The sequence below is a fragment of the Parabacteroides sp. AF17-3 genome, assembly GCF_003635445.1.
Taxonomy (GTDB): Bacteria; Bacteroidota; Bacteroidia; order Bacteroidales; family Tannerellaceae; genus Parabacteroides; species Parabacteroides goldsteinii.
Genome location: NZ_QTMM01000020.1, coordinates 1 through 57,671, shown reverse-complemented (window position 1 = coordinate 57,671; position 57,671 = coordinate 1). Strand labels below are relative to the sequence as shown.

General features: G+C 42.4%; 44 protein-coding genes and 1 pseudogene (1 of these 45 running past the window's edge). 23 read left to right on the top strand and 22 right to left on the bottom strand.

The features are described from left to right. A protein-coding gene (locus tag DWW91_RS23155) for a sugar phosphate isomerase/epimerase (protein WP_122329041.1) crosses the window boundary here: on the top strand, positions 1-200 show its final stretch. 2,686 nt of this gene lie to the left of the window's left edge; 200 of the gene's 2,886 nt are visible here — the last part of the coding sequence; its start codon lies beyond the left edge, outside the window; it ends in the stop codon at positions 198-200. Between the two features lie 6 nt (positions 201-206). Beyond that, entirely contained in the window at positions 207-3,668 is a 3,462-nt protein-coding gene (locus tag DWW91_RS23150; RefSeq protein ID WP_122329040.1) for an SUMF1/EgtB/PvdO family nonheme iron enzyme, read from the top strand. A gap of 146 nt (positions 3,669-3,814) precedes the next feature. Here the strand turns inward: DWW91_RS23150 and DWW91_RS23145 are convergent, their stop codons facing one another. Together DWW91_RS23145 and DWW91_RS23140 are read right to left on the bottom strand one after the other, a co-directional pair. Next, entirely contained in the window at positions 3,815-4,771 is a 957-nt protein-coding gene (locus DWW91_RS23145) for a nitrilase family protein (RefSeq protein WP_122329039.1), read from the bottom strand. A 39-nt stretch (positions 4,772-4,810) separates the two neighbouring features. Continuing rightward, entirely contained in the window at positions 4,811-5,509 is a 699-nt protein-coding gene (locus tag DWW91_RS23140) for an NAD-dependent deacylase (protein WP_007655829.1), read from the bottom strand. Between the two features lie 483 nt (positions 5,510-5,992). On the opposite strand from DWW91_RS23140, the gene DWW91_RS23135 reads away from it, so the two are divergent. The 3 genes from DWW91_RS23135 (at position 5,993) to DWW91_RS23125 (ending at position 12,161) form a co-directional block, all read left to right on the top strand. After that, a complete protein-coding gene (locus tag DWW91_RS23135; protein WP_122329038.1) occupies positions 5,993-9,265 on the top strand; it encodes a TonB-dependent receptor in 3,273 nt (1,090 codons plus the stop codon). Between the two features lie 14 nt (positions 9,266-9,279). After that, positions 9,280-11,331 (top strand): RagB/SusD family nutrient uptake outer membrane protein, encoded by a 2,052-nt coding sequence (locus DWW91_RS23130; protein ID WP_195437192.1) that lies wholly within the window; start codon positions 9,280-9,282, stop codon positions 11,329-11,331. A gap of 380 nt (positions 11,332-11,711) precedes the next feature. Further along, positions 11,712-12,161, top strand: a complete 450-nt coding sequence (locus DWW91_RS23125; RefSeq protein ID WP_007655825.1) for a hypothetical protein — start codon at positions 11,712-11,714, stop codon at positions 12,159-12,161. 845 nt (positions 12,162-13,006) lie between these two features. Here DWW91_RS23125 and DWW91_RS23120 read toward each other — a convergent pair. The 11 genes and pseudogenes from DWW91_RS23120 to DWW91_RS23070 form a co-directional block, all read right to left on the bottom strand. Further along, on the bottom strand, positions 13,007-14,476 hold the full coding sequence (locus tag DWW91_RS23120; RefSeq protein WP_007655823.1) for a glycoside hydrolase family 125 protein: 1,470 nt from the start codon (positions 14,474-14,476) through the stop codon (positions 13,007-13,009). Positions 14,477-14,493: 17 nt separating this feature from the next. After that, positions 14,494-15,676, bottom strand: a pseudogene (locus tag DWW91_RS23115) (glycoside hydrolase family 76 protein). Between the two features lie 320 nt (positions 15,677-15,996). After that, positions 15,997-17,595, bottom strand: a complete 1,599-nt coding sequence (locus tag DWW91_RS23110; protein WP_122329037.1) for a DUF4874 domain-containing protein — start codon at positions 17,593-17,595, stop codon at positions 15,997-15,999. An 83-nt stretch (positions 17,596-17,678) separates the two neighbouring features. Beyond that, positions 17,679-19,598: a RagB/SusD family nutrient uptake outer membrane protein gene (locus DWW91_RS23105; protein WP_122329036.1), complete on the bottom strand. Its 1,920-nt coding sequence runs from the start codon at positions 19,596-19,598 to the stop codon at positions 17,679-17,681. 11 nt (positions 19,599-19,609) lie between these two features. Next, on the bottom strand, positions 19,610-23,086 hold the full coding sequence (locus DWW91_RS23100) for a TonB-dependent receptor (RefSeq protein WP_122329035.1): 3,477 nt from the start codon (positions 23,084-23,086) through the stop codon (positions 19,610-19,612). A 183-nt stretch (positions 23,087-23,269) separates the two neighbouring features. Continuing rightward, a complete protein-coding gene (locus tag DWW91_RS23095; protein WP_122329034.1) occupies positions 23,270-24,337 on the bottom strand; it encodes a FecR family protein in 1,068 nt (355 codons plus the stop codon). Between the two features lie 72 nt (positions 24,338-24,409). Then, positions 24,410-24,955: an RNA polymerase sigma factor gene (locus tag DWW91_RS23090; RefSeq protein ID WP_122329033.1), complete on the bottom strand. Its 546-nt coding sequence runs from the start codon at positions 24,953-24,955 to the stop codon at positions 24,410-24,412. A 198-nt stretch (positions 24,956-25,153) separates the two neighbouring features. Continuing rightward, a complete protein-coding gene (locus DWW91_RS23085; RefSeq protein WP_007655810.1) occupies positions 25,154-27,073 on the bottom strand; it encodes a RagB/SusD family nutrient uptake outer membrane protein in 1,920 nt (639 codons plus the stop codon). Positions 27,074-27,093: 20 nt separating this feature from the next. Then, complete coding sequence (locus tag DWW91_RS23080) at positions 27,094-30,555, bottom strand: SusC/RagA family TonB-linked outer membrane protein (RefSeq protein WP_122329032.1); 3,462 nt, start codon at positions 30,553-30,555, stop codon at positions 27,094-27,096. A gap of 116 nt (positions 30,556-30,671) precedes the next feature. Beyond that, positions 30,672-31,775 carry a FecR family protein gene (locus tag DWW91_RS23075; protein ID WP_122329031.1) on the bottom strand — a complete coding sequence of 368 codons (1,104 nt, stop codon included), beginning with the start codon at positions 31,773-31,775 and terminating at the stop codon, positions 30,672-30,674. 172 nt (positions 31,776-31,947) lie between these two features. Further along, positions 31,948-32,274: a hypothetical protein gene (locus DWW91_RS23070; protein WP_007655807.1), complete on the bottom strand. Its 327-nt coding sequence runs from the start codon at positions 32,272-32,274 to the stop codon at positions 31,948-31,950. A gap of 316 nt (positions 32,275-32,590) precedes the next feature. On the opposite strand from DWW91_RS23070, the gene DWW91_RS23065 reads away from it, so the two are divergent. Genes DWW91_RS23065 through DWW91_RS23050 form a run of 4 tightly spaced genes read left to right on the top strand, consistent with a single transcriptional unit; the run spans position 32,591 to position 35,490 of the window. Continuing rightward, positions 32,591-33,514, top strand: coding sequence for a metal ABC transporter solute-binding protein, Zn/Mn family (locus tag DWW91_RS23065; RefSeq protein ID WP_122329030.1), 924 nt, complete (start codon positions 32,591-32,593; stop codon positions 33,512-33,514). Next, on the top strand, positions 33,498-34,256 hold the full coding sequence (locus tag DWW91_RS23060) for a metal ABC transporter ATP-binding protein (RefSeq protein WP_007655805.1): 759 nt from the start codon (positions 33,498-33,500) through the stop codon (positions 34,254-34,256). Before DWW91_RS23065 ends, DWW91_RS23060 begins: the two co-directional genes overlap by 17 nt. Positions 34,257-34,272: 16 nt before the next feature. Then, complete coding sequence (locus DWW91_RS23055; RefSeq protein WP_007655804.1) at positions 34,273-34,479, top strand: hypothetical protein; 207 nt, start codon at positions 34,273-34,275, stop codon at positions 34,477-34,479. 3 nt (positions 34,480-34,482) lie between these two features. Then, positions 34,483-35,490, top strand: a complete 1,008-nt coding sequence (locus DWW91_RS23050) for an NAD(P)-dependent oxidoreductase (RefSeq protein WP_122329029.1) — start codon at positions 34,483-34,485, stop codon at positions 35,488-35,490. A 1-nt stretch (position 35,491) separates the two neighbouring features. Here the strand turns inward: DWW91_RS23050 and DWW91_RS23045 are convergent, their stop codons facing one another. The 6 genes from DWW91_RS23045 to DWW91_RS23020 all read right to left on the bottom strand — a co-directional run bounded on the left by DWW91_RS23045 (position 35,492) and on the right by DWW91_RS23020 (position 41,602). Beyond that, positions 35,492-36,292 (bottom strand): head GIN domain-containing protein, encoded by an 801-nt coding sequence (locus DWW91_RS23045; RefSeq protein ID WP_122329028.1) that lies wholly within the window; start codon positions 36,290-36,292, stop codon positions 35,492-35,494. A gap of 1 nt (position 36,293) precedes the next feature. Continuing rightward, complete coding sequence (locus tag DWW91_RS23040) at positions 36,294-37,079, bottom strand: head GIN domain-containing protein (protein ID WP_007655800.1); 786 nt, start codon at positions 37,077-37,079, stop codon at positions 36,294-36,296. A gap of 222 nt (positions 37,080-37,301) precedes the next feature. Further along, positions 37,302-38,126, bottom strand: coding sequence for a head GIN domain-containing protein (locus DWW91_RS23035; RefSeq protein WP_122329027.1), 825 nt, complete (start codon positions 38,124-38,126; stop codon positions 37,302-37,304). A 25-nt stretch (positions 38,127-38,151) separates the two neighbouring features. After that, positions 38,152-38,964, bottom strand: a complete 813-nt coding sequence (locus DWW91_RS23030; protein WP_048314471.1) for a head GIN domain-containing protein — start codon at positions 38,962-38,964, stop codon at positions 38,152-38,154. Positions 38,965-39,304: 340 nt separating this feature from the next. Further along, on the bottom strand, positions 39,305-40,291 hold the full coding sequence (gene dusB / locus DWW91_RS23025) for a tRNA dihydrouridine synthase DusB (RefSeq protein ID WP_122329026.1): 987 nt from the start codon (positions 40,289-40,291) through the stop codon (positions 39,305-39,307). A gap of 96 nt (positions 40,292-40,387) precedes the next feature. Continuing rightward, positions 40,388-41,602 carry a 6-bladed beta-propeller gene (locus DWW91_RS23020; RefSeq protein WP_122329025.1) on the bottom strand — a complete coding sequence of 405 codons (1,215 nt, stop codon included), beginning with the start codon at positions 41,600-41,602 and terminating at the stop codon, positions 40,388-40,390. A gap of 137 nt (positions 41,603-41,739) precedes the next feature. On the opposite strand from DWW91_RS23020, the gene DWW91_RS23015 reads away from it, so the two are divergent. The 10 genes from DWW91_RS23015 to DWW91_RS22970 all read left to right on the top strand — a co-directional run bounded on the left by DWW91_RS23015 (position 41,740) and on the right by DWW91_RS22970 (position 51,959). After that, positions 41,740-42,537, top strand: a complete 798-nt coding sequence (locus DWW91_RS23015; protein ID WP_007655793.1) for a helix-turn-helix transcriptional regulator — start codon at positions 41,740-41,742, stop codon at positions 42,535-42,537. 169 nt (positions 42,538-42,706) lie between these two features. Further along, entirely contained in the window at positions 42,707-43,063 is a 357-nt protein-coding gene (locus tag DWW91_RS23010; RefSeq protein ID WP_010801464.1) for a BlaI/MecI/CopY family transcriptional regulator, read from the top strand. A 12-nt stretch (positions 43,064-43,075) separates the two neighbouring features. Next, positions 43,076-44,962 (top strand): M56 family metallopeptidase, encoded by a 1,887-nt coding sequence (locus tag DWW91_RS23005; protein WP_122329024.1) that lies wholly within the window; start codon positions 43,076-43,078, stop codon positions 44,960-44,962. 169 nt (positions 44,963-45,131) lie between these two features. Then, positions 45,132-46,367: a tetratricopeptide repeat protein gene (locus DWW91_RS23000; protein WP_122329023.1), complete on the top strand. Its 1,236-nt coding sequence runs from the start codon at positions 45,132-45,134 to the stop codon at positions 46,365-46,367. Positions 46,368-46,433: 66 nt separating this feature from the next. After that, complete coding sequence (locus tag DWW91_RS22995) at positions 46,434-47,630, top strand: 6-bladed beta-propeller (RefSeq protein ID WP_122329022.1); 1,197 nt, start codon at positions 46,434-46,436, stop codon at positions 47,628-47,630. A 285-nt stretch (positions 47,631-47,915) separates the two neighbouring features. Next, on the top strand, positions 47,916-49,172 hold the full coding sequence (locus tag DWW91_RS22990) for a peptidase U32 family protein (RefSeq protein WP_044215189.1): 1,257 nt from the start codon (positions 47,916-47,918) through the stop codon (positions 49,170-49,172). Beyond that, positions 49,172-49,582, top strand: coding sequence for a thioesterase family protein (locus DWW91_RS22985; protein WP_007655786.1), 411 nt, complete (start codon positions 49,172-49,174; stop codon positions 49,580-49,582). The genes DWW91_RS22990 and DWW91_RS22985 overlap by 1 nt, the downstream gene beginning before the upstream one ends. 7 nt (positions 49,583-49,589) lie before the next feature. Continuing rightward, on the top strand, positions 49,590-50,702 hold the full coding sequence (dprA, locus tag DWW91_RS22980; protein WP_122329021.1) for a DNA-processing protein DprA: 1,113 nt from the start codon (positions 49,590-49,592) through the stop codon (positions 50,700-50,702). Positions 50,703-50,815: 113 nt separating this feature from the next. Further along, positions 50,816-51,598 carry a HipA family kinase gene (locus DWW91_RS22975; protein WP_122329020.1) on the top strand — a complete coding sequence of 261 codons (783 nt, stop codon included), beginning with the start codon at positions 50,816-50,818 and terminating at the stop codon, positions 51,596-51,598. Further along, complete coding sequence (locus DWW91_RS22970; protein ID WP_122329019.1) at positions 51,576-51,959, top strand: DUF3037 domain-containing protein; 384 nt, start codon at positions 51,576-51,578, stop codon at positions 51,957-51,959. Before DWW91_RS22975 ends, DWW91_RS22970 begins: the two co-directional genes overlap by 23 nt. A gap of 273 nt (positions 51,960-52,232) precedes the next feature. Here DWW91_RS22970 and DWW91_RS22965 read toward each other — a convergent pair whose 3' ends face one another. Then, positions 52,233-53,054: an aldo/keto reductase gene (locus tag DWW91_RS22965; RefSeq protein ID WP_122329018.1), complete on the bottom strand. Its 822-nt coding sequence runs from the start codon at positions 53,052-53,054 to the stop codon at positions 52,233-52,235. Between the two features lie 165 nt (positions 53,055-53,219). Here DWW91_RS22965 and DWW91_RS22960 point away from each other — a divergent pair, with 165 nt between their 5' ends. Continuing rightward, entirely contained in the window at positions 53,220-53,732 is a 513-nt protein-coding gene (locus tag DWW91_RS22960; protein ID WP_007655780.1) for a hypothetical protein, read from the top strand. 12 nt (positions 53,733-53,744) lie between these two features. On the opposite strand, the gene DWW91_RS22955 is transcribed toward DWW91_RS22960, so the two are convergent. Both DWW91_RS22955 and DWW91_RS22950 read right to left on the bottom strand, forming a co-directional pair. Then, positions 53,745-54,794, bottom strand: coding sequence for a linear amide C-N hydrolase (locus DWW91_RS22955; protein WP_010801473.1), 1,050 nt, complete (start codon positions 54,792-54,794; stop codon positions 53,745-53,747). A 100-nt stretch (positions 54,795-54,894) separates the two neighbouring features. Then, on the bottom strand, positions 54,895-55,470 hold the full coding sequence (locus DWW91_RS22950) for an RNA polymerase sigma-70 factor (RefSeq protein WP_082208570.1): 576 nt from the start codon (positions 55,468-55,470) through the stop codon (positions 54,895-54,897). Between the two features lie 97 nt (positions 55,471-55,567). Here DWW91_RS22950 and DWW91_RS22945 point away from each other — a divergent pair, with 97 nt between their 5' ends. The 3 genes from DWW91_RS22945 (at position 55,568) to DWW91_RS22935 (ending at position 57,521) form a co-directional block, all read left to right on the top strand. Next, positions 55,568-56,155 (top strand): FKBP-type peptidyl-prolyl cis-trans isomerase, encoded by a 588-nt coding sequence (locus DWW91_RS22945; protein WP_007655777.1) that lies wholly within the window; start codon positions 55,568-55,570, stop codon positions 56,153-56,155. Between the two features lie 13 nt (positions 56,156-56,168). Next, on the top strand, positions 56,169-56,885 hold the full coding sequence (locus DWW91_RS22940; RefSeq protein ID WP_007655776.1) for an FKBP-type peptidyl-prolyl cis-trans isomerase: 717 nt from the start codon (positions 56,169-56,171) through the stop codon (positions 56,883-56,885). A gap of 168 nt (positions 56,886-57,053) precedes the next feature. After that, the gene (locus DWW91_RS22935; protein ID WP_007655775.1) at positions 57,054-57,521 is read left to right on the top strand and encodes an Lrp/AsnC family transcriptional regulator; all 468 of its coding nucleotides are present in this window, start codon (positions 57,054-57,056) and stop codon (positions 57,519-57,521) included. Positions 57,522-57,671: the final 150 nt, after the last annotated feature.

Here is a 57,671-nt window from a genome sequence, read left to right as displayed (position 1 = left end):
TTTCCGTCCCCCAAAAAGATATTCACAATCAATTATGGAATACGAATGCTCCGGTTTATAAATCCGGGCAGACAGAAACTATACGTAAGATATTATCCGTATTCCCGGATGCCCATTATATTATGGATGGCCTGTATAATTCGCAGGATGAAGAATATCTGGACGGAAAAGAATTAGACAAACTTGTTACTAAAAAATAATCGCCTATGTGGAAGAAATTATTAATTACAGGATGTATGGCTTTCTGCCTGTTGGGGGGAAGCGCGTTATCTGCACAACCTAGTTGTGAGACAAAGGAAGAAGTTACGTCCGAACAGCTGAACAGGACGAAGAAAGGCCTGGATGCTATGCTGAAAGAGTTGAAGAACAACTCCTGGTATCAGTCTGAATTGAATAAGGCGGCATCGTTGGCTACACCGTCCGAACAGATGCAGGCTTATAAGAGTCTGGCCGGCCGTTTGATTTCCGTACTGGAAATACAGGCCGAACTGGAATGGATGAAACCGGAAGCTATTCAGGAGGCTTTGGGTATCATGAAAAAGAGTTCGGGTTTTGATGCAAATCTGGCTGAAAAACGTTTCAGTGAATTGAAGTCTCTGCTGGCCGGAGGTTTTGCCGGAATCTATACCGGAGATCAACAAGCACTCGACAAGGCTAATAAGGCGTTGGCTCTGAAACGCGAGTTGATGCTGATGAGCCCGGATGTGAATGTCGATAAGATGTTGACCGTTAAATTCAATCTTGGAGAACGGGCCAATTTTGTCGGAGCCGGAAGCCTGGGTATCCAGCCGAACAACTGGTCGAATCTTAGCTCTGCCAGCCGTAAGAATTTTAAAGCGGAACTGGTGGAATTGTCTGGTCTGAAAAGCGGAAACCTTCAGGAAAAGACTATTTATAAACCGGCTGTAGAGGGTTCCTCCGTGACCGACCTGGTGTTGAACTGGGATGGGAAACGCTTGATGTTTACAGCATTGGATACGACACGTAGATGGCAGGTGCACGAAATCAATCTGGAAGGCGGCGAGGCCCGGCAGGTAACCAACATTCCGGAGCCTGACCTGGAGTTCTTTGATGCGACCTATCTGCCCGACGGACGTATGCTGGCGATTTCCAATATCGGTTATCAGGGCGTACCTTGCGTAAACGGTAGTGATGCAGTGGGTAATATGGTTTTATATGATCCCAGTAACGGTGACCTGCGCCGTCTGACATTCGACCAGGATGCGAACTGGCATCCGGTAGTGATGGCAAACGGTAAGGTGATGTATGTCCGTTGGGAATATACGGATTTGACTCACTATTTCTCTCGTATCGTGATGCATATGAATCCGGACGGAACCGAGCAGAAATCGTTATATGGTAGCGGTTCCATGTTCCCGAACAGTATCTTCGACGTGCAGCCGCTACCGAAGCGGACGAACCGCTTTGTCGGTGTTATCTCCGGTCATCATGGGGTAGCCCGTTCCGGCCGTCTGATGATTTTCGATCCGGCAAAGAGCCGTAAGGAAGAGAAAGGTATGATACAGGAATTGCCGTTCCGTGGCCGTCCGATTATTCCGGAGGTAAAAGATGAACTGGTAAACGGTGTGTGGCCGCAATTCATCAAACCGTATCCGCTGACCGACGAGACTTTCCTGGTAACGGCCAAACTGTCTCCGTACAGCCGTTGGGGAATCTATCTGGTGGATATTTATGATAACCTGACATTGGTTGCCAATGCCGACGATGCCGGTATGATCTATTCCGTTCCGGTGAAAAGTACTCCGGTTCCTCCGGCAATCCCGGATCGTATCAAACTGAATGAAAAGGAAGCGACTGTCTTTATCCAGGATATTTATGAGGGCGAAGGACTGAGAGGCGTTCCCCGCGGACAGATCAAGTCATTCCGTGTCTATGCGTATGAATATGCTTATCGCAGAACGCTGTCCGACCATTATAATCACGGTATCCAGGCCGGATGGGATATCAAGCGTCTGCTGGGAACCGTTCCGGTAGAAGAGGATGGTTCTGCTATCTTTAAAATTCCGGCCAATACGCCTGTCTCCCTCCAACCGCTCGATGCGGACGGACGTGCCGTGCAGTGGATGCGTAGCTGGCTGACCGGTATGCCGGGCGAAGTGGTATCCTGTGTGGGCTGCCATGAAGATCAGAACACCATTCCGGTTCCGAAAAGGGTTGCTGCATCTACCCGTAAGCCGCATGAATTGAAGATTGCCGATGGTGGTGTCCGTTCTTATACCTTTAAATATGAGATACAACCGATTCTCGACCGTGCCTGTGTGGCTTGCCATGATGGAAGTAAAGCCGGCCGGCCGAACTTTAAAGATACGACCTCGGTCGGTATAACCGACTGGAGCGGTACGCGTTATTTCCAGAAGAGTTACCTGGCCTTCCATCCGTACGTAAACCGTCAGGGACCGGAAGCGGATATGTATGTGATGACTCCCTACGAATATCATGCTTCTACCAGCGAAATCGTTCGTATGTTGGAACGTGGCCATTACAATGTGAAACTGACTGATAACGAATGGGATCATCTCACGATGTGGATTGATATGAACGCTCCGGGACGTGGCGAATTTGATGCTGATCCGTTGAATGGATACGAACAGTACGGCCGTCGCCTTGAACTGACCAATAAGTATGCGAACGGTGCCGGTGCCGACTGGCGCAAGGAACTGGCTGATTATGCAAGTTTACTGAAAAGCAAGGGAGAGATCAAACCCGAATTGCCGGAAAAGGTTGCTCCTGTCAAGCATAAAGAGGTGAAGATGAAAGGCTGGCCTTTGTCTGCCGACGATATTCAGAAGATGTTGTCGAAAGAAAAATCGTTACGCAAAGAAATAGAGGTTGCCGATGGCGTGAAGATCGCCTTTGTCCGTGTTCCGGCAGGTAAATTCGTAATGGGTACGAATGACGGTTATCCCGACCAGGCACCTGAATTTAAAGCAGAAGTGAAGAAAGGCTTCTGGATGTCTGAAAAGGAACTGACCAATGAGCAGTATAATGCACTGGTTCCTGACCACGATAGCCGTATCTACGCACAGTTCTGGAAAGACCATACGACCCCCGGTTATCCGGCAAATAAACCGAACCAACCGGTCATTCGTGTAAGTTATGAGGAAGCGGTGAATTATTGCCGGATGCTTTCAGAAAAGACCGGCCTGAACGTGCAGCTTCCTACCGAAGTCCAGTGGGAATGGGCTTGCCGTGGTGGTAGTGACCAGCCTTTCTGGTATGGTGCTATGGACGCAAACTTCGGACCGTATGAGAACCTGGCCGATGTACAGTTGGAAAAGATGGCCGTTACGGGTATCGATCCCCAACCGATGGAGAAGGATAATCCCTGGTTCCCGTATTATAATTACATGCCGAAAGTTGATACAGTCAACGACGGTCTGATGATCCCGACGGAAGAATATACCTATAAGGCAAATCCGTTCGGTCTGATCAACATGCACGGAAACTTACAGGAATGGACCCGTTCGATCTATGCTCCGTATCCTTATAATGACAAATCTCAGGAAACCCTGGAAGCTAAACAGGTAGTTGCCCGCGGCGGTTCCTGGATAGACCGTCCGAAAGATGCAACGGCAACAGCCCGCCGCGCTTATCTGCCCTGGCAGAAAGTGAATAATGTAGGGCTTCGCCTGATCATTGAGGATTGAAAACCGGATCTATGTAAATGATCATTGTTCTTACAAAAAATACTACTTATCAATAGGTGAAATGAAAACTTATTGATGAGTAGTATTATACTTTGGAAAACTGGAGGGTCGAGTCAAATATGCACTAAGTTAATTTTGCCAATGGGTTATTCATTGGTTGTCCCTGTTAGCCATGCGACTTTTTGGCAGGATTCATGCGGCTGCCCTATTATATCCGCATAGAGTTCCGGACGACGGGCGTTCCGGTAACGATATCCTCCAGCTAGTTTTAACTTTTCGGGGATAGCTGTAGCTATCACGAAATCATCTCCTAATTTACGGCATTCTGCCAATATATCGCCAAAAGGATCCAAAATCATTGAGCAGCCGTTCTTGATCTCATTATAATCATGCCCGATCGGATTAGAGAATACCACATAAATCGCATTGTCATAAGCACGGGCGGGAAGCCACTTCATGAGCCAGGCTCGTCCTTTCAAACCATCGAACTCCTGTCGTAAGGTAGTAGGGTTGTTCTCCCTGTTTTCCCACAAAGCGGGATTGATTAAGCCGGCTCCAGGACGAGGGGATGGAGTACACATTGTCACGTGGGGCATGAAAATAATATCCGCTCCCAATAGGGTAGTGGCACGTACATTTTCTATGATATTATTATCGTAGCAAATCAATATGCCGCATTTCCATCCTTTAATATCGAACAGTACATATTGGTCACTCGGTAAGATATGCGGATTGATGAACGGATGTAACTTGCGATACTTCGCCTTTAAGCCTTGCCCATCCACGCATACTTGCGCCTTATAAATACGATCCGCGTCTCGTTCGAAGAAACCGGCCAATAGCGTGATGTTAAACTCTTTCGCGATGGCAATCAAGGTTTGCGTGCTTTCCCCTGTAGGAACTGGTTCGGCGATAGCCAGTAATTCTTCATAAGACAAATCCTTGGCGAATGTATATCCGCAAACCGAACATTCGTGAAATGCTACCACATCCGCTCCCTCAACTGACGCTTTCCGGCACATATCCCGGATGACAGAAAGATTATACATTTTATCGTTATCCCGTGTCTCAAATTGCACGGTGGCGATTTTTAATGGTTCCATGATTTTTGTTTTAAGTTTTGCAAAGATAGTGAACTTCAATCATGTAGTACTAAACTTTAGTATTTTACTAAGCTCTTTAACTCCTTCCGAAGCACCGGACTTTATAAAGTGGATATCGTTGCGGTAGGTATTCACCTCTTTGGGGTCGATCAGATAGATCGGTTGGCCGCGGCGTACGTAATTCAGTAGTCCGGCAGCCGGATAGACGTTGAGGGAGGTACCGATGATGACGAAAATGTCGCATGATTCTACCATACGTATGGCCGGGTCGATCATTGGAACCGCTTCACCGAACCAGACAATGAACGGACGAAGCTGTACACCGTGCGGGTCTTTGTCCCCGATATGGATATCCGGATTCTCGGGTGACAAGTCGTAAGTCGTATTCAGGTCGCGGACGGAACAGGATTTCATCAGTTCGCCATGCAGATGGATCACATCGCTGCTACCGGCCTGTTCATGCAGGTTATCGATATTTTGTGTAATGATATGAACGTCAAAGTCCTTTTCCAATTCAGCCAGTCCGATATGTCCTGCGTTGGGCTTGGTGTTGAGCAATTCCCTGCGTCGCTGGTTGTAGAAGTTGAGGACCAGTTCAGGGTTGGCGGCAAAGCCTTCGGGGGTTGCTACATCTTCCACCCGGTATTTTTCCCAGAGACCGTCGGAGTCACGAAAGGTCGAAATGCCACTTTCGGCGCTCATGCCGGCGCCGGTCAGTACGACTAATTTCTTTTTCATAAGGCTATTGTGTTTTAAGTTTAGCAAAGATAGGTAAATAATAAGAGATACTGTTATGAATTAGAAACAAATATCCCCGGTGTTTTTGTGGCATCGGTTGTTTTTTCAGGAGTAAAGTGAGGTGTTATTATTTGTATAAATTACATAGTTCTGCTGGAACTAGGATGAATAAATCGTTGCAAATATATAAACAAATACAATACAAACAAATTTTAACCTGAGTTTTTGCAATTTATTTAATAAATACCAAAATGTATTGTCAAAGTATGACCTTAATGGGGAGGCGTTATTGAAATTATTCACTCGTGCATCCCTGTATATACCTTAAAAATCCTAGTTCCAGCAGAACTCTGTTGCTTTTTGTTCTTGTAAAATTGATTGATAAAAATTTATTACTGGTTAGGGTGTGATAATATCAAGTTTGATGTGATGATATTTTTAGATCTAAAATGTTGATAAATGAACAATTAATTATTTAAATTCATGAAAAAACTGTTATGTTTATCGAATGCAAATAATGCTATGCTCCTGAAAATCCCAAAACAAGCAGGCATTATCACCAGCATTTTACTGGCTTTTTCTCCGGTAATGAGTGCTAACGGAAATCCGGTAGCAGAGCCGGAAATTGTGGTACAGGTTTCTCAGCAATCTTCAACGGTAAAAGGTGTTGTAGAGGATGATATGGGTCCTGTAGTAGGAGCAACGGTAGTTGTGAAAGGAACTACGAACGGTACGGTAACCGATATGGACGGCAACTTTTCTTTACCCGGGGTGAAAGAGGGTAGCATATTGGTCGTTTCGTATGTCGGTTATCTCTCTCAGGAAATTACTTACACCGGGCAATCCTCTCTCCGGATTCAGCTGAAGGAAGACTCGAAACAGCTGGATGAAGTGGTAGTTGTGGGGTATGGTTCGCAGAAAAAAGTGAATCTGACAGGTTCTGTCAGTACGGTAGATTCCAAGGTCCTTGAATCTCGACCGGTTCAGAACGTATCGCAGGCACTTCAAGGCGTTATCCCCGGTTTGAATATGTCGGTGGGTAGCAGCGGTGGTACGCTTGACAGTCAGCTGAATATTAATATCCGTGGGGGTGGAACGATCGGTCAGGGATCAAGCGGTAGTCCGTTAGTGCTGATCGACGGTATTGAAGGAAATATGAATACCGTCAATCCGAATGATATTGAGAATATCAGTGTATTGAAAGATGCTGCCTCGTCTTCCATCTATGGAGCACGTGCTTCGTTCGGGGTGATCCTTATTACGACTAAAAGCGGTAAAGCCGGGAAGACCCGGGTAAATTATTCAGGTAATGTACGTTTCTCCGATGCTGTCCAGGTGCCGGATATGGTCGATTCTTATTCATTTGCCCAATATTTCAACAGGGCGAGCACAAATGGGGGAGGAAATCCGATATTTAATGACGACGCCATGAAAAATATCAAGGACTATATGGACGGTAAGTTCACTGACCCTACTAAACCTGAATATTATGGTACTGTTGCTGGTGCTGACGGAAAATGGCAAAACTATGGAGGCGCTTTTGCCAATACGGATTGGTTTTCCGAGTTTTATCGTGACTGGGTGCCTTCTACAGAACATAATCTTAGCCTGAGTGGTGGTACTGATAAGTTGACCTATATGCTCAGTGGTAGTTTCCTTGACCAGACCGGTTTGCTAAAGCATGGCGATGATAAGTTCAACCGTTATACAATGAATGCAAAGATTTCGGCAAAACTGGCCGACTGGGTCACTGTAAACTACACCGGCAAATGGACGCGTGAAGATTATCATCGCCCGACCTATCTGACGGGTTTGTTCTTCCATAATATTGCACGCCGCTGGCCGACCTGCCCGGTTGTCGATCCGAACGGGCATTATCAGCGGGATATGGAAATTGTCCAGCTGGAAGACGGAGGAAAGCAAACCAGCCAGAAGAACTGGTACACCCAGCAGTTGCAGGCTATTTTCGAACCTGTTAAAGACTGGCGTATCGTTGCTGAAGGCAGTATGCGTTCTTACTACCGTAAACAGAGCTGGGCGGTATTGCCTATTTATGCGTACGATGCCAAAAACGAACCGTATCTTCTTTCTTGGAACGGTGGTGCAGCCGGCTACTCGGAAGTATCGGATTCACGTGAGGATGAAGACTACTTCTCTACCAATATTTATTCGGATTATACCAAATCGCTGGGCAATCATAACTTTAAAGTAATGGCCGGTTTCAATGCCGAACTTTACCGTCCGAGCGGATTGAATGGCTTCGGTACGGATCTGATCTCTGCGGATGTCCCGTCGCTCGGCCTGACACAGGATAATAAGAAAGCAAGTTCCTGGGCACGTGAACGGGCCATTGCCGGTTTCTTCGGACGTATTAACTACAATTATGCCGACCGTTACATGCTGGAAGCTAATCTGCGTTACGATGGTTCTTCCCGTTTTATCGGCGATCAGCGCTGGGGCCTTTTCCCTTCCTTCTCGGCAGGTTGGAATATAGCTCGCGAAGCATTTTTCGAACCCCTGAACAGTGTAGTCGGAACATTGAAGGTAAGAGCATCCTGGGGACAGCTCGGTAATAACAATACGGACAGTACCGATGCCTGGTATCCGTTCTATCAGAACATGCCGACCGGTACGGCTTCTTCCAGTTGGCTGATAAACGGTACCCAGCAGAATGTGGCCGGCCTTCCGGGCATCGTCAGCAGTCTGATGACCTGGGAGACGATCGAATCATGGAATGTCGGTTTCGATTGGGGACTGTTCGACAATCGCCTGACCGGTTCGTTCGATTATTACAACCGTTATACATATGATATGATCGGGCCGGCTCCTCTGTTGCCTTCCGTTTTGGGGGCCAATGCTCCGCAGATCAACAACTGCGATATGAAATCATATGGATGGGAACTGGAAATGTCGTGGAGAGACCGTATTCAGAAATTCGACTATGGTGTTCGCCTGGTTGTATCCGACAACTTGCGTAAAATACTTAGGTATCCGAATGAAACAATGGCCCTGAGTACGTATTATAAAGGGCAGATTCTGGGGGATATCTGGGGATACCAGACGGTTGGGATCGCACAAACTCAGGAAGAGATGGACAAACATCTTGCCAACGGAGGTACGCCTAACTGGGGAACAGGCTGGGGGCCGGGCGATATCATGTATGCCAATATAGATGGTAAAGACGGTGTAGATAGTGGAGCCAATACGCTCGACGATCATGGAGACATGAAGATTATCGGTAACAATACACCACGCTATAATTTCGGTCTTACATTGGACGGAGCCTGGAACGGACTCGACTTCTCCATTTTCCTGCAAGGTATCATGAAAAGAGATTATATGTTGGGCGGACCATATTTTTGGGGAGCACAAGGATACCAGTGGCAGTCCTGTGCTTTCGGCGAACATCTCGATTACTGGCGTCCGGAGGGCGACCCGTTAGGAGCCAACACCGGAGCTTACTATCCGAAACCCTATTTCAATACCGACAAGAACCAGCGTACCCAGACCCGCTATTTGCAAAACGCAGCTTATATACGTTTGAAGAATATGCAGGTCGGATATACCTTACCGAGAATATGGACGCAAAAAGCAGGGATGGAATCGGTACGTATTTATGTTTCCGGTGACAATTTGCTGACTTTATCTGATATCAGCGGCGTATTCGATCCCGAATTGCTGGGCAGCGACTGGGGAGACGGTAAACTCTATCCTTTGCAGAAAACTATTTCAATCGGTTTAAATGTAAACTTTTAATTCATTGAATGAATATGAGACTAAAATTAAAACATATATATGTCGGCGCATTGATCGGTATGGGCGGATTGGCGATGACATCCTGTAACGACTTTCTGGAACGCGCTCCGATCAGCCAGATAACCCCGGAATCTTATTTCACAACAGTGGATCAGGTGGGTAATTACGTGCTTAACTATTACGACTCCCAACTCGAAAATTCCAACGGAACCAAAATGTATCATCAAACGGCCTGGAATTCCGGCGTGCAACGTAATGATGCCAATACCGATAACCTGCTGACGGACGAAGGCAACCTTAATTATTTTGCCGGAAACTGGCAGGTGTCGGCCGGTAAGACCACACAAGGCTTGTTATCCCGCGTCCGTGTATGGAATTATCTGTTTGAAGAGGTGCTTCCTAAAGAAGAGGCCGGAACGATCCAGGGGGCGAGCGATCTGCTTAGCCATTATATCGGGGAGGCCTATTTTTTCCGTGCATTGAGTTATTACGTAGCCCTTGTGAAATACGGTGATTTCCCGATCGTGGAAGAAGTACTGCCCGACCAGAGCGACGTGCTTGTCGAACACAGCAAACGAGCACCCCGCAATGAAGTGGCCCGTTTTATCCTGAAAGACCTCGATGAGGCGATCTCCCGTCTTAAAGATCATGGTTTTCAAATGAACCAGCGTATCAATAAACAAACAGCGCTACTGCTGAAATCGAGAGTAGCCCTCTTTGAAGCTACTTTCGAAAAATACCACCAGGGTACGGGCCGTGTACCGGGCGATGCGAACTGGCCGGGAGCTAAGATGGACTATAACAGCGGTAAATCGTTCGATATACCCGGCGAAATAGACTTTTTCCTGACTCAGGCTATGGATGCTGCGTCAGCAGTAGCCGATCAGGCCACGCTGACGGATAACTCCCATGTGATGAATCCCGTTTACGGACAAGTATACGGCTGGAATCCTTATTTCGAAATGTTCAGCACGCCGGATGCGTCAGGGATTAACGAGGTGTTGCTATGGAAGCAGTATAATAAGGGATTGAGCATTTCCCATTGTGTACCCATCCGTTTGCAGGTAGGCGACCGCACCGGAATGACCCGTGCACTGGTTAATACTTTCCTGATGAAGAACGGACTGCCCATTTATGCTGCCGGTTCGGGTTATCACGGAGACGTCACCGTATCGCAGGAGAAAAAAGACCGTGACGAACGCCTGCAACTGTTTGTCTGGGGAGAAGAAGACGTACAGCGCAGTGATACGAAAGACCCTGCAATAGCCGATACCGGTGTCGTAGTGCACATGGAAAATTTCCGTATCATTTCAGATGCCGAACAAAACCGGGATATCACCGGATACCGTCCGCGCAAAGCTTACACATACGATTACGACCAGAACAGGAATGACGAATTGCTGGGAAGTAACGGTTGTGTTATTTTCAGGGCTACGGAAGCCTATCTGAACTATATGGAAGCATGCTATGAGAAAAACGGTTCGCTCGACGGCAAAGCGCAAGGGTATTGGAAAGCTATCCGCCGCCGTGCCGGTGTTGATGAGGATTTCTCAAAAACCATTGGTGCAACCAATCTGGGCAACGAAAATGACCTGGCCGTTTATTCCGGCGATCAGTTGGTGGATCCGACACTTTATAATATCCGTCGCGAACGTCGTTGCGAATTTAATGGCGAAGGCATGCGTTGGGACGACCTGATCCGGTGGCGTGCTTGGGATCAGTTGCTTACGAAGCCTTATATCATTGAAGGTGTGAACTTCTGGGATGCCGCTTACCTGAAATATACAAAAACGGTAGACGGTGTAGAAGTTTCGGCAGTAGTTGCCGACGGCACGACTGAGGCAAATGTTTCGCGGAAAGAAGATAGTAAATATTTGCGTCCGCTACGCAGAACCAGTATCAACAACCAGCTTTACGATGGACTGACCTGGCGAAAGGCATTTTACCTCAGTCCGATCGGTTTGCAGGATATGCAGCTTGCCGCCACCAATCCGGAAGATATAAACACCACGGTAATGTATCAGAATCCGTATTGGCCGATGGCGCCCGGTAAAGCACTGGAATAATACTGAATATTTAAAGAGTACATACAGTTAACTGAATTGATGGTTAACAAGGTGGGGGAAGAGAGTTCGGGAGAATATTCTTCCCCTTTTTGATGAATCTCTATTTATTTCGACTTGCCTATGATTTTTGACGTGTTTTTTATTGCACCCTTTAATTATTATCGTACATTTGCTGTGCATTTCATAACCTAGGCGGGGAAACCTGCCAATTTCCGTGGCGGGCATTTTTATGTCCGCTTGCGATCATTCTATATGGCGGTTCCGTACCCCCGTGTAGAATGTTAATGCATCTACTGCGCCTAGGTGTGAAATGCAACGGGACAGGCGGAACCGCTCTTATATTCAGAAAATCTTCGCCTTCACATCTAATATTAATAGGTATGGACACAGAATTTTTAACTGCCCAACAAAGTGAAGACCTGCAAAGGTTAAGTGGAAACCCTTCTCCTTTTTCTGAAGAAGAACTAAAAGATTTTTACCTCAAACTGGCCCGTCTGGTCAATCCGGGCGCATGTTCCCCTAAACGCACCGACTTTGAAGTATTGAGCATACTAAGCAAAGACCTGAAGAGAAACCTCGGATTTTTATGTAAGTATACGCAACACTCCTGGGATGAAGGATTGTTGGAAATACAAATGGCCTGCGGAGTTTATTCCGTACAGGACAGTATCCCCAAAACGCAGCGATTAGAAATGAATACTTCCCTGGGAAGACATTTACAATTTCTTGCCCGGATGGCATCCAGCTGTTCAGTTGCGAGAAAGATGCATGCGGAATATACCCGGCATTTTATTAATGTAGAATACCTGCTAAGGCAAATGGGGAAATGATAAAGAGGCTAATTCAAGACAGTATCTTTATCATCTGAAGTTTTTCCGTTTTTTTTCTTCATTTGTTCATATAGGAGTTACTGTGCTGATGATTAATGGTTTGTAGATGAACATAATGAAGGATATCATCCTGTAGCATCTATATAATTCAAATTTTCCATGTAATAAATGAATAAAGGGAAGCTTTCTGTATATCAACAAAAGAGTAAGTCGTATGTTGTAAGCATTTATCTTATTATTCTTTAGTTCAAAAGTCATGTCCGATTTCTTGTCCGTTAATTGTCAAACGCTTGTTCGACTAATATCGGATAAGCGTACGACATATATCGAACAAGCGTTTGACGAATGACGGACAAGAACAGATACAGCACTTTTGGTCTAAAAGTATATCAGTCCCACTCTACCTGTACACTAATAAAGAGATAAGATATACCTTTGGATTTGCCGGTATCCAATGGTTGTTCATGATGAAGCGATAGGGGAGAAATAGAGATTTTTACATCGATTTAATTACAAATTATATCGGATCCTTCATTGTATTCATTTTGTATTCTTTGATTTATAAACTCTATATGTTATAGATGAAGGAATGAAGAAAAAAACGGAAAAACTTTTATTGGGAGAGTCTGCAATCAGTTTTGTTTTATTTACTGGTATTAATACATCTCTTATCCCCTTTCAAAGAGAAGAAATAGGTACAACTAGTCATATTCACAGATGGTTCACTTCTTATCAGAATTGAGCTATTTATAGTGACTGGTTGTACCTGTCTCCCCTCTCAAGAGGGGAATTGGTTACTCTCGTCGCTATAAACTGATAGCTCAATTATTTCTATATTAACTCAATCATCCCAAATTATTCAATATATCCGTTTTACCTTCCTGTACCAGGCGGTAAATCATTTCGCCGAACAAGGTGTTAACCCAGGCGAACCAGGAGCGGGTGAACTTCTTTGGATCGTCTTTGTGGAATGATTCGTGCATGAAACCGGTGTCGCCGTCCGTATCACGGAGCATTTTTACACAGTGGCGTATTTCTTCGGTGTCGTTGGTCGTATTGCATCGCATGATGATACTCATCGGCCAGATAAAGTCGAAACCGATGTGCGGACCGCCGATACCTTCGCCTGCCTTGCCTTTATAGAAGTAGGGGTTCAGCGGACTCAGAACCAGTTTGCGGGTATTCTGGTAGACCGGATCGTTTACATCGACGCATCCCAGATAAGGCATAGCCAACAAACTGGGGACATTGGCATCGTCCATGAAAACGTGGTTATAGAAACCGTCTGCCTCGAAAGCATATACCTTTCCGAATTCGGGGTGTTCTACAATACCGTATTTCTCGATGGCGGCAGCTACTTCGTCGGCCAATGAGTCGCACTGGCGGGCAAAGTCGTTATCCTTTTTGATGTCGCGCATCATCTCTGCCAACTGGCGGAGTGAAGTAACGGCAAACATATTCGACGGGATCAGGAAACCGAACAAAGTCGCATCGTCAGACGGGCGGAAAGAAGAAACGATCAATCCGACAGGGTTTACCGGACTACCGTAACCGTCGTTCAGCAAGGTGTCTCCCTGGCGGTCTGTCTTACGGGAGAAACGATACGGACCGAGTCCATCCTTACGTTGTTGTTCAATGAACGTTTTATAGACGGTTTTCATTGCTTTCTCCCACTCGGCATCGAAAGGAGAGGTGTCGCCGGTCTTTTTCCAGAAGTGATAAGCCAGGCGGATGGGGTAACAGAGCGAGTCGATCTCCCATTTGCGTTCGTGAAGTTCCGGTTTCATCTCCGTACGGTCACTTTCCCATTCGCTGCCTGTCGGGCCTTCGTTGAAACCGTTGGCATACGGGTCGATGTTGATACACCAGGTCTGGCGGTTGATAACACCTGCCAGCATTGTCTTTACTTTCGGGTCTTCATTTGCAAAAATGATATGCGGAAAAACCTGTGCGGATGAGTCACGGAGCCACATCGCATGGATATCACCTGTAAGGACGAATGTATCAGGCTTGCCGTTTACCATTTTATGCTCACAGGTCGTATCGAGTGTGTTTGGAAAACAGTTCTCAAACATCCAGGCCAGCTTCGGATCTTTCAGTTTGGCTTTTGTCGTCTGGATTGCCTTTTCGACGGCGGCAGAAGTAAACTGACGTTTTTCCGGTGCCGGACGTTGGCAAGTGTACTGTAATGTGTTAGACACGAGAGGTGCGCCCGGTGTAGCCGATTCTGTCAAATGAGCAAATGATTTTTGCCCGACCAACAGACCAGCCAGAGACAAACCTCCGGATTTTAGAAAGTTTCTACGTGTAGTCATGGGTTTATATATTTTATTTATTGAATGTTACTTGTTTCAGCAAAAAGCTCGATCATACAGGCATTGTCCAGCAGCCACTTGAACTTTTTGTTGTCGGTCCCTGCCCAGTCATTCCCCAGGAATCCGTTTTCGTCGCGGGTATATTCCCAGGCGTAATGGGCATTGTCCGCCATTGTTCTGACATATTTATAATCGTTGTCTACTTCCGCTAAAGCAAGGAGACCGCGTAATAAAATGACATTGAACCATGGATTTGTGGGGTAAAAGTAAGCATCTTTTCCGTTAATCCCTGTACGTTTCCCTAAAAAATGATTGTAAGCGCCTTTTGCAGTGTTCTTTGCGTCTGTCAGATAAGTCTCGTCCGAGGTTGTCTGGTAGAGGAGTACGCCTGCCTGGATCATTTGTCCGCTGTTGTAGGTGAATTTGGCTTTACCGATTGTTTGATCGAGTCCGATGTTATCCCAATATACCGAATCGGCAGGGTCGCACAGGTTCTTCTTTGTCCAGTTATATGTTTCGATGGCCTGGTCGAGGTACTTTTGTTCTTTCGTCAGGTTATACAGTTTCATGCACAAGACGGTTGCCGGGGCATTGGAGCAGGTGTTTTTAGAGGTCTTTTTCTGTTCGCACCAGTAGATGCCGCCTCCCAGCGCATCGTCCCATCCGCTGTATATATTTGTGCAACTCTTTTGCTTTCAGGAGATATTGTTGGTCTTTGGTGAGGGCATACAAATCGCAGAAGTCGATGGCCAGCCAGTCATTATCATCGTAAAAGCGATCGCTTTCACCATTGAATCTCGGATAGCTTTGATAACAGTGCGGGGTACGTGTATTATCCCAATACAGATCCAGTCCCGGGATAATACGTTTTTCCAGTATTTCCAGGTATTTCTTATCTCCGGTAACGTCATAGAGGGAGATACAACCCGACAACATACCGGAGTAAGGCCATAGGAAAGAGACTTCCTGGTTCTTTTTCTGTTCGCTCCCTTCGGCAAGGTAAGTGACCTGATTTTCCGGGTTTACCGGGTAGGTCTCGGAAAGAAGACCGTACTTTTCGACGTTATACTTTGTCAGGATGTTGGTTAATAAGGAATCTGCGATAGCTACATCCCTGTTTTCACCGGGAAGATGTTGTCCGGTGCACGCACAAAAACACAATGCGAGCAGGCAACAATTAAGAATTGATTTAGTATTCATGGTCTATAATAATTGAATTAAGAATGAAAGGTGCAAATATAATATTTTTCTTTAGTTATTGAATTATAAAAGAGGCAGGTAAAAAACTAGAAATTGTTTTGAGTTTATTGTTTGGTTCCAATGTAGAAATAATTGAGTTATCCCGTTCCCGTGCTTGACACGGGATCGCAAGGGGACAGACTGTATCCTGTATGTATTTTTTGATACCGCCAGTTCTCTTGCGGCCCCGTGTCAAGCACGGGGACAAGATAGCTCACTTTTGACAATAAATAAATCAAATAATAAATTCAAAGCAGTTTCTAATCTGACCGGCGAATAGATCAGTGGCGTATTATATCTAATGACGTTAAGATGTTGATGCCATATTTGTTGTCGGGCGAACTCCACCATTCCGTATCTCCGTTGGCACAACGGATGGCATAGCGGTTGTTATATTTCAACCGTTCGGAGCCATCAGGAATCCAGAGACCTAGCCGGTATTTTCCTGTTTCCAGGTGTTCCGGAATAATAAATTGTCCTTTGATGGTATGAAGCAAAGGTTTACACTCCGGATCTTTGGGCTGGTATGGTTGGAAGTTGTGAACGTTCGTCTCCGTCAGAAATTCCGTGATCCGGTTCTGTTCATCGATCAGTACAAAATAAACGGGATGTTCATTGAATAAGGTGGAAAAGCCTCTGTTAATCAGGGAGAGGTCCAGTGAGATTTCTTTTCCGGCTGCCGGGTTGCCGTTTATTTTGAGTTGTTGCAGTTCCAGCCGGTAACCCAGATGATCCCGGATATAATCGAATACGTTTCGTGTAGCCGGACTTCCGTCCTGATTTTTAAAGTATTTGTCGGAAACAGGCATATGGTTTTCCGACAGGAATGATTCTTCCAGTGGAGTTTCTTTCCAATACATCATTGAGTATTTATCTTTAGTTCCTTTCTCTTTGTAATTATGGATGGCACTGAGCGAGGTGTAATGTTGCAGGAAAAGCTGTCTGGCTGTCGCTTTGCCGTCGATAACCCATCCGGCTTCCGGATTGTCGGGATCTTCATTCATGCTCCAGGTACCCCAGGGAAGTTCTCCGTCTATGGCTAAATAAGGACTTTCTTCAACGATTTGGTTGAAATAAGGAGTTCCTTCATGCATGTTCCCGTCCCATTTATGAGGTTTTATAATGATGAAATCATCGTGGAAAGAAACTCTGTTATATGATTTACTTTCTTTGTTTATCAGGTTTTTATATTCCGGGACTCTTACTTGTACCATTCTGTTTTCCGGAGTCATCCAGACTATCTTTTCCAGGATGGTACGTTTGCTGTCATTCGTTTTTTCCAGTCCGTGGAATGAACTGTGCCATTCGCCCCATGCACCGATGAATCCGGCTTGAACAACTTGGATGACATCTGTGTTTTGTGCAAGGAATGGTTTCAGTCGTTCCATATGGCGGAGCACATCTTCCAAGGTAGGGCCACTTCCCGCTCTTCCCATAAAAGCAGTTTCATAAGCAAATCGCAATACGGCTTTTTTACCTAATTCTCTTAGTTTGTTGAAATAGGTATCCATTGTGGTAAAAGCATCTTCCGATAAGTCTTTTCCTACAAATCCGGTGAGATAAAAGTAGCTTTGAACCAGGCTGACACTATCTGATGCATAGATAGCAGACTCTGATTCTAAATGACTGGTTATATCAGGGAATTGTTTAGGGTTCCAGACATCTTTCCCGCTGGCAATGTCGACTGCTATTTCCAATCGGAAGCCTCTTTCCGGATTATACAGACCTTCCTGTCCGGCAGGGTCGTCGGCATAGATGCCGCGGAAGGTGATTGTCTTTGCTTTTCCGTTGCCTTTGTCCGGATTATTTCCGTGTATACAATTGGCAAAGCAAAAGAATAACCCTGATAGAATAAGAATAAAGTATTTTTTTTGTTTCATGAGATATGATTTAAGAGAGAATAAGCCCTATACTACTAATATAACTAGTATAAGGCCTATCTGTTTTTATAATTAATCAATTTTTACCATAAAGGATTCTGAACCAGAAGCCGGCTTTTTTGTATTTCATCCTGTGGTATCGGATAAAGGTACATGGCACGTCTCCAGGCACGGTTTTCAAGAACGATGCGGGTAAAGAAAGAATTGTTGGCTCCGATCGGCTGATCTTTATATCCATTCATGTTCATTGAATGAATAATACTTTGGTCGGCATCTTCACCATCTCCGCAAATCATCCAACGCCGGATATCGAAATAATGTTGCCCTTCCATAAATAATTCAACAGTACGTTCACGTTGGATCATTTTCCGTTGCAGTTCTTGATTCCCGATAATATTCTTTTTACCGAAAGCGGAAAGCTCTTTGTAACCGGGAATACCGGCACGTTGTCTTACCAAATCCAGATATTTGATAATATTGGGGTCGTTTGGATCAATTTCGTTACAAACCTCTGCGTAGTACAGATAAAAGTCAGCTAAACGGAAAAGAATGGAAGGACGGGCCCACGCTTTTAAATAGTTTCCGGTAAACAAAATCTTACGGTTCTTAAATTTGGTAGGCAGATAACCGGTACGAGGATTGTCGGCAGAAGAATTGTCGCAACCTTCTCCTTTGGCAAATCCGAGCGTGTAATCCGGTCTTCCTACCGGTTGAATATGCCAACTTTTACCTTCATATCCTATGCTTGCATAGAAACGGGGTTCACGGTTTGCATACATATTGAATACGTTAGTATCTATTCGCTTGTTTTCGTTACACGGATTGACTACATCGGTAAATCCATCCTCTTTATATAAACTGCCCGGATCATCAATTGTCAACCCGTCTTTAACAAAAAAAGCATCCACTAAATTTTGAGTAACTCCAAGATATCCCCATCCTGTGTAGCAGTCTCTGGGATTGGTATTTTTTTCCATAGTATCCCCATTCCAAATATTATCTCCTGTAGCCCATAATATTTCGTCATTGTAGTTCTGGAATAGTTGATAAACCGATTCGTCCGGGTTGATGGTTCCATCTGTATTATATACGGTAAACAAAGTGTGTTTGTTTTGTTCCGCGTTGTTCAACAGATCTTCTAAATGCTTTTTGGCTGTTACCCATTTATTCGCATCGTAAGAAGCAAATAGCTTTTTACCATCTGTATTAGCCACATCCAAAGATTCTTTGTAACCGCCATTGAATAGCGGTGAAGCTGCATATACCCAAAGTTTCGCTCTCAGAGCTTTAGCAGTTGTCACAGTCGGGCGTACAATTTCATTCAAATTATACCGGTCATTACCTGTTGCACTCTGATCTTGTATGATTGTTTCCGGCAGATTTCCAGATTCAATAACCTCTTTTAATAAGTTATCAATGTATACAATGACTTCATCTATGGAAGATCTGGCATAATCTAAACCTTTATCTTCCGGATTAGCCAATTCATCTAAAATGGGAACCGGACCATACAACTCAAAGAGTGAGAAATAACTGTAGGCAATAAGGAATTTAGCTTCAGCCTTCATCCTTTTAACATCTGCTTCTGTTAACTGATATTGGTCGTTAATACTTCCTTTTGGGGTTACTCTTTCCAAAAAGATATGTGCGTCACGAATATATTGATACAGGTCGGTCCAACGGTGGAATGGGGCATTGGCTGATGTAAAACCGGATATCATTTCACTTAGACCGGCTCCACTTAAGGTCGTTTCTCCGCACATAGATACCCAAACACCTGAAAAACCGTCATATTGATTTTTCCCAATACTGGAATATTCCGAAATGCAGTTGAATAAGTTTCCATGCCAACGGCGCATATAATTGGGGTTATTAAAGACTTCGTCTAATGTCAGGTTCTCTGCTACTTCATCCGACACATCCAAATAATCACTACATCCGGCAAAGGATAAGGTAAAAAAACATGCAGAAGCAATGGTTGCTATTTTATGTAAGAATTTCATATTTGTTATTTTTAAAATGTGACTTCTAATCCAAGAGAATATGTGCTGCAAATAGGATATTTGGCACCGGAATTTGCACTACCCAATTCCGGATCCCAGAACTTTATATGATCCCAAACCGCAACATTGTTCCCTTGTAAATAAACTCTTAGATTTTTCATACGAAGTTGTTTTAATACTTTATCATTGAATTGATAACCAATTTCGATGTTTTTTAATCGAAGGAATCCTGCATTGCGATACCACCAAGTGCTTGCCATCTCATTATGGCTAAATGAATTAGTGTGTAAGCGTGGGAAAGTTACATTTTGATTATTAGGATTAGTAGGTATCCATCGATCTGTAATTTCTGTACGAGCTGAACCATTGTCAATACCATGTGTAAAAGGAATCATTGCATAACCGTTCGCTAACATATTTGCAGATGTATGTGCTGTCCCCTGGAAAAATACGCCAACGAAGAATCCTTTCCATTCTGCATTTAATCCGAATCCATAGACAATTTCCGGCGTCGGTTGATAGTATTTATGATCGTAAGTACGGTCATAAGAGTCGATGACACCATCATTATTCAAGTCTTTATACTTGATATCACCAGGGGCAACATTAGCCGCGGGGGTGGGTAGACCGTCTTTCAATTTATAAGTCTGACCGCCATATTCGTTTGTTGTAATATTGAAATCATCCGGAGTATAAAGTCCTTCCGCAATATACAGTAATGGTTTGTCGATGGAGTTTCCTGTATATGTCTGATAACCGTATTTCTGAGGGATTTCGTCGCGTTCAAGAATCTTATTTTTGGCATAAGTTAAGTTGCCTCGTGCGGAGAGATCTACATTTCCTATTTTCTGTTTTAATATAAGATTAGCATCGACCCCCTGGTTTCTGACGACCCCGAAGTTTTGGTACGGTTTTACCCGGAGACCGGAAACGCCTGAAACGGTTTCTCTTTGCAATAAAATGTCGCTACGACGGTTATAGAAATAATCGGCACTGAAGTCGACACGTCCTCTGAATAATCCCAAATCAATACCTGTATTCAGCTTTTTTTCAATTTCCCATGACAGATTAGGCATGGCAAAACTACCTTCTGCAATACCACCTCCCGGAGAATTACTTGTACCGCCATTAGCTCCTGGTGTTAGTCCGAAGCTATAACTGTTAAGACCTGTATTAATGTTCTCTCTATATGGAAAACGTGTGTTCTCACCAATATTATCATTGCCGGTTATACCATAAGAAACTCTCAGCTTCAGTTTGCTAATGTAATCTTCTGCTCCTCTCATGAACTTTTCATGGCTAATAAACCAAGCTGCACCAACGGCAGGAAAGGTTCCCCATCTATGGCCTTGCGCAAAGTTTTCACTACCGGTCATACCCATACTGGCTTCCAGCATATACCGGTCGTCGTATCCGTAAGTTGCACGGGCAACCACACTTTGTTTGCGATACGGTAAGAGCTGTAAACCATTATCTCTATTCTGATATTGCGTTTCTTTTTGCATATACAATACCATACCGGTTACATCGTGTACTTTATTGAAGGAACGTTGATAATTCAAAGAGGCTTCCAAATAGATTTTTTTCGTTCCATCACGACCGGATATGGCGGGATTACTTAAAGCAGAACTTTCTTTGATTGCTTTTTTATCAAGGCTTCCATCTTCATTTCTCCCTAACGCATAAAAGGTTTGCGGTGTTTTCCATCTCTTCATGGTTGAGTAGAAGTCGGCATCAAAGCTGACAGATCCCTTTACTGACAAACCTTCCGTGATGAATTTCAGATCTTGCTTTAATGTTACTTTGGTTTGCAGGAATGCACTCCATGTTTTGCTGTATCCGCTATTGTTAAGCATGTTGTATGGTTGATATTCTACACCGTATCCCGGAGCACCATGATCCGAGGCGGTTCCGTCTGAATAATACATCGGGATGACATGTACAGGAAAGTGGCTGATGTAATTGAAGATTTCATCTGAAGTATATCCCGGTTGATTTTTCTTCAAATACTGTCCGCTCATATCTACTGACAATTGAGTTGTCTTTGTCAGATCCATATCAACATTGGAGCGCAGATTGAAGCGTTGCAATCCGATATTGGCATTGTAATCCTCTTTCGGAGTAGAATTAAAGATTCCGTCTTCAGAATAGTAAGCTCCGGAAGCAAAAAAGCGTACTTTTTCAGAACCGCCTCTAAAGTTTACCGTATACCTCTGGCTTTGTGTATGATCTTGGAGCAAGTCATACCAGTTTACAGATGGATACAAGTCCCGATCTATTCCGGTCCTGTATTTTTCGAGCATTTCTTCGGTGTATTGCGGATTGAAATATTCTTTGTTCGGATTGCCTTGGTCATTCCACAATGCTTCATTATATAATGACAGGTAATCATAAGAATTTAAAGTCTCAGGCATGCGTGTCGGAGTGACAATACTGTATTGTGCGCTGAAATTGACAGATGTCTTTTGGGCTTTACCGCGTTTGGAAGTAATCAATACAACACCATTCGCACCTTCTGCACCATAAACGGCAGTAGCAGCAGCATCCTTTAATACGGTGAAACTTTCGATTTCATCTACATCGATATCGTCCATACTTCTGGGAACACCGTCTACTAATACTAGAGCAGATGTACCGCCGGCATATGAACTTTGTCCGCGAATATAGAATGCAGCAGCATCGTTACCCGGCTCACCGCTTCTCTGTACGGCAATTACACCGGCAATTTGTCCGGCCAACGTGTTGCGCAGGTTACGCTGTTTTACATTTAACTCAGCCGGTCCGATCGTGTTCAATGAAGATACAACGCTCTCTTTTTTCTGCTGGCCGTAACCGATTACGACAACGTCTTCCAGACCTACGGAGGCTTCCATCATGCGAATGTTGATGTTAGCTTCGCCTTTGTAGGTTTTTTCTTCCGTATTAAATCCGATATATCGGAACTCAATGACGTCGCCTTCGTTGACGTCATTGAGTATATATTTACCGTCCATATCTGTTGTAACACCATGGGTGGTACCTTTGATAGTAACTGTTGCCCCGATAACCGGATTACCATCACTATCAGTCAATAAACCGGTAACGGTTTTTTTTTGCTGGTTGGTACTCAAAACCTCTGCATTTTCTTTTGTCTGTGATTTTTTGACAATGATCTGCCGACCTTTTATGGAATAGGTGTCGTTTGTTCCGGCAAAGATTTCATGAAGAATTGTCTGAACCGGTTGATCGTTCAGGTCTATGGATACTTTTCTATCCAGGTCGATTTTAGTACCTTGGTAGATAAAAATGAATTCACTGTTTTTTTCGATATAGGAGAATACATCCCGTACCGTTTTGTTGTTCATTTTTACAGTTAAATAAACTTGTGCCGAATAATTTTCGGTTAAATTGGCTGTAGCCTCTGCTGCAATGCATAATAAACAGCCACTTAAACAGATACTTTTTAGATAATTAAATCTTTTAGATTTGATACTCTTTTGTTTTTTCATACATTTGTGTGTATTTTTTAGTAACGAACTAGATTAATACTTTCCTGAGCCAGGCAATATGACGGTATTGTCTGGCTTTTTCAGTATCATATACTTTTCTCTCTTGAGGGGGAGATGTGGAATTTCCCTTTTCATTTTGTGTGTTTATTTCATAAGCAAATATATTTTAGGTTAAACAATCATTTATTGAAAGATCCGGATACTCCCGTCCGGCTCGGTTTTATATTTAATATCCAGTAACTCTGTAAGAATATCTAATGAGTTATTTATACCACTCTTTAAGTCCAGCTTTCCTGAAACCGGATATGAGGCTATGGATGGATCACATTCGATATGAACACCATAATAGCGTGATAGGCGTGTAAATACATCTCCGACGCGATGCTCTGCAAACAGCATGATGTAATCTTTCCATGAAATGTATTCATTTACATCTACGATGCTGACTGTTGATTCTCCGTGGGTAATAGCGATTTTCTCATTGGGTTTGATCGTGGTTTTCTGATTGTTGTTATCCACTTCCACTTTACCTTCTACCAGTACGACGGATGCTATAGCGTCGTCTTTGTAGGCGGAGACATTAAACGTTGTGCCCAAAACTTTTACATCGAAATCCTTTGTCTTAACGAAGAATGGACGTTTGGGGTCCTTGGCTACTTCCAGGTAAACCTCTCCTTCTACAAGAATTTCTCTTTTGTTTTTATCGAAGTCGGAAGGATAAATAACATGACTTCCTGAATTGATATACATAGATGTTCCGTCTGAAAAGGTTATGGTGGCCCGTTTTCCTTTCGGGACGATAATGTGGTTGAGCTTTTCTTTGTGACGGACGGGGCTTTCTTTAGTAACATCTTCTTTGTTTACCTGTAGTGTCCCATTTTTTTTGTATTTCAGAGAAGCTTCGTTGGAGAGTTTCATCCGGTCGTTTTGGGTGATCAGGGTGATCTCTTTATCCTGATGAGGTATGCTATCGTTCAATAAAGATGTCGCCAGCATATCCCAGTCGTAGGAGTTTGGCGAATATAGAAAGTTGATTGATAAGGCTGCAATCAATAACGATGCGGCAGCAGAAGCAGCGTAAAGCCATAGTTTTCTCCGTTTGTGTTGTATCTGATAGCTGTTTTTCAGATCTTCCAGAGATTGTTCGATTCTTTGCAGGTCAACCTTTTCGGTTTCCTGTATATGATCGATCAATGCCTGTCCGGCCTTTTTGAAAGAAGTTTTCCGTATGTTGTTTTCTGCTTTGTTCATCCTTTTTTCGTTGTCTCTCTATTATAAGTACGGCGAAATTGGGAAAAGGTACTTGTAAGAAACCGAAAAAAGTTATTTTTTATTCAGAAAAAATATTTTACGTAATTGTACGAGTGACTGGGATAGTCTGTTTTTGCTGGATTGATAGTTGATATTCAATATGTCGGCAATTTCTTTGTGAGAGATACCTTTGATATAAAAAAGATATAATATTTCTTTTTGTTTGGCAGAAAGTTCCTGATAAGCCAACGACAGATTGCTTATATCTTCTTTAAGGGCAGATTCTTCTTCTGTTGTAGTGTGATATACTTCCGGTATTTCGTCAATGAAGATGAAATCATTGTGTTTTTCTTCTTTTTCAAGACTGTCCAGCAGATTGTTGCGGAAGGCTTTAAGTAAATATCCTTTTACAGAGGGTGTGTCTGATAAGTTTCGTGATTTAGACATCAGTTTTATAAACAAATTCTGAATGCAGTCTTGCACCAGATCCTGATTGGCAGAAAGTCTGCATCCGTAATTCAAAAGTAATGGATAGTATCGTCTGTATATCTGTTCAAGGGCATCTTTGTCCCCTTTCAGATAAAGTGACCATAGTATTTCGTCAGACTGATTTTCCATTAATGAGTATTTGAACTGTTTAAAACAATATGGATAAACTTAAGAAATCTCCTCCTATCTCGTCTGCAAATGTATGATATTTTTGTGGATAGGGTAATATTATTTCATTGTAAGTATTATATAAAACAAAAAAGCCTGTCTCGTATCAGGTATGAGACAGGCTGATTTTTAAATTGTATCAAGAATAGAGTATTCTATTTACCAGAGTGGATTTTGTATCAAGCTTGGTGATTTTTCGATTTCATTATGAGGAATCGGATACAGGTACATTGCTCTAACCCATTGATGTTTTCTTATCAGTTTCCGGTGATAGAAAGAATTCGGATCAGAAGGAGGCAAATTGTCGTAACCGTCTACATTCATTCCCCAGTATACAGTTTGGTCGGCTTCTTCTCCGGCATCGCAAATCATCCAACGACGAATGTCGAAATAACGTTGACCTTCAGAAAACAGTTCCACTTGGCGTTCTCTGCGGATAGCATAAGCCTGGGCTTCATAATCACCGATAATACCTGTTTTTTTACCTGTATTTTGTAGTTCTCTATATCCGGGAATACCAGCTCTTTCTCTAACCATATCCAAGTATTTAATAATATTCGGATCGTTCGGGTTGATTTCGTTACATACTTCTGCATAATAGAGATAAAAATCGGCTAAACGTAGTAGGATAGACGGACGAGCATGCTTTTTTAAATAGGAACCGGAGTTGTACATTTCTTGATTGTTGCGTTTATACAGTAGATAACCGGTATAGTGTTCGCGTCCGGCGATATACTGAGAGTTGTTCCCTTCTCTGGAAAAATTTACACTCCATCCTTCCGAAGGTTGAATATGCCAACTTTTGCCTTGGTAAGTTACGGCATGATAGAAACGGGGTTCGCGATTTACATACATGTTGAATATATGTTTATCTATCTGCGGTTTTTTGTAAGCGCAAGGATTTTCGATGTCGCTAAAACCTGTTTCGTCATGTTCCGGATCTTCGTTAATATCGAGTCCATTTTTAGTGAAGAATGCATCGACTGCCTGTTGAGAAACACCGATACCGCTAAATCCATCCATAATTGCTGTCGGACGGCAACGACGGTCTAAATGTTGTCCGTTGTTGACTTCACTCATATAGGATTGACTGGTAGCCCAAATGATCTCTTTATTATATTCTTGGAAAACACGATAAACCGATAAGCTAGGTTGTTCTTTTCCTTCTTTGTCGAATACACGGAAGAGTTCGTAATGATTATTTTCAGCAAACTTAAGGAATGTCTCCAGATGTTTTTTTGCAGTATCCCATTTTCCTGGATCTTTGGCTGAAAACAGATGTTTTCCGTCATTGTTTACTAAATCTAACGCTTCCGCATAACCACCGTTGAATAGTTTGCTGGCAGCATAGACCCATAGTTTAGCACGTAAAGCCAAAACAACCGCTTTAGTGGGACGAACCATTTCGTTCATGTTTTCTACTTCTTCTCCGGTAATCTCGTCTATTTTACGCAATGTTTCAGGTAGATTGTTTTCTTCCAGTACTTCTTGATATAAATTGTCAATATAAGTAACCATTTCATCCACAGAGCCCCTTGCATAGTCGAAAGAGGTAGTAGAAGGGTCCTCGATACCATCAATGATAGGAACGGGGCCATACAATTCAAATAGGGAAAAGTAAGAATAGGCAATAAAAAACTTAGCCTCTGTTTTCATTCTGTTGATATCTTCTTCAGTCAACTTTTCCTGATCGGTAGTAACTCCGATCGGTTTGGCATTTTCGATAAAGAGGTAAGCTTGCCGGATATATTGATATAAAGGAGCGAAACGGTGAAAGTTGGCGTTACTGGCATTAAAGCCATTAACCATTTCTGTTTTTATACTTCCATGGCAAATAGATGTTTCTCCACACAGAGTTGCCCAAGGATTTTTTAATCCGTTAGGTTCCCAAAAGTATTGTGAATATTCAGAGATACAATTAAAGATATTTGCATGCCATCTTTTCGTATATTTTACATTATCGAAAACTTGCTCAATCGTTAGATTGCTGGCTAGTTCATCGGAAACATCCAAGTAATCGCTGCAGGCAGAAAATGTTAAACAAGCTCCGGCTAGTATAGATATAATTGTCTTTTTCATTTTGTATATATTTTTAGTAATTAGAAACCAAACTCTACACCGAGAGTCCATGTCATATTAATCGGATATTTGATTCCAGATCCGGCTGATCCTAATTCCGGGTCCCACATGCCGATATGATCCCAAACGGCAATATTATTCCCTTGTACATAAATACGAGCATTTTGAATTGCCATTTTTCGTAGCATCTCTTTGTTAAAAGTATAGCCTAATTCTATATTTTTCAAACGCAAGAATGAAGCGTCACGATACCACCAGGTACTGTTGAGCTTATTATGGCTAAATTCTTCGGTATGTAATCGAGGAAATAATACATCTTGATTTTCCGGATTCCGGCTACTCCAATGATCGAAACCTTCTCGGCGTAATGATCCTAATTGACCGAAAGAAAATGGGACAAAATCACGTGAACCATTTAGGTTCATGGAGGCTTTTGCTACTCCTTGAAAGAATATACCGGCATAAAATCCTTTGTATTCTGCATTTAATCCGAATCCGTATACCAATTCAGGGTTTTCAGCGTAAAATTTATGATTATAAGTCTGGTCGTAACTATCGATTTTGCCGTCTCCGTTTAAGTCTAGGTATTTGATGTCACCTGGAGAAACAGCGGCGCTAGGTACAGGCAATCCTTCTTTCAGACTGTAACTTTTACTTCCGTTTTCCGGATTTTCTGTAATAATAAAATCATCTGCCGTATATAAACCATCTGCAATGTATAATAATGGGGTTTTTAAACTTTGTCCGGTATAACGCTGATATTCATAACGGGGAGAAACTTCGTCATATTCCATGATTTTATTTTTCGCGTATGTAAAATTTCCTCGAAAGGAGAGGTTTACATTATTGATGCTTTGTTTTACTACAATGTTTCCATCCAAACCTTTGTTTGTTACTTTTCCAAAGTTTTGCCAAGGACTTTGTCTGAATCCGGTAACGGCACTAACCGTTTTTCTTTGCATTAGAATATCTCGGCGATCATTTTTGAAGAAATCGACACTCATATCAATTCTTCCTCTCAGTAATCCTAAATCGAAACCTATATTTTTCTTTTCTTCTATTTCCCAAGAAAGAAAAGGGGCTGCAAATAAGTTTTCGATAATACCACTTCCCTGGCCGTTGGTTCCTCCTCCGTTGGCGCCAACATTGAATCCGAAATTATAACCACCTGCATCAGTTTTCAATGAACCACGATAAGGAAATCGTGTTCCTCCCACATTGTCGTTACCTGTGATACCATAGGATGCACGAATTTTTAGTTTGTTGATAATATCTTCTGTTCCTTTCATGAATTTCTCGTTACTAGCATACCAGGCAACTCCGACAGCGGGAAAAATACCATAACGGTGTCCTTCTGCAAAATTCTCGCTACCAGTAAGACCAAAGCTGCCTTCCAACATATAACGATTATCATAACCGTATGAACCACGGGCCACTATGCTCTGCTTTTTATAAGGTAAACCGCTACCCTGTGTTTGTCTTTCTTTTTGCATATACAGTAATAATCCGGAAACATCATGAACGTTATTGAATATACGTTTATAGTTTAATGAAGCTTCTAAATAAACCCGTTTTTCACCGCCCTTACTAGCTTCTGAGTGATCAGTCAGGTTAGGAGCACCTTCATTGATTTGGATATATTCTTTTTCTCCGGCATCATTGAGTTGCATCATATAACTGGTTGGTGTTTTAGTTCGTTTGGTTTTTGAGTTATAATCTGCATCAAAACTCCCGGATAGTTTGATGTTTAATCCTTCGGTAATAAAATCCAGTTTTTGGGTCAAAGTCAGTTTGGATTGTAAATTAGCATACCACCCATCTGTATAACCGGATTCGTTCAACATATTATAAGGATTCCCTGTACCTCCGTTGTAAAGTCTGTATTCCGAGAAAGTTCCATCTGAAAAGCGTAATGGAAACTGGTTAGGAGCATAATTAAATATATTATTAAATATTGTTTGTGTTTCAACCGCAGGATTATGTGAATCTGTATACTGTCCGCTAATATCTACAGCTAACAAAGTTGTTTTTGTCACATCTATATCAATGTTAGAACGTATATTATAGCGACTCAACCCTATGTTTGCATTATAATCTTCTGTTGATTGTGAGTTGAACATACCATCTTCATGATAGAAAGAACCGGAAACAAAATAACGAACTTTATCGCCACCACCACGCAAATTTAAAGAGACTCTTTGATTGAATGTTTGGTCTTTTAGTAGACTGAGAAAGTCTGCATTTGGATATAAATCGGGATCTTCGCCGGTTCGGTACATTTCTAAATCATGATCGGAATAAGGATTGATAAACCCGGAAGCCGGAGCTCCGGCAACTTCCCAAGCAGCTTCATTATAGAGTTGTGCAAATTCGTATGAATTAGCTAAATTAGGAAGACGGGTGGGTTTGGCAATCCCGAATTCAGCACGTACATCTAATGTTGGTTTTTGTGAAGAACCACGTTTGGAAGTAATTAAAACAACACCATTCGCACCTTCTGCTCCATATACGGCTGTAGCAGAAGCGTCTTTTAATACAGTGAATGATTCTATTTCATCAACAGTGATATCGTTCATGCTTCTGGGAACTCCATCGACTAAAACTAGCGGAGAGGTTCCTCCTGCAAACGAACTGATACCACGAATCCAGAATTCGGAATTGTCTTTACCTGGTTCTCCAGTACGTTGTACAGCCAATACTCCGGCTATTTGTCCGGCAATATTATTTGAAAGACTTCGGGTTGGCATGGAAAGTTCTTTGGCAGAGATTGTGTTGATGGAAGAAACGACACTTTCTTTTTTTTGTTGTCCGTATCCGATAACCACAACGTCTTCCAGGCCTACAGAGCTTTCAACCATGCGAATGTTGATGCTCTCTTCCCCTTTGTATGTTTTTTCTTCCGTATTGTAACCGATATATCGGTATTCAATAACGTCACCTTCGTTGACGTTATTGAGAATATATCTACCGTCCACATCTGTGGTTACGCCGTGAGTTGTACCTTTAATGGCAATCGTAGCCCCGATAATAGGATTACCGTCAGCATCAGTCAGCAAACCGGTAACGCTATGTTTTTTTTGTTGTAGTTGTTCTGCTATTTCAAATGTCTCTGAATTTTTGGCTTTGGCGATAGAAATGTAATTATTCTCCTGTTTAAATACATAGCCATTGCCTAGAATAATTCGTAGAGCTTCTTGGATATCAGTTGTTTGTATGTTGGCACTGATTCTTTTTTGCGTTTGCACCTGGTCATTACAGTAAATGATCCGGACATTTGCTTGTTGAGATAATTTCTCGATTGCATTGCCCAATGTTTCATTATTGAATTTTAGTTTCAAAGAATAACTTTGTTCAAAAAAGGAGATTTCCGGAGTTGTCGTTTCAGCCAAAATAGGGCTTGAAGGGAACGTTAACATACCGATCAATAATGCCTTTATATATTTTTTAGATAATAAAAAAGGCATGGAATGATTCTTTTTCATAAATTTACAAATTGAATTTAAATACTTGATTTTAATTGAGTAATAAGTTTAAGGAGGAGATGACATGTGGAAGATGTTATCTCCTTTTTCTTTTTTGTTGCTAAGTGTCGTTCATGTCATAAAATGCTTTTAATGTGGATATTTTCGTTAATTCTCTCGATATAGATTTCTTCGGTATTATTGATAAACCGGATGATTTGATCCAAGGAGGCATCACGTCCGATTGTAAATGTGAAGCGTTTTTCTTTTAAAGAGGATGCTTCGTAAGTCGTTTGAAATTTGTACCAGTGTCCTATTTGAGTCAGGATATCTTCCAATGTCGTATTTTTGAATATATATTCGTTATTCGTCCATGAGGTGTAAATATTTGTGTCTACTACCTGTATGTCTATCTTATCGTTTTCTTTATTATATATATATTGCTCTGAGGGCTGAATGAGTTGAGTGCTACCGTTTTGTTCTATGCTAACGGAGCCTTCTATTAATGTTGTGCGCATAATTTTCTCTTCCGCATAGCTACTAACGTTGAATGTGGTACCGAGTACACGTATATCCAGTTGGTCGGTATGTACGATAAATGGCCTATCCTGATTTTTGGCTACTTGGAAATAAGCTTCTCCTTTTAGTTTGACTTCTCTGGTTTGTGTGTTAAACTCAGAAGGGAATATAAGCTCCGATTCTGCGTTCAATGTAACAATGGTACCGTCCGAAAGGGTTAATTGATAAGTTTTTCCATGCGGTATTAATAAGCGATTGGTCATCACTTCTTTTTGTAGAGAAAGCTTGCCTTGTTGTAAGTAAGAAAGTTTATTGTTTTTGTGATCATTCTGTATTTTGGCAGCCTTTTTCTCTATGGAAAACGACTTTTGACTAAGAGCGATATGTTCTTTATTATTAATTAATAAAGTAGGTTCGGATATTTCTTGTAAGGAAAGAATATCCGGAGTTTTGTTAGTAAATGTGATGTAAATTCCGACAGTCAATATTATGACGGCAACGGCTGCTGCATATTTGTATAGATGAAGCAATGAAACTCTTTTGGTATGAGAGCTCTTGTTTTCGATATTATAATAATGTACTAATAGGGCATTCCAGATTTTGCGCTCTTCCAGATACTCCCGGTAATTGTCACCGGAAGCCTCCGCCCAATCCATGATCAGTTTTTCTTCCTGGGGGGAAGTTTCGCCTCTGAAATATTTATGTAGTAATTCTTTTTCCATTCTTTCGTATTGACTTAGGTTCCCGTTTTGGGGCCTTTCATACTAATAACACCCCATTCCCGGATTACCCTAACGAAAAAAGAAAAAAAATTACATCTTTTCAGATCAGCACTGATCACAGATCGGTGAAAGCCTGCAAAATATATGTGTGTTTAACTTGGGAATCAATGTCTTATTTGAAATAACTATGTTCCTTGACTACGGCTCCTTTGTCATCGAAATAAACTTTCATTTCTTTTCCTTCGCGTGTCACCAGGATAACTTTGTATTTAACATAAGTGCTGTTATTCGACACGTAAACGGATTTTATCAGACAGTCTTGGTGGACATTGTTTACACCCTCCTGAAGTATCTGGGGGATATTCGTAACGTCTATTTCATAAAACTTATCCTGTTTTTCTACCTGTGTTTTGTCATTACTCAGTATGTTTTGTGCCTGGCTCTGTGACGTAAAAACGGCGCACATGGCAATCACTGCCATTAAAACAATCTTTTTCATATCTTTTTTGCCTTAAAATTGAAAACCTAAATTTATCTTTTGCTATATATAATCCAATATTCGTGCCAAAAAGGTAAATTGAACTATTCTTTCAGGTAACATGTTCTAAATGGGCAGGTTAATTTTTTTATTGATTAACCGGATTAAAAAGAAGTACATCCGTCAGGTGTGGAATTTCTCCATACTTGTGTGGATTTTTCTACAAGAAGAAGTACCTTCTGTAAGGAATCGAAGGAGAAACAAAAAAATTACTACCTTTGTCAGGTTGTGATAGAAATAAAAATATTGCATGATATATAATGTATAGAAAATCAAGATGAAACAAACGAGTATACTAATCACTATTCTCTCATTTTTTCTGTTAACGGCTTGTGTGACAAAGCAGGCTAATGAGACTGTTGTTACAGTCACGATTGAACCTCAGCGCTATTTTGCGGAAAAGATAGCAGGAGATAAATTCAAAATAAATTGTGTAGTTCCTGCCGGGCAAAGTCCTGAAACATACGATCCTACTCCCCAGCAAATGATACAGATCGGAAGAAGTATCGCTTACTTGCGTATCGGTCCTATCGGGTTTGAACAGGCCTGGATGGATAAGATACGTGAAAATAATCCGAAACTACAGGTGTTTGATACATCTGAAGGAATGAACCTGCTGACAGATACGGAAGATGACGACCATGCACATGAACATGGCACGCACGATCATGATGCCCATGCCGGAGAGGAGGCGCATCACCATCATCATGGCGGAGTCGATCCGCATATATGGAGTTCGATTGCCGGAGCTAAGGCTGTTGCCTGGAATACGTTGAATGCATTTATTGAACTCGATCCCGACAATACGGAGTATTTTTGGCAGAACTATAATAAACTGGTGGACGAGATCGATAAAACAAATACGGAGATAAAGCAACTGCTTGACCCGTTGACCGACCGTACATTTATTATCTACCATCCGGCACTGACTTATTTTGCCAACGAGTTCAATCTCACGCAACTTTGTATCGAGATGGACGGCAAAGAACCTTCGCCTGCACAACTGAAACGGTTGGTGGAAACAGCGCGTGCCAACAATGCCCGCGTCGTATTCATTCAACAGGAGTTCGATCAGAAGAATGCCGAACTGATTGCCAAAGAGACAGGCTGTAAACTGACTGTAATCAATCCGTTGGCTTATGACTGGACTAAAGGAATGATTCATATTGCAAAAGCACTGGCTGATGGACAAACTCATTGAAATAGATAAGATAACAGCCGCTTATGGGAATAAGACTGTTTTGAAAGATGTCTCCCTGACCGTATGGAAAGATGATTTTCTGGGCATAATCGGTCCTAACGGCGGTGGTAAAACAACACTGCTGAAGGTGATCCTGGGATTACTTCAGCCGGTATCCGGTGCGATACGTTTTTATCAGAATGGGGTTGAAGTTTCTTCTTTACGGATTGGTTATCTGCCTCAACTGAATAATATTGACCGTAAATTCCCTATTTCCGTATGGGAAGTGGTCGCTTCGGGACTAGCTGCTGAAAAGCCTCGTTTTCGTTCTTACACGGCTGTCCAGAAGGAGCGTATTGAGGTGGTGATCCGGCAGATGGGGCTCGAAGATTTGTACACCCGTTCGATCGGAGAGTTATCGGGAGGGCAGCTACAACGTGTTCTGTTAGGCCGTTCGATCGTTTCACGTCCGCAATTACTGATTCTTGATGAACCAAACTCGTATGTCGATAAACGGTTTGAGTCGCGTTTTTACCAGTTACTGGAGGATATCAATAAAGAGAGTGCCATTATTCTGGTCTCTCACGATATCGGAACGGTCCTGGCAATGGTGAAAAATATTGCCTGTGTGAACGAGACTTTGCATTATCACCCCGGTGTAGACGTTTCGGAAGAATGGTTGGGCGAGAAATATGCCTGCCCGATCGAGTTGATCGGACACGGGAATCTGCCGCACCGCGTATTGAAAACACACGAACATTAATATTCTTAATTTCACCATGTCACACACACTTTGCTTAATCTCATTACCGGAAGCCGGTATTATCGTAGGCATTGCCGTTATCCTGTTCGGATGCAAGGCCGTTACGCAAAATCCTTTTATCTCCAGAGGACAGAAGATTGTATGGATACTGATCATTATTGTTCTCAACTGGATTGGTCTGTTATGGTATTACTACACCTATTATATGAAGAATAAAGACTGAGTTATGAAGATATTGATTACAGGTGCAAGCGGATTTATCGGTGGTTTTCTGGTAAAGGAAGCGTTGCGCCGGGGATATGAAACCTGGGCGGGCGTACGTGCCACAAGCAGCCGTGAAAACCTACAGGATGAACGGATTCATTTTATTGATCTCAAATATAACAATCGGGAGGCATTGACTGATCAGTTGAAGGATTTTGTCCGTGAGCAGGGCGCCTGGGATTATGTTATCCATAATGCAGGTCTGACAAAGACGCTCGATAAGCAGAATTTCTTCCGTATCAATGCAGAGAATACACATAACTTCATAGAGGCATTAGCTGCTGCCGGCTGCAAACCGAAAAAGTTTCTGTTGATGAGTAGCCTGAGCAGTTATGGGAGGGGAGACGAGGTGAATTTCCGTCCGATTCGCCTGGATGATCCGCAACAACCGGATACAGCCTATGGTAAAAGTAAGCTGGAAGCGGAGAGCTATGTGCGCAACCAATCTCATTTCCCTTATGTGATCCTGCGGCCGACGGGTGTGTATGGTCCCGGTGAAAAGGATTATTTTATGGAGATCAAAAGCGTAAAGTCGGGGTTTGACTTTGCGGTAGGATTCATTCCCCAGCGTATTACATTTATATATGTAAAGGATCTGGCGAGAGTGGCGTTCCTGGCGTTGGAAAATGAAACAATCCTTAACCGGCATTATTTTGTGGCAGACGGAGATGTGCATACCGACGAGTCATTTGCACGGATGATACAGGATATAGTAAAGAAAAGGCATGTGTTGCATGCCCGCATCCCGTTGGGATTGGTTTATGTAGCGTGCCATTGTTCCGAGTGGATAGGCAAGTTGTTGAATAAGAGTATGACACTGAACACCGATAAATATATCATCCTGAAGCAGCGTAACTGGATTTGCGATGTTACGCCACTTCAGGAAGAACTAGGTTTCACTCCTGAATACCCTTTGCGCAAAGGGCTGGAGGAAAGTATTGAGTGGTATTGTAAGGAAGGGTGGCTGTAGATCAGTCCACCTTTTTTATGCTACCTAAACCTGCCCTTTCCTCTTTAATGGAAGGGTCTCCTTTATATCTGATATTCCCGCTACCGGCTATCTCGGCATAGATATTATTCGTTGCATGAGTTTCCAGTAAACCACTGCCCGCTATCTCACACGATACGTCTGATAGTAAGAAATTCAGTGCATGTATTTTCCCGCTACCGGCAATTTCGAATGCTGCTCTCTCTCCCGTACCAGCCAGGTTGAATGTTCCGGAACCGGCTATTTCACCTTTAAACTCCTTCGCATACAAGGTAAGTGCATCTACGGTACCGCTACCGGCTATAGATACTTCCAGTTGGTTTACCGTAACAGTATCTTTCATGTGAAGCATGACGCTGCCTGCCAGGTTAAATTTGATCTTGTCGTTCGAAGACAGCTTGCTGTTTACATTGAATTTTTCTGCACCGGCCAGATCTACCTTCTTCAACTGCCTGGAATTGGAGGTAATGGTGAATTGGGTCGGACGGAGGCGGAGTGTTTTATTTTCTCGTTTAGGGCGGATGACAAGCTTATTATCATCCGTCTTGAAATCGAAAAGGTCATAAATGTTCTGATCGACCGTGACAGTCAGTGCAGGCGCCGATTCTTCCTGCGTGTAATTGAAAACGGCAGCTGATGCATCGACGCTAATCTGATCGTAGTCTGAAATGTCGATCGTATGTGTCGTTACATTTCCGTCTCCTTTTACAGCAGGGAAAAATATGCATCCTTGAGCAAGTAAAAGGATACTGCCCAATATTATAAATGATAATTTCTTACTCATCTTATTTTACTTCTTCTACGGATCCTTTACCAATAACTTTCTGCTGAACGGCTGTCGGGCCTTTATAACGGATTTTACCTTTGCCGACAACGTTTGCCTTGAGGTTGTTGGTGGGGTGAACTTCCATCGTTCCGTTGCCAGTCATTTTGCAACTCAGTTCAGGAACGTCTACACCGAAAGCCATGATCTCTCCGCTGCTGGTGATGCTGTATTCACCTTCCTTGGCATTCCCTTTTTTCAGGTTGATAGTGCCGGAGCCGTTGATGCTGCACTCCAGTTTGTCTACTTGGAGGTCATTGACAACCATATTGGCGCTACCGGAAACATTCAATTCCAGTTTTCCTACTTTTATCAGTTCTTTTAGTTGTACCAGGCAGTTGGAGTTTGCCTTGATTTTTACCTCGTCACCAGTCAAAGAGCTGTTTATCATGAAATTCGCATTTCCGGCGGCTTTTACCTCTTTCAGCCATTTGGAGTTGGTCTTTACGATGAATTTGGTATAGTGATCCACTTTGGCACCTTTGAAACCAACAGAAAGTTCGCGGTCTTTTATATTGATGTTGACGTATTCATGCAGGTTTTCATCAACCGTAATTTCGATATAGGGTTCTGCATTCGACTGTTCATAGTTGAAATCGATAACGCCGTCAATCTTGATGGCATTGTAATCATCGATCTTTATTTTCTTTGTAGTAAGGGTACCGTTGCCCTTCACATGATCTGCCGCCTGGACTGTAAATAACAGGCCCAGCAACATGATAATAGATAATAACCCTTTTGTTCTCATAATTTATTTGTTTAGTATTGCCTTTTCTTATAATAAATAGACGTGACTCCGATGCGGTCGGTTACAAAAATAGGAGTATTTTAATTTATAAGTCCAACATTTCGTATATTTTTATAGGGAATTAAGTTTTGGAATTATAATGAATAACCCGGATATCACTATTCATCCAATGCCTTGATGAAAAGTAATTCCGGGTTTTCCAACTCCCAATATAATGATCTCTTATTTTATGTGGTCGATATCGCTGGAACCGCTTGAATGCTTTTTAACTTCCGGATTGCCTTTGTATTTGATATCGCTGCTTCCGGATGCGTTGGCTTCCAGTTTTTCGGTAACGGTTGTGAAAATGTCACTGCTGCCGCTTGCAGAACATTTCAGTCTTTTTATAACGAAGTCGTATGCTTTGATATCACTGCTGCCGCTGCAACTATATTTTCCGTCGTTTGCTTTTCCTTTCAGATTCATGTCGCTGGAGCCTGAGGAGTGGGTATCTATTCTGTCACAAATCAGGTCGGATACTTTCAGGTCGCTGGCCCCGCTCAGGTTGATCTTGCACAGGTTAGTTATGCGTATCGGTTTTTCCAGATAAACATCGCTTGCTCCGGAAGCACTGATTTCCAGGTTTTCTCCGGAGAGGGAACTGCGCAGAAAGAAATCGATGCCCCCTGATACCCCTAATTTATTTAATTCTGAGGAATGGGTTTCTATAATCAATTTGCTCGGATTAATACGAGTGCCGCGTTCTGTCTCTATCTGAAGTACGTCTCCGTTCGAGTTGAATTTTAATTCGGAAAGGAGGTTCTCGTCGATGGTGATCTTTAAGCCGGATTTACCGCCTTTCTGTGTGTAATTCACCTGGGGAGACTGGTTCTTGCCGAAGAAAGAGTTTCCGCCTGTTTCGATTCCCTGGCCTACTTTTATCTGTTTATAATCGGCGACCTGGATCTCTTTGATTATTATATTACCGTTCCCTTTGATTTTCTCTGCAAAACAGGATATAGTGCTGAATGCGATTAAACTGATGATGGCGAATGTAATTCTTTTCATGATGTTCGTTTTTAAGTTATGTTATTTAGTTTGCACTTTTTAATTTACCGGAGCCGATGATACTTTTGCTCGTAGTGGGATTACCTTTATAATAGACATTCCCGCTTCCTACGATGTTTGCTTCCAACTGATTTCTGGTATGAGTCTGGATATTTCCGCTACCGGCTATGTTGCATTCCGTTTTGCCGGTGACGCATTCGTAGGCTTTAATGTTGCCACTTGCAGCCAGATTGTATTCTGCGCGGTCCGCTTTGCCTGCAATCTGGATATAACCGCTGCCTGCCAGGCTGCATTCTATTCCTGCCAGATCGATATTGGAGGCTACTACGCTCCCGGAGCTGGCCAAATTGATTTCCAGCTTGTTTCCTTCTACTTTCTTTTCCAAAAGAATATTGCCGCTGCCTGCCATGTTGATTTCCAGTTTTCCGATATTTATCGGACTGGCAATAATGAAATCGCCGGAAGATACCACGTTCAGTTCTTTTATTTCGCGTGAGTTGGTTATAACCTTGAATTGGGTCGGTTGAAGGTTATATGAATTACCGTTACGACTATTTTCCTTGATCTTTTTGGGGCCGATTATCAACTCCTTGCCGTCTACCTGTGCTTTCAGTAACGGAAACAGATTCTCGTCGATCATGATTTTCAGATAAGGAGCGGCATCCGATTGCTCATATACAAACTCCATGACTCCGACTGTCGATATTTCATTATAGTCGCTGATGGAAATTTCTTTGGTAATGATATTTCCGTTTCCTTCCACTTTTTCATTGGTGAAAGCAAATCCTGTCAATGTGGTCAGTAAACAGGCAATAAGGAGGGATACTTTTGTTTTCATCTGTATAATTTTTTAGTTCTTTTATTTATAAGACGAATGCTATTGCGTTTAGGTTGCAGATTGGAAAGAGTTTTTTCAGGAAAAGTGAAAGAAAAGGGGCGGGTAGATAAAAAAGAAAACCGCAATCCATATAATTAACGGATGCGGCTTCTTTGCTTTCCAACGAAGCAGTCTCACGATTCCTCCTTTGCAAAGACTTGTTAACCTTAGATCTAAAATACTATGAAAAAAACTCATTGCAAATATAAGAGGAATTATAATATGTGCAATATACTATCGTCTCAATTTATTGTAAATTTGTCACTTTATGACGTAAATGTTACAATTTTTGAATGATTTGTTACAGTATACCGAACTTTTCCGGGATAGAATCCATAATATCAAACAGTTCTGACACTGTTTCAGCGCGCAACATGGCGACACGTGTTTGCTTGAAATCGCTAATTCCTTTGAACAATGGAGTGGCTGCCAGGTGGCGTCGGATATGCAAAATACCGCGTCGTTCGTCCAGGCGTTCCACACTTTGGTTGACCTGCTGTTTAAGGATATCCAGATACCAGGTGAATTTTTCTTCCGGCAGTGCTTCCCCGGTAGTCAGGAAATGTTTCACTTCACGGAATATCCAGGGGCGTCCGATGCTTCCGCGACCGATCATGACACCATCTACTCCATAATTGTCGAAACGCTGTTTGCATATTTCGGCAGAGGTCACATCGCCGTTGCCGATAATGGGGATATGTATCCGGGGATTATTTTTTACCTCACCGATCAGTGTCCAGTCCGCTTCGCCGGTGTACATTTGGGCACGGGTACGGCCATGGATGGAAAGGGCGGCGATGCCACAATCCTGCAACTGTTCGGCCAAATCAACGATTACTTTATTATCCGCATCCCACCCCAGACGTGTTTTAACCGTAACCGGAATATTGACGGCTTTTACTACTTCTTTCGTTATTTCAAGCATCAAAGGAATGTTCCGGAGCATACCGGCTCCGGCACCTTTGCCTGCCACTTTCTTGACCGGACAACCGAAGTTGATATCCAGTATATCAGGACGGGCAGCTTCGCATATTTTGGCAGCTTCCACCATTGCATCTACTTCTTTTCCATATATCTGGATAGCGACCGGACGTTCATCTTCGGCAACGGTCAGTTTTTCCTGTGTCTTGTTTACGCTGCGTATCAAGGCGTCGCTCGATACAAATTCCGTATAAACCATATCAGCACCGAAGCGCTTACACATCAGACGGAAAGAGATATCCGTTACATCTTCCATCGGTGCCAGGAATACCGGGCGTTCACCTAAATCTATTGAGCCTATCTTCATACCTTCTTATTATAGACCACAAAAGTACAGCTTTTTCCGCGAAGATTTATGATGGAATTGTCTGCAATCAGGGTAATTGTATCCAATTAAACAGAGTTAGCATTTCAAGTGATACAATATAACAATCGGATTTTCATCTCCATTCATCTTTTTTAGAATGTCTGGAGCTTTTTTAAGCATACCTTTATCTCGCAGATAATCAATAGTTGAAGCAGGGGTGCACTGTATAGATATTTTTTTGTTCTTATACCAATGTAACGGGGCAATAGGTAGTCCATGATCTATATCATTATTTATTCCCCACATGGTCATCCAAAAATCAACATTTGAAATATCATTCCATTTATATGGAGTAGGTGTGGATAATATTTTACCACTCTGTTTATCATAAAGCATTATGTACGATTTTTCCTTATATACATACCTAAAGCAAATAGATTCAGGGAATTCTATTATATCGTAAAGAAATAGTTCGGTATTTGTTGGTATAAAATTCAAGAGTGAATAAGAACTTTTTAAAGATTCTTCATTTAGATTCCTCTGCCAGCAGAATGCTGGAATGATTGTATCTTTAGTCAAACGATAAATAGTATCATTTGTCATGGTTGAAAACAATACTCCCGAATCACTGGGTATACATCTTGTTAACTTAAAACCTGATTCTTTTGATGGAGATATTTTATCATTTGAAAAATTGTTTTTCATCATTACTGTATCTCCTTTTCCCATATTGCTAAATATGCCAATTCCAAAATGTCCTTTTGCCTCAAAAGGTATGCCTTCGGAACTTGTCTCAACGACTCGTCCTTCTCCAATAGGATAAGAGTAAAAACTCATTCTCCCTCCCCGGTCGAACGCTTCTTCAAATTTCCCATCAAAATTGTATATTGTTGTCTGGTACGCCCCGGTGATATATAATTTACTATCTTCTTCTACTGAATACATACTTATAGGAAAAAGAAGTTCGCCAGGACCTTGTCCATATTTTGCTACTTGCCTAATGAAATTCCCTTTTATATCAAATTGAAGCACTCCACATGTAGGGTCGGATAAGACAAATATATAATCTTTGGTAAGGACTACATCCATTATTTTCCCAACCATTGAGCTGTTGTCGTCGGTTAATTCTAATGGAATATATTCTATTCTTTCAATTTCCTTTTTAATAGAAATTGCATCATTGGAATTTACATAAGCTCTAACATCAATGGAAACAAGCTTATTTTTTGTAGTTTCTGCCTTCTCACTACATCCTATACTGATTATTGATACTATGAGTATAGGATACATTTTAATTTTATAAAACTTCATATCTTATAGTATTACATGATTTTTAATTGAGTTATGCGCAAATATAGAATGACAGGAATAATAAATAGCTACACTTTAGAGTAGAGAAATCATTTATGCGTGATTTTTTTTGAGACGATGTCGTAAAATTGATTATAATGTTCGTATTTTTAGCAGACAGTAAAAAACAAGACATGAAAGAATTTAGTGTAGAGAAATTTTTTGATCCTGTTAAGAGGCCAAAGATTGATGACGATCTGAATGAAAAGATGAAGAACAGTATGGATATTGTTCATCGTATGGCATGTACGTTGAATCACTCTTTGTATGTGATTGATTATCTGAAACAATCATTTGTCTATGTGTCTCCTGATAAATTGTTTTTGTGTGGCTACTCTGTGGAGCAAGTACTTGAGTGGGGGTATTCATTTTATACCAGGGTTGTTCCCGAAAATGATTTAAGGCGTTTATTGGAAATTAATAAGGCCGGTTTTGACTTTTACTATAAACTTCCGATCGAAAAGCGGTACATGTATTCTATTGAATATGATTTTGACCTTGTGCATATAAACAAAAAAGTAACCAGGGTAAATCAACGGTTGATACCGCTCATAATTAATAAGGCTGGCGATCTTTGGTTAGCGGTATGTGTTGTGACACCGCTATATTCGAAAGCTAAAAATAAAACGATCATTAAAAATTTCAATACAGGGGAACAATTCATTTATCAGGAAAAGGAGAAATTCTGGTACAAAAATACTTTACCACTTCTTACAGTTAAAGAGAGACTCATTTTGCAACTGTCTTCCCAAGGTCATACAAATGCAGCTATAGCCGAAGAATTGTCATTGAATGTGAATACTATCAAGTTTCATAAAAGGAATATATTCCAAAAACTGGATGTTGAGAATTGTATTGAAGCAATTACAGTGGCATCCCATTGGGGATTAATTTGAAATGTAGCAAAATAAAGATCCGGATATGGATGAATTATTCTTTTGATGCGGTTATCCTGGCCTTTAATGAATAATCTACTGCGTTTTATAGTAGATTAACTATGTGTTATAGTTGTATTACTGGAAAATATAGTTATATTTGTGCATTCCTTTAATAAAACAACAGATTATGAAACGATTGACATCGAAAGAAGAAGAGATATTAGGCTATTTCTGGGCGAAAGGCCCTCTGTTTGTCCGCGAACTTCTCGACTTGCAGGAGGAACCCAAGCCGCATTATAATACGCTTTCAACCATTGTCCGTACATTGGAGGAAAAAGGATATATCGGTTATAAGGTATTTGGAAATACACATCAGTATTATGCATTAATCTCGGAAGACGAATACCGGAAGAAGACCCTGAAGCAGGTGGTCGATAAATATTTCGATAATTCCTATACCCGTGTCGTCTCTACTTTAATTGAGGAAGAGGCGTTGACTCTTGACGAATTGCAAGAGTTGATACAACAGATTAAAAATAAGTAAAAACGTAGGCTTATGGGAGCTTTACTTTTGTACATACTGAAATCCACTATTTGCCTGATATTATTTTATTTAGGCTTCAAGGCGTTGCTTAGTAACGATACGTTCTTCCGTTTTAACCGGTGGGTGTTGTTGGTAGGAATCGCTACCTGTATGTTGCTGCCAGCCATAAAGATACAGACTTCCGAACCTTTATTGATACAACAGCCGATCATTCATTTGGAAAAGATGATAGCTGGTGAGGAAACAGTTGTAACTTATCTTTCGGATAATAACCCCGAGGTCGATATGATTCCTGTGGTTACGCCGGCTAAAATGATTGATTGGGGACAAATCATTGCTCTTCTTTATTGGGCAGGATTTATTTTTTGCCTGATGACAACTTTGCTCTCATTCAGAAAGATGTTTGTTTTGATTCGGAGTGGCCGCAAATTGCAACAGGGGCGCTATACATTAATATTAGTTCCTTCCTGTGTGTCCCCTTTCAGTTGGGGACGTTATATTATTCTTTCGGAAGAAGATTATGAGAAATATCCTGACGAGATTCTGACGCATGAAATGATGCATTTGAAATCTCATCATTCCATTGACCTGCTTTTTGTGGAGTGCATTCTTTGGCTTCACTGGTTCAACCCGGCTATCTGGCTGTTGAAACGGGAGTTAAAGGATATTCATGAATACCAGGCCGATAAAGGAGTACTTACCCAGGGCGTCGATGCAACAAAATATCAACTGTTACTCGTGAAAAAAGCTGTCGGCTCCAGCCTCTACACTCTTGCCAACAGCTTCAATCACAGTAAAATTAAAAAACGTATTACTATGATGTTAAAAGGTAAATCAAACAATTGGGCCCGGTTGAAGCTATTGCTCCTGGTCCCCGTAGGACTTATCGTCCTGAACGCTTTTGCCCGTCCGGAAGTAAACCGGCAGTTGGAAACGCTTGTACAGAGCAAAGATAAGGAAACTCCGCCGGAAGAACAACAGGATATGAAGAGTTTCTTTAAGATGGAATTGGATAGTTATATGAAAAAGGTGGAACCGCAAACCCGGTTTGAACCTGATGAGATTATAGCTTTCATGAAAAAGAATACTGAGCCGAAGGATCTATTTATCAATGCTAAAGGTGATGTGCTGTTGAATAATGATTTTGCAAACTATAAAGAAAAGGAACAATTCCTGGGCAAGTTGCAGGATTTATTTGAAAAAAGTAAAAAGCCTGTTTCCTTCTATTTCCTTATTGACATAAATACTCCGGAGGAAGCTACTGAGGCCGTTTTACATTTGGTAAAAGAGGCATTTGATAAGCGGCAAAAAGTTGTAGGTGCTGATAAAGCCCCCTTCCTTCTGTTTGAGGATGCCAGAAATAATAAGAATTTTCCGGGAAAAGTAAGTATGGCTCAGTCTTCAAAAAAAGGAACAGTATATATTATCCAAAACAAAAAAGTAGTGGGAGTGATAAATGGTGATGTCGCAGACTACAAGCTTCCTGATTTTTCTAAAGATATGGTTACTATCCAACCCGCTGGAAAAGATGTGTCTTCATCTCGATTAAATAGTGTAAAGGATATGATTGAGAAAAATGGTTTCTCATGTCAAATTAATACAAGTGTATTTAAAAATGGAGATGCGCTTCCTCCACCACCACCACCACCAAGTCCGGATGCCTATGTCGCTTTCAATTATAAAAATGGGGGAAAGGAACAAGGACTTATTGTATATGAGCGATATCTTAAGAATACAAATGAGATTGACAAGCGGTTCAACAGTATTTATAATGATGATATTTCATCTGTTACTATTACTGTATATAAGAAAGCACCGGATGGTATGCTTGATGGTGTTGAAAAATATTTGAAAGACAAAATCAAATATGACGTCGAGTACATCGTCAAAAGAGAATGATATTGCTATTGTAAATAGTAGAAGGGTGTCTCAAAAGGACACCCTTCTTCCGTGTTATCCTTAGCAATAAAAACTTAATCGGCTTTATTCGTGTAATGTAGTAAGAATCCCATATCTTTGTATCTTTCTGATTAAAACCAAACCTCTGAATAAAAAGGAGCTGGAATAGATGATATACAAAGTAGGGATAATCATTTTCATTTACCTTTTCGTTGCTTGTTCTTCAGCTGAGCGAAAAGAGGCTGTAACTGTCGGGGAACTTTTCCGGCAGGCTGCTTTCTATGGGGAAAGGTTACAGTATATTCCTGCATTAGATACTTATCAACAGGCTATCAGGCTGGCCGAAAAGGATAAAGACAGCCTTGCTCTTTCTCATGGCTATTTGGAAATGGGAAAAATTTACCGGAATCAATCTTTGAAGCAAAAGGCCCTGCAAAGCGAGAAAAAAGCATTGTCTTATCTCGGAGGTGCAGGCGGTGATTCACTTCGAACAGTGCTTTACCGGGAGATGGGGGATATTTATATGTTGTCCCGAATGCCGGACAGTGCCTTCTATTATTATCAAATGGGTGATTGCCGGATAAAACAGGCGAAAGTATTGCAGCAGGGAGGACAGTATAAGGAGTCGGAGGCTTTACTGAAAACTGAATTGGAACAAACAATCCCCCAGGAAGAAAAAGCGGAACTCTTTCTGGCTCTGGCTGATTTACAAATAAACATGGGTAAATTGGAAGAAGCTGAAACGAATTTAAGCCAGGTACCCTCTTCCCATCCGCATTTATATGCCGCTTTGTCCCGGATTGCCCAATGTCGCGGAGACAGTCTGCAAGCTGATTTTTATCAAAAGAATTATCTCCATAACCTGTCCGTTTTGCGACGGCAGCAGGAAGACAATCAAATAACTCAACTTCTCTGGACTTCGGAGCAGAAAGAGTGGGAGAGACGTCTGTCGAATGCTGAAAATACTCAAACAGGGCGGCTGTATCTCTGGAGCGCCCTGTTTATCCTTTGCGGTACAAGTCTCTTGGGTTATTCCCGTTACCGGAAGAAAAAGGCGGCTGTCTCCCTGTCGGAAACAGATTTCCTCTCTTCGGAAGTTTATCAGCGTTTTCACCGGAAAGAAGAATGGAGGGCGGGTACTAAGGACTGGGAAGAGTTGTTGCAAGTCTTCAACCGGACCTACCCGGAGTTTCGCGAACGGCTGAAAAAGAAAATACCGAAACTGAGTGAACAGGAATGGCGCATGTGCTGTCTGATTAAAATGGATGTTCCCCCTTCTATAATGGCTATGTTGCTCTGTTGTACCAATCAGGCTATTTCGATGCGCCGCGTCCGTCTTTACCAGAAAATGACGGGTGAAAAGGGAACGCCGGAACTGTGTGACTCCTTTATTCGTGATTTTTAAGCAGATGTGAACTGATGTGAAACCGTGAAGGAGACTGTTTCTTCTACTTTTGTCTGAAAAAAGCGTATGAAAAAGATGTTATTAGGGCTCATGGCAGCCATGATGGTTTTAACAGGATGCGGGTCAAAACAGTCGGCCGGCGAATTACCGGAGATTGATTTGACGGCAAAAACGTTTTTATCCGATAAGGTTGGAATAGCGGACGAAATAGAATCGATTGAGTATATTCCTCTGGAGTTGACCGATGAATCTCTGATTGCAAATGTATTGGATGCATGTGTTTCCGACGAGTATATCTTTATTTATTCTACCCGGCAGGAAAGCGTTTTGCAGTTTGACCGGAAAGGAAAGTTTGTCCGTCCTATCGCAAAGACAGGGAATGGTCCGGGAGAAGTCGCACAGATTATATCGCTTACCATCGATGAAGAAAACCGTCTTTTTTGTGTTAACGAGTATTTTTCTACCTTGTTCTACTCTTTTGACGGCGAATTTATTAAAAAGATAACGAGTCTGCGTCCTAATTCTTATCAGCTTTCCGTCGGGGCGAATACGATGGCCGAATTAGGCCGGATGTATGTCCCTATGAATATTCCGGGAATGTTTAGCCTTGGAATTTTCAACTGGGCAACGGACGATACGATTGCATTTCGGCGGACGATTGGAAATGTGGATGTAATGCCGCTGGAAGAAGTCAGTTTGAAAGGATGGATATATAATGGCAGCATGGATGGTTGGTTTTGCTATTCGGATGGGATAGATACCGTCTGGAATGTGAATGCAAAAGCAATTTCACCGGCATTTCTTATCAGGCATGGTTATTCTGCTGCCGATGAGGAAGAAATACGTTCCTCTAAAACAGGAAATGCCGCTGTGGATGGTAAATTCAGTATTTTCAATATCTTTGAAACTCCCCGGTCTTATTTTGTCAAATGTTTCAAAGGTTCCGACCAGTCTAATTTCTTTTTGTACAGCCTGAATAAAGAAACCGGAGCCTTGTGTCGTGAGGCTTCTCTTATCGACGCAGACGAATTGTTCGGATACAACAGGGCTTTGACCGGCATCGGTATCCGCAATGAAACGGACGGGGGGCTTCCCATCTGGCCTTTCTTCTCCTTTCCGGCTAAAAAACTAATGATACAATTCAATACGGCGGTAGAAATCGAATATCTCAAAGAGAAATATCCCGACCTCAGGAAACACCCTGTCCTGCAACAGGTAACGGAAGATTCGAATCCGCTCGTTACTATTTATCATTTACGTTGAAAGGCTTAAAAGGTATCGGATGAAACGTATTTATAGATAAGGTTGTTACCCGGAAGAGCCGCGTAAGCATCGGTCTGGTACATCCTTAAGGGAATCTGTTTCTACATAATGAAACAACTGTTCCATTATGTAGAAACACTTGTTTCATTAGGATGAAACAGTAGCAATGATTGGGTGTTTTAAAGACTGCATGCCGGTAAGAGGCTAAAAGTTAACCGATTTTATTCATGTAATATTAGGAAGAAACCCGTATCTTTGTGGTTTCTAATTTAAAACCAAACAGCTTTGAACGAAAAAGATTTTGAAATAATGGCGCCGGTAGGTTCGTATGAATCGTTGATGGCGGCTATTCAGGGAGGTGCCGACTCTATCTACTTCGGCATTGAGGGACTGAACATGCGTTCGCGTTCTTCCAATAATTTCACGACAGACGATTTGCGCAAGATTGTTTCTATCTGTAAGGAACACGGGATTAAAAGTTATCTGACGGTCAATACGGTTATTTACGGGGAAGATCTGGCTCTGATGCGCGAGATTATCGATGCGGCGAAGGCGGCGGAAGTCTCTGCGATCATTGCGGCGGATGTGGCTGCAATGAGTTATGCGAACCGTATCGGACAGGAGGTGCATCTTTCTACCCAGTTGAATATTTCGAATGTGGAGGCGCTGAAGTTCTATGCCCAGTTTGCCGATGTGGTGGTGCTGGCCCGTGAGTTGAACCTGAAGCAGGTTTCTGAAATCTATCAGCAAATCGTTGAACAGCAGATTACCGGTCCGGGAGGCGAACTGATTCGTATCGAGATGTTTGCACATGGCGCTTTGTGTATGGCTGTCTCCGGCAAATGTTACCTGAGTTTGCACGAGATGAATGCCTCTGCCAACCGCGGGGCCTGCATGCAGATTTGCCGCCGCGGCTATACGGTGAAGGATAAGGACAGCAATATCGAACTGGATATAGAGAACCAGTATATCATGTCGCCCAAAGACCTGAAGACGATTCATTTCATGAACAAGATGATGGATGCAGGCGTCCGGGTATTTAAGATTGAAGGACGTGCCCGCGGACCCGAATATGTGCGTATCGTAACGGAGTGTTACAAGGAGGCGGTGAAGGCTTATTGCAGCGGAAGTTATGATGAAGAGAAAATCGCTGTTTGGGACGAACGTCTGAAAAGTGTCTTTAACCGTGGTTTCTGGGATGGTTATTATCTGGGGCAGCGCCTGGGTGAATGGAGCAGCAAGTATGGTTCCGGTTCGACCAAAAAGAAAGTCTATGTGGCGAAAGGAATCAAATATTTCAGCGGTATCGGTGTGGCGGAGTTTGAAATGGAATCGGGTTCGCTGAAGGTGGGTGACGAGATTCTGATTACCGGTCCGACAACCGGTGCGGTGATGCAGACCATCGATGAAATACGTGTCGACCTCAAACCGGTGGAAGAGACAGTCAAGGGCGAACGCTTCTCCTTTAAAGTCTCCGATAAAGTACGTCCCTCGGACCGTCTTTATAAAATGGTATCAACGAACGATAAAGAACTGAAATAATGAAAGAGTATATTTTTAAACTGACAGACAAAGTGCGTGACTACGAATGCGACTTGCAGGGCGTAGTGAATAACTCCAACTATCAGCATTATATGGAACATACCCGTCATGAGTTCCTCGAGTCGCTGGGAGAGAATTTCGGTGCCATGCATGATAAGGGAGTGGACGGGTTTGTCTCTCATGTGGAGATCGACTACAAGACCTCTTTGAAGAGTGGCGACAGCTATATCTCCTGCCTGAATGTATATAAGAAAGGCGTAAAGCTGGTCTTTGAACAGGATATCTACAGAGCCTCCGACGGTGCGCTGGCAACTAAGGGGAAAGTCGAATCGGTTGTCGTACAGGACGGCAAGCTGACCCGCGGCGAATATTTTGACGAAATGTTGAAAAGGATACAAGACAAACTATGACAGTATCATGACAGATAAACGGATTTACCAGATTGGCTTAACTATGATAAACGGGGTGGGAGATGTCCTGGCCCGTCAGCTTCTGCAAACCTTCGGCGACGCAGAGGCTGTCTTTGCGGAAAAGAGACAGACATTGGAGAAGATTCCGGGTTTCGGCAGCTTTACCGCTGCTGCCGTCAAAAGCCCGGAAGTGCTTCTGCAAGCCGAGAAAGAGTTGACTTTTATTGAAAAGAACCAGATAAGCTGTTATTTCCTGACAGATGAGAGTTACCCTAAACGTTTGAAAGAGTGCTCCGACGCTCCTGTACTACTCTATTTTAAAGGGAAGACCGACTTGAATAGTACACATATTGTCAGTATTGTCGGGACGCGCCACATAACAGAATATGGCAGGACGATGACGGAAGAGTTGATACATGCCTTGTCGGCCTCTTATCCGGATTTGCTGGTTGTGAGCGGACTGGCTTATGGCGTCGATATCTGTGCCCATCGGAGTGCCCTGAAGTATGGACTGCCGACTGTAGCTGTGCTGGCTCATGGTCTGGACCGCATCTATCCTTCCTCACATCGCTCCGTAGCTGTTGAAATGTTGTCTCATGGCGGATTGTTGTCCGATTTCCCCAGCGGAACGGAACCGGATAAGCCGAACTTTGTCCGGCGTAACCGGATTGTTGCCGGATTGGCGGAAGCAACGATTGTAATGGAATCGGCAGAAAAAGGGGGCTCGCTTATTACGGCTGACCTTGCTTTTTCCTATGGGCATGATGTCTATGCATTCCCCGGACGGGTAAACGATTATTATTCCAAAGGATGCAACGCATTAATCCGGCAGAATAAGGCGGGTTTGATAACATCGGCATCCGATTTGGTGTCGGCACTTTGTTGGGACGTGAATAAAACGCCTTCGCCTGCCCCTGTCCAGGCTGAATTGTTTTTCGAAGAAGACGACCGTGCAGGAACAGTCATAAAACTTCTTCGCGAAAAGGGAGAAATACATATCGACCAACTGGCTACGGAACTGAATCTGCCTGTCCGCGAACTGTCTTCCCTACTATTTGAACTGGAAATGAACGGACGGATTAAGGCGCTGCCGGGAAATATCTATAAACTTCTGACATGATATGATAACGTCCTTTGAATAAAAACAACGGTTCGGTTATTTTGTTTTAGAGATGTAGATAGTTTCTTTTGTGTAAACAGGAAGTATCTTTATCTTTGTCAAAAGCATTTATTATGGAATTGCGAACAGCGAATGTAGTCAGATATATTATGCCTCTCCGGGAGGGAGGTTCGTTGCCGGCTTTGGCAGAAGCCGACGATGAATATAAATATGTCGTAAAGTTCCGGGGAGCCGGTCATGGGACCAAGGCCCTGATAGCCGAATTGATTGGCGGTGAAATAGCGCGGGCATTGGGTTTCCGTGTGCCTGAACTGGTCTTTCTTAATCTCGATGAGGCTTTTGGGCGTACCGAAGGGGATGAGGAGATACAGGATTTATTGCAGGCAAGCCGTGGGTTGAACCTGGGATTGCATTTCCTGTCGGGTGCCCTGACATTTGACCCGGTAATCAATAAGGTCGGAGAAAAACTCGCTTCTCAAATAGTCTGGCTGGATGCCCTCCTGACGAATGTGGACCGTACGACCCGCAATACCAATATGCTGATGTGGCATAAGGAATTATGGCTGATTGACCATGGTGCGTCACTCTATTTCCATTATTCATGGTCGAACTGGCGCAAACATGCTTTAAGCCCGTTTATCCAGATTAAAGACCATGCCCTGTTGCCGGAAGCCGGTAAGTTGGAGGAAACGGATGCCGAATTTAAACGTATTCTTACTCCGGATAAAATCCGTGAAATTGTTTCTCTGGTTCCGGACGACTGGTTGCAGTGGAACGAAAGTCCAGGTACGCCGCAGGAAATAAGAGACGTTTATATTGAATTCCTGACAGAAAGGGTTGCCCATTCCGAAACATTTATAAAAGAAGCGCAGCATGCAAGGAAAGCACTTATATGAATACGCCGTTATCCGTTTTGTTCCCCGGGTGGAACGGGAGGAGTTTATTAATGTGGGTCTTATCATGTTCTCTAAACGGGCCCGGTTTATAAAGGCGCGTTATCAGGTGGATGAAAAGAAGCTCTGTCTGTTCTCTTCCGAACTGGATATGGATTCGCTTTATGCCAGTCTGAAAGTATTCGACCGCATCTGCTCCGGTACTGCCGGCGGTGGTCCGATAGCCTCTATGGATATTCCCGAGCGTTTCCGTTGGCTGACGGCTGTGCGCAGTTCTTCCATCCAGACTTCGCGTCCGCATCCCGGCTTTTCGACTGACCTGGAGGTTACGTTTGAAAAGTTGTTTGCGGAGTTGGTTCTGTAAATCTACCGGAACGTTTTTAGCGGATAAAATGCTCTCTTTAATTGTTAATTTTAGCAGTTTTTGCCAGTATTGTATATAGTTTTATCTTAGCTAACACTTTTTGGCGAAAGATGCTTGGAGGCTTAACATATATTGTCTGTAAAAAGCTTGACAAACGCTTGCTACAGGTGTATCTTTGTACTGTGGTTTTTTCATAATAGTATTAGATTTAAGGTTAACAAAGTTTGATTAGGGCTTGTCGTGAGACAGGCTTTAATTGTTTATAGAGGTTTGCTAAAAATTGAAATGGTCTGGGTCTGCACCCAGTCTCAGATTCTTATTAAGAGCACTTATCCGGGTCATATCTTCGTCTGTCAGTTCGAAATCCGTACATTTCAGATTCTCTGTCAATCTCTCTTTATGGATGGATTTGGGGATGACTATCACTCCACGTTCCAGATTCCAGCCTAAAACGACCTGTGCAGGAGTCAGTCCGCGCTTTTTAGCAATCTCGGTAATGACAGGGTTTGTCAGAATGTCTGATTTGCCGGCTCCCAATGGTCCCCATGCTTCCGGACGGATATTCCTTTCCAGGCAATATTGGATAGTTGCCGCCTGGGAAAGGTAGGGGTAACATTCTATCTGGTTGACTGCTGGTATGATTTCTGCTTCTTCGAGCAAATCGGCTAAATGATGTGTCTGATAATTGCTGACTCCGATTGCTTTTGCTTTTCCGTTTTTATACACTGCTTCCATCTTTTTCCAGACACTGACGTAAGTCTCTTTTACCGGCCAGTGCACAAGATAGAGGTTTACATACTCCATGCCCAATCTTTTCAGGCTGGCTTCGATCGCTTCTTCTACTTTTCCCGACCGCTGGTCGTCATTCCATAATTTAGTGGTCAGGAATATCTCTTCCCGTGGGATACCTGAGTCCCGGATTGCCTTGCCGACAGCTTCTTCATTCCCATAAATCATGGCTGTGTCTACATGTCTGTATCCGACAGATAAAGCTGTTTTTACTGTTTCATATGCAATGTTTGCATCTTCAACCCTGAATACACCGACTCCGATGGAAGGGATTTTTGTTCCGTTGTTTAAAATAACTTCTTTCATTTGATCTTTTGTTTTTTATTCCCTGTATATAAAACAGATAAGCGATGGCTTTGTTTGCCGGGAAAAGGAAGGATTGTTTTTACTATGAATATTCCTGTTATGTGAGTTTTATTGGTTACTTTTGTAAACAGTCAGTAACTCAGTTATTTATAAAATCGATTATAAATGATATCTATCTTTACTTATATATTTATTGTTATAGCAGGAATTATTCTTTTAGTTTTTATTGCCGGCCTTCTTTTGCCGGATGAAAGAACTGCAACCAGTGAATGCTTTTATAATGCTTCACCCGGGAAGGTGTATAATGCACTCATCAATAATGCCGATTACGGTTATCGCAGTGATCTGGAAGAGATCGTTATTGTGGAAGAGAAAGACGGCATAGAAGTCTGGGATGAAATAGCGAAGAACGGCTCTGTTATCCGGTTCAGGACAGCCCGTAAAGTACCTCATTCCTTATATGAATTTGAAATTGTGAAAGGAAACGGATTCACCGGGTACTGGAAAGGCGAACTGAAAGTAACCAGTACGGGAGGAACTCATTTTACATCGACGGAAATTATCCGGATGAAGAATCCTTTTCTGAAAGTCGTTTCCCGCCTTTTCTTTGATCTGGAAAAGTTTATGCATACTTATCAGAATGACCTGCGCGTGAAACTTAGTGAAGATATAGCCTGAAAAAAGGGAGTCTTAATCGACTCCCAGGAATTTGAACGGTTTAGCTTCAACAAATTGCTCTGCCGTGTTGCCGGCATAGGTTTTACCGCTAACTAGGTCAAGCATCTTCACCGGTGCTTTTTCTGAAAAATCCACATCTTGTAAATTTACCCAGAATACATTAGGCTGGATGGTCGATTCAAAGAAATAAACTTTATTCTTTTGGTCGGAAACGGTTCTCCATCTTGTCGATGAGATATTCGGTTCGTTAGGTGTTGTGATACCTAATGGTACTGACGTGTTACGGATTACGCTGAATACACTGGCAACGGCCGTACGGGTATCTGCCACTTTCGGAATAGCATTAATATAGAAAGAGGCTCTGACAAAACGGTCGGCAGCACGGTTGGTTCCTGGTAGGAATGTTGTTCCCCCGATATTTTTCCAGTAATCATTCAAGGCCAGTTGCTGGTCGAAAACCGGGGAGTTAGTCATTACCTGGTATGACTTGTCATGATGGATTTTCAATTCTCCGCCGATATATTCAAAGATCGCATTGTCACCGTCGGCATCCGAGATGGAAAGATGTAATGTTGCCATGCGGGTTCCGTCGGGCATCATGTCCGATACAACTTCGAAGGTGCCTTTTTCAACATAAGAAACTGCTTCATCGACTGTGGCGAAATTATCCAGTATATATTGAACCCAGGCGGCAATGGACAGTCCCGGTTTTTTGCCATCCCACTGCGGGTATTCCGACTCTGCCAGCCAGAGCAGATTGGCGACCAGTCCCTTTTCGTTCATCCCGTCCGTACTGCAAATATCGTAGGCGGAAGCAACTACACTTCCATATTTGGAAGTCCATTCAAGCGGATTCTTTCCTATTTCTCCATTACGCTTCATACCTCGCGGAAATATCCACAGGTTGCTGCGGGTATCTTCTTTCCAGTCCATCGACCGGGCGGTCAGAACTGTATTGTCTTTTCCCTGATAAACAACTCTGGTGCAGGCTTCTGTGGTATTTAACTGAGTGCCCGCTGTAATGGCAGCTAGCGCTATTCCCCATTTCTGTATACGTCTCATAATCTTATCGTTTTACTTTATATATAAACGATGAAGAGGTTGTAATGTTTAAGTAATCTGACTCTTTTTACGCTGTAGAAGAGTGGATTTAAGGAATTGGTCAGAAATCGCTTATTCCGGTCAGTACCAGAAGTGCCGGTAAATAATCTTTCAGCCGGCTACGGAATAGTTTCAGTGCTTTCGAAATATGGAATTCTACTGTTTTGATACTGACTTCCAGTTCAGCTGCAATTTCCCGGTTGGTTTTGCTTTCATACCGGCTTTTAAAGAAAATCGCGCGGGTTTGTTCCGGCAGTTCGTTTAATGTTTTTCGGATGATCTCTTTGACTTCGACCGTGAAGAGGTCTGACGGGTCGCACGACTCCAGGGACGAGATACGAAAATTCAGTTCCCGTTGCCGGTGGTCATATAATTGGTCTTCCACATCTGTACGGATGGTCTGGTGGCGTAAGTGGTTGAGTGACTTGTTTTTTACAGTTGTTAATATGTACCCGGGAATATTGGTGTCGGCTGGTAGTTCTTTTCTTTTTTCCCAGTATTGGATGATTGCCTCCATGTAAATATCCTCCGCGGCGGCCATATCCCTTACGTATGAATTGGCAAACAGAATGAACGGCTCTTTGAATTGACCGAAGAGCGTTGAAAATAGTGAAGATTCCGTTTGTTGTTCTCCCATAACAGATGCAAAAGTAATAAAAAAGTGCCTTCTGATGACGTTTGTGTAGTTAAAAGCATTACTTTTGTAGCTTGTAATTAGTTGAAAACGAAAAAGAATGGATAAAGTAAGTTACGCACTTGGCTTAAGTATCGGAAATAATTTCCAGAACTCGGGCATTAATGATCTTCAGATTGAAGACTTTGTGAAAGGATTGAAAGATATTTTAGGTGGTCAGACCCCGGAAATCAGTTATGACGAAGCTAAGCAGGTGATCAACGATTACTTCATGAAGCTGCAAAAAGAAAAATTTGAAATAAATAAGAAAGCCGGAGAGGAATTCCTGAATATCAATAAAGGAAAAGCAGGTGTAGTTACCCTGCCCAGCGGATTGCAATATCAGGTACTTCAGAAAGGTGAAGGTCCTAAACCGACTGCTTCTGACAAGGTGAAATGTCATTATCACGGAACATTAATCAACGGAACAGTGTTTGATAGTTCGGTACAGCGTGGCGAACCGGCTGTATTCGGAGTATCGCAGGTTATCCCGGGATGGGTGGAAGCATTGCAGTTAATGCCGGTAGGATCTAAATGGAGATTATTTATCCCGTCAGACCTGGCTTATGGCGAACATGGAGCGGGTGAAGCTATCGAACCGAACAGTGCATTGGTTTTTGATGTTGAATTGTTAGATATAGTAAAATAATTTATAGAGAAAAATGAAAAAGATTAATGTTTTAGCTGCTACAGCGATTGTAGCTTTAGGCATTGCTGCCACTTCTTGTGATTCTAAGCCTAGTGCAAATTTGAAATCGGCAGTAGATAGCGCAAGTTATGCTATCGGTGTTTCTACCGGTGCCGGTTATAAAGAAAATTTGAAAACATTACCTGGTGGCGAAGCCAATATCGATGCACTGATCGCAGGTTTTGTTCAGGCTATTAAAGGCGATTCTACAAAGATGACTCCGGAACAGGCTCAGACTTATCTGAACACTTACTTCGTAGAAGCTCAGGCTAGAGAGTCTCAGCAGGCTAAGGAAGAAGGTGAAAAGTTCCTGGCTGAAAACAAAACGAAAGACGGCGTTATCACAACTGAAAGCGGCTTGCAATATAAAGTAGAAAAAGAAGGTACTGGTGCAAAACCGGCAAAAGAAGATAATGTGAAAGTACATTATACAGGAACTCTGTTGGACGGATCTGAATTCGATAGCTCTGTTAGCCGTGGCGAACCTGCTGAATTCAGAGTTGATCGTGTAATCCCGGGATGGACTGAAATCCTGCAGATTATGCCGGTCGGATCTAAATATATAGTTTGGGTTCCTTCTGAACTGGGTTATGGTCCTCAGCCTCCTCGTGGAAGCAGCATCAAACCGAACAGTCTTCTGAAATTCGAAATCGAGTTACTGGATATCGTTAAAGACGATCAGAAAAAGTAATATCTCATTTTGTAGATAAAGAGGCGGGTAAATTATGCTAAAAAGCATTATTTGCCCGCTTTTATTATTTATTTGCTACTTTTTTCTTTCAGAATGATAGATTGTTGAAAATAATTATATACTTTTGATATATAAATAAAAAGAGCGTATAATAAAGCGATAGTAGAAATGGAGAAAATAGACAAACTGGACCGGCAGATATTGAACATTATTTCAAAGAATGCCAGGATTCCTTTCAAGGATGTAGCTGAAGAGTGTGGTGTGTCGCGTGCAGCCATCCATCAACGGGTACAGCGCATGATTGATATGAATGTGATCGTTGGGTCGGGTTATCATATTAATCCTAAGATTCTGGGATATAATACTTGTACATATATCGGTGTGAAACTGGAACGGGGTTCTATGTATAAAGACGTAGTGCCTGAGTTTGAGAAGATACCCGAAGTGGTTGAGTGTCATTTTACAACAGGTCCTTATACAATGCTGATCAAGTTATATGCCCGTGATAATGAACATCTGATGGAATTGCTGAATACAAAGATTCAGGAGATACCGGGGGTTACTGCTACAGAGACTTTGATTTCTTTACGTCAAAGTGTTAAGCGTGAAATTCCTATCTGTAACGTAAACGAATAAATTAGTTTAAAAAATAATGGCCCGGCCTCTTGATGAGTTGCCGGGCTTTTTTATATCCAAGGCAATTACTACTTTTGTAGAGTTGAGTTATATGATCCCATGAAACATCCATGAAATAAATTTCGTCCAAGAGAATGTAAATAGGGGGGT

Coding starts and splice junctions, on each gene's coding strand:
- DWW91_RS23150 (WP_122329040.1), top strand. CDS start 207: ATGTGGAAGAAATTATTAATTACAGGATGTATGGCTTTCTGCCTGTTG.
- DWW91_RS23145 (WP_122329039.1), bottom strand. CDS start 4,771: ATGGAACCATTAAAAATCGCCACCGTGCAATTTGAGACACGGGATAAC.
- DWW91_RS23140 (WP_007655829.1), bottom strand. CDS start 5,509: ATGAAAAAGAAATTAGTCGTACTGACCGGCGCCGGCATGAGCGCCGAA.
- DWW91_RS23135 (WP_122329038.1), top strand. CDS start 5,993: ATGAAAAAACTGTTATGTTTATCGAATGCAAATAATGCTATGCTCCTG.
- DWW91_RS23130 (WP_195437192.1), top strand. CDS start 9,280: ATGAGACTAAAATTAAAACATATATATGTCGGCGCATTGATCGGTATG.
- DWW91_RS23125 (WP_007655825.1), top strand. CDS start 11,712: ATGGACACAGAATTTTTAACTGCCCAACAAAGTGAAGACCTGCAAAGG.
- DWW91_RS23120 (WP_007655823.1), bottom strand. CDS start 14,476: ATGACTACACGTAGAAACTTTCTAAAATCCGGAGGTTTGTCTCTGGCT.
- DWW91_RS23110 (WP_122329037.1), bottom strand. CDS start 17,595: ATGAAACAAAAAAAATACTTTATTCTTATTCTATCAGGGTTATTCTTT.
- DWW91_RS23105 (WP_122329036.1), bottom strand. CDS start 19,598: ATGAAATTCTTACATAAAATAGCAACCATTGCTTCTGCATGTTTTTTT.
- DWW91_RS23100 (WP_122329035.1), bottom strand. CDS start 23,086: ATGAAAAAACAAAAGAGTATCAAATCTAAAAGATTTAATTATCTAAAA.
- DWW91_RS23095 (WP_122329034.1), bottom strand. CDS start 24,337: ATGAACAAAGCAGAAAACAACATACGGAAAACTTCTTTCAAAAAGGCC.
- DWW91_RS23090 (WP_122329033.1), bottom strand. CDS start 24,955: ATGGAAAATCAGTCTGACGAAATACTATGGTCACTTTATCTGAAAGGG.
- DWW91_RS23085 (WP_007655810.1), bottom strand. CDS start 27,073: ATGAAAAAGACAATTATATCTATACTAGCCGGAGCTTGTTTAACATTT.
- DWW91_RS23080 (WP_122329032.1), bottom strand. CDS start 30,555: ATGAAAAAGAATCATTCCATGCCTTTTTTATTATCTAAAAAATATATA.
- DWW91_RS23075 (WP_122329031.1), bottom strand. CDS start 31,775: ATGGAAAAAGAATTACTACATAAATATTTCAGAGGCGAAACTTCCCCC.
- DWW91_RS23070 (WP_007655807.1), bottom strand. CDS start 32,274: ATGAAAAAGATTGTTTTAATGGCAGTGATTGCCATGTGCGCCGTTTTT.
- DWW91_RS23065 (WP_122329030.1), top strand. CDS start 32,591: ATGAAACAAACGAGTATACTAATCACTATTCTCTCATTTTTTCTGTTA.
- DWW91_RS23060 (WP_007655805.1), top strand. CDS start 33,498: ATGGACAAACTCATTGAAATAGATAAGATAACAGCCGCTTATGGGAAT.
- DWW91_RS23055 (WP_007655804.1), top strand. CDS start 34,273: ATGTCACACACACTTTGCTTAATCTCATTACCGGAAGCCGGTATTATC.
- DWW91_RS23050 (WP_122329029.1), top strand. CDS start 34,483: ATGAAGATATTGATTACAGGTGCAAGCGGATTTATCGGTGGTTTTCTG.
- DWW91_RS23045 (WP_122329028.1), bottom strand. CDS start 36,292: ATGAGTAAGAAATTATCATTTATAATATTGGGCAGTATCCTTTTACTT.
- DWW91_RS23040 (WP_007655800.1), bottom strand. CDS start 37,079: ATGAGAACAAAAGGGTTATTATCTATTATCATGTTGCTGGGCCTGTTA.
- DWW91_RS23035 (WP_122329027.1), bottom strand. CDS start 38,126: ATGAAAAGAATTACATTCGCCATCATCAGTTTAATCGCATTCAGCACT.
- DWW91_RS23030 (WP_048314471.1), bottom strand. CDS start 38,964: ATGAAAACAAAAGTATCCCTCCTTATTGCCTGTTTACTGACCACATTG.
- dusB (WP_122329026.1), bottom strand. CDS start 40,291: ATGAAGATAGGCTCAATAGATTTAGGTGAACGCCCGGTATTCCTGGCA.
- DWW91_RS23020 (WP_122329025.1), bottom strand. CDS start 41,602: ATGAAGTTTTATAAAATTAAAATGTATCCTATACTCATAGTATCAATA.
- DWW91_RS23015 (WP_007655793.1), top strand. CDS start 41,740: ATGTTCGTATTTTTAGCAGACAGTAAAAAACAAGACATGAAAGAATTT.
- DWW91_RS23010 (WP_010801464.1), top strand. CDS start 42,707: ATGAAACGATTGACATCGAAAGAAGAAGAGATATTAGGCTATTTCTGG.
- DWW91_RS23005 (WP_122329024.1), top strand. CDS start 43,076: ATGGGAGCTTTACTTTTGTACATACTGAAATCCACTATTTGCCTGATA.
- DWW91_RS23000 (WP_122329023.1), top strand. CDS start 45,132: ATGATATACAAAGTAGGGATAATCATTTTCATTTACCTTTTCGTTGCT.
- DWW91_RS22995 (WP_122329022.1), top strand. CDS start 46,434: ATGAAAAAGATGTTATTAGGGCTCATGGCAGCCATGATGGTTTTAACA.
- DWW91_RS22985 (WP_007655786.1), top strand. CDS start 49,172: ATGAAAGAGTATATTTTTAAACTGACAGACAAAGTGCGTGACTACGAA.
- dprA (WP_122329021.1), top strand. CDS start 49,590: ATGACAGATAAACGGATTTACCAGATTGGCTTAACTATGATAAACGGG.
- DWW91_RS22975 (WP_122329020.1), top strand. CDS start 50,816: ATGGAATTGCGAACAGCGAATGTAGTCAGATATATTATGCCTCTCCGG.
- DWW91_RS22970 (WP_122329019.1), top strand. CDS start 51,576: ATGCAAGGAAAGCACTTATATGAATACGCCGTTATCCGTTTTGTTCCC.
- DWW91_RS22965 (WP_122329018.1), bottom strand. CDS start 53,054: ATGAAAGAAGTTATTTTAAACAACGGAACAAAAATCCCTTCCATCGGA.
- DWW91_RS22960 (WP_007655780.1), top strand. CDS start 53,220: ATGATATCTATCTTTACTTATATATTTATTGTTATAGCAGGAATTATT.
- DWW91_RS22955 (WP_010801473.1), bottom strand. CDS start 54,794: ATGAGACGTATACAGAAATGGGGAATAGCGCTAGCTGCCATTACAGCG.
- DWW91_RS22950 (WP_082208570.1), bottom strand. CDS start 55,470: ATGGGAGAACAACAAACGGAATCTTCACTATTTTCAACGCTCTTCGGT.
- DWW91_RS22945 (WP_007655777.1), top strand. CDS start 55,568: ATGGATAAAGTAAGTTACGCACTTGGCTTAAGTATCGGAAATAATTTC.
- DWW91_RS22940 (WP_007655776.1), top strand. CDS start 56,169: ATGAAAAAGATTAATGTTTTAGCTGCTACAGCGATTGTAGCTTTAGGC.
- DWW91_RS22935 (WP_007655775.1), top strand. CDS start 57,054: ATGGAGAAAATAGACAAACTGGACCGGCAGATATTGAACATTATTTCA.